This window comes from Maribacter aquivivus, assembly GCF_900142175.1.
Classification (GTDB): domain Bacteria; phylum Bacteroidota; class Bacteroidia; order Flavobacteriales; family Flavobacteriaceae; genus Maribacter; species Maribacter aquivivus.
Genome location: NZ_FQZX01000003.1, coordinates 57,672 through 115,342 on the forward strand (window position 1 = coordinate 57,672; position 57,671 = coordinate 115,342).

Annotated in this window: 43 protein-coding genes (2 of these 43 cut by a window edge); 15 read left to right on the forward strand and 28 right to left on the reverse strand. The window is 35.5% G+C overall.

All coding sequences use genetic code 11. The features are described 5' to 3' along the window. Together BUC31_RS16035 and BUC31_RS16040 are read left to right on the forward strand one after the other, a co-directional pair. Positions 1-464, forward strand: partial view of an alkaline phosphatase D family protein gene (locus BUC31_RS16035; protein WP_073246133.1) — the final stretch only. 565 nt of this gene lie to the left of the window's left edge; only the last 464 of its 1,029 coding nucleotides appear in the window; the start codon falls outside the window, past its left edge; it ends in the stop codon at positions 462-464. Between the two features lie 45 nt (positions 465-509). Continuing rightward, positions 510-929 (forward strand): nucleoside-diphosphate kinase, encoded by a 420-nt coding sequence (locus BUC31_RS16040; protein ID WP_073246135.1) that lies wholly within the window; start codon positions 510-512, stop codon positions 927-929. A 78-nt stretch (positions 930-1,007) separates the two neighbouring features. Here the strand turns inward: BUC31_RS16040 and BUC31_RS16045 are convergent, their stop codons facing one another. Genes BUC31_RS16045 through recF form a run of 3 tightly spaced genes read right to left on the reverse strand, consistent with a single transcriptional unit; the run spans position 1,008 to position 2,802 of the window. Next, a complete protein-coding gene (locus tag BUC31_RS16045; RefSeq protein WP_073246137.1) occupies positions 1,008-1,304 on the reverse strand; it encodes a DciA family protein in 297 nt (98 codons plus the stop codon). Next, positions 1,304-1,720: a hypothetical protein gene (locus BUC31_RS16050; protein ID WP_244534065.1), complete on the reverse strand. Its 417-nt coding sequence runs from the start codon at positions 1,718-1,720 to the stop codon at positions 1,304-1,306. Before BUC31_RS16050 ends, BUC31_RS16045 begins: the two co-directional genes overlap by 1 nt. Positions 1,721-1,722: 2 nt before the next feature. Then, complete coding sequence (recF, locus tag BUC31_RS16055; protein WP_073246140.1) at positions 1,723-2,802, reverse strand: DNA replication/repair protein RecF; 1,080 nt, start codon at positions 2,800-2,802, stop codon at positions 1,723-1,725. A gap of 123 nt (positions 2,803-2,925) precedes the next feature. Here recF and BUC31_RS16060 point away from each other — a divergent pair, with 123 nt between their 5' ends. Genes BUC31_RS16060 through BUC31_RS16090 form a run of 7 tightly spaced genes read left to right on the forward strand, consistent with a single transcriptional unit; the run spans position 2,926 to position 9,111 of the window. Further along, complete coding sequence (locus tag BUC31_RS16060; protein WP_073246142.1) at positions 2,926-3,693, forward strand: tetratricopeptide repeat protein; 768 nt, start codon at positions 2,926-2,928, stop codon at positions 3,691-3,693. Next, positions 3,693-4,175: a 6,7-dimethyl-8-ribityllumazine synthase gene (gene ribH / locus BUC31_RS16065; RefSeq protein WP_073246153.1), complete on the forward strand. Its 483-nt coding sequence runs from the start codon at positions 3,693-3,695 to the stop codon at positions 4,173-4,175. The genes BUC31_RS16060 and ribH overlap by 1 nt, the downstream gene beginning before the upstream one ends. A gap of 60 nt (positions 4,176-4,235) precedes the next feature. Continuing rightward, complete coding sequence (locus BUC31_RS16070; RefSeq protein WP_317614964.1) at positions 4,236-4,598, forward strand: riboflavin synthase subunit beta; 363 nt, start codon at positions 4,236-4,238, stop codon at positions 4,596-4,598. Further along, the gene (gene mutL, locus BUC31_RS16075; protein WP_073246155.1) at positions 4,598-6,448 is read left to right on the forward strand and encodes a DNA mismatch repair endonuclease MutL; all 1,851 of its coding nucleotides are present in this window, start codon (positions 4,598-4,600) and stop codon (positions 6,446-6,448) included. The genes BUC31_RS16070 and mutL overlap by 1 nt, the downstream gene beginning before the upstream one ends. Continuing rightward, positions 6,449-7,192: a rhomboid family intramembrane serine protease gene (locus BUC31_RS16080; protein WP_073246156.1), complete on the forward strand. Its 744-nt coding sequence runs from the start codon at positions 6,449-6,451 to the stop codon at positions 7,190-7,192. It begins immediately after the preceding gene. Between the two features lie 3 nt (positions 7,193-7,195). After that, complete coding sequence (locus tag BUC31_RS16085) at positions 7,196-8,077, forward strand: rhomboid family intramembrane serine protease (RefSeq protein WP_073246161.1); 882 nt, start codon at positions 7,196-7,198, stop codon at positions 8,075-8,077. Between the two features lie 2 nt (positions 8,078-8,079). Continuing rightward, entirely contained in the window at positions 8,080-9,111 is a 1,032-nt protein-coding gene (locus BUC31_RS16090) for an endonuclease/exonuclease/phosphatase family protein (protein WP_073246163.1), read from the forward strand. Here BUC31_RS16090 and BUC31_RS16095 read toward each other — a convergent pair. The 9 genes from BUC31_RS16095 to udk all read right to left on the reverse strand — a co-directional run bounded on the left by BUC31_RS16095 (position 9,092) and on the right by udk (position 15,985). Continuing rightward, positions 9,092-9,412 carry a DUF6122 family protein gene (locus BUC31_RS16095; RefSeq protein WP_073246165.1) on the reverse strand — a complete coding sequence of 107 codons (321 nt, stop codon included), beginning with the start codon at positions 9,410-9,412 and terminating at the stop codon, positions 9,092-9,094. The two genes, BUC31_RS16090 and BUC31_RS16095, sit on opposite strands and share 20 nt — an antisense overlap. Further along, positions 9,405-10,034, reverse strand: coding sequence for a WbqC family protein (locus BUC31_RS16100; RefSeq protein ID WP_073246167.1), 630 nt, complete (start codon positions 10,032-10,034; stop codon positions 9,405-9,407). The genes BUC31_RS16095 and BUC31_RS16100 overlap by 8 nt, the downstream gene beginning before the upstream one ends. Beyond that, a complete protein-coding gene (lepB, locus tag BUC31_RS16105; RefSeq protein ID WP_073246169.1) occupies positions 10,031-11,731 on the reverse strand; it encodes a signal peptidase I in 1,701 nt (566 codons plus the stop codon). Before lepB ends, BUC31_RS16100 begins: the two co-directional genes overlap by 4 nt. A gap of 95 nt (positions 11,732-11,826) precedes the next feature. Further along, complete coding sequence (gene dapB, locus BUC31_RS16110; protein ID WP_073246171.1) at positions 11,827-12,528, reverse strand: 4-hydroxy-tetrahydrodipicolinate reductase; 702 nt, start codon at positions 12,526-12,528, stop codon at positions 11,827-11,829. Between the two features lie 2 nt (positions 12,529-12,530). Then, entirely contained in the window at positions 12,531-13,172 is a 642-nt protein-coding gene (locus tag BUC31_RS16115; protein WP_244534066.1) for a DUF5683 domain-containing protein, read from the reverse strand. Continuing rightward, on the reverse strand, positions 13,165-14,073 hold the full coding sequence (locus BUC31_RS16120; protein WP_073246173.1) for a ParB/RepB/Spo0J family partition protein: 909 nt from the start codon (positions 14,071-14,073) through the stop codon (positions 13,165-13,167). The genes BUC31_RS16115 and BUC31_RS16120 overlap by 8 nt, the downstream gene beginning before the upstream one ends. A 2-nt stretch (positions 14,074-14,075) precedes the next feature. Further along, a complete protein-coding gene (locus tag BUC31_RS16125; protein WP_073246175.1) occupies positions 14,076-14,849 on the reverse strand; it encodes a ParA family protein in 774 nt (257 codons plus the stop codon). A gap of 189 nt (positions 14,850-15,038) precedes the next feature. Beyond that, entirely contained in the window at positions 15,039-15,371 is a 333-nt protein-coding gene (locus BUC31_RS16130) for an FtsB family cell division protein (RefSeq protein ID WP_073246177.1), read from the reverse strand. Then, on the reverse strand, positions 15,371-15,985 hold the full coding sequence (gene udk, locus BUC31_RS16135) for a uridine kinase (RefSeq protein ID WP_073246179.1): 615 nt from the start codon (positions 15,983-15,985) through the stop codon (positions 15,371-15,373). The genes BUC31_RS16130 and udk overlap by 1 nt, the downstream gene beginning before the upstream one ends. 107 nt (positions 15,986-16,092) lie before the next feature. On the opposite strand from udk, the gene BUC31_RS16140 reads away from it, so the two are divergent. Continuing rightward, positions 16,093-17,316 carry a multidrug effflux MFS transporter gene (locus BUC31_RS16140; protein WP_073246180.1) on the forward strand — a complete coding sequence of 408 codons (1,224 nt, stop codon included), beginning with the start codon at positions 16,093-16,095 and terminating at the stop codon, positions 17,314-17,316. A 140-nt stretch (positions 17,317-17,456) separates the two neighbouring features. Here BUC31_RS16140 and acs read toward each other — a convergent pair whose 3' ends face one another. The 9 genes from acs to nagB all read right to left on the reverse strand — a co-directional run bounded on the left by acs (position 17,457) and on the right by nagB (position 29,809). Further along, entirely contained in the window at positions 17,457-19,364 is a 1,908-nt protein-coding gene (acs, locus tag BUC31_RS16145; RefSeq protein WP_073246181.1) for an acetate--CoA ligase, read from the reverse strand. A 71-nt stretch (positions 19,365-19,435) separates the two neighbouring features. After that, positions 19,436-21,130, reverse strand: a complete 1,695-nt coding sequence (locus tag BUC31_RS16150; protein ID WP_073246183.1) for a sodium:solute symporter family protein — start codon at positions 21,128-21,130, stop codon at positions 19,436-19,438. Positions 21,131-21,163: 33 nt separating this feature from the next. Continuing rightward, positions 21,164-21,424, reverse strand: coding sequence for a DUF4212 domain-containing protein (locus tag BUC31_RS16155; protein ID WP_073246184.1), 261 nt, complete (start codon positions 21,422-21,424; stop codon positions 21,164-21,166). A gap of 132 nt (positions 21,425-21,556) precedes the next feature. After that, positions 21,557-22,633: an anhydro-N-acetylmuramic acid kinase gene (locus BUC31_RS16160; protein WP_073246185.1), complete on the reverse strand. Its 1,077-nt coding sequence runs from the start codon at positions 22,631-22,633 to the stop codon at positions 21,557-21,559. Then, positions 22,620-23,474, reverse strand: coding sequence for a CPBP family intramembrane glutamic endopeptidase (locus BUC31_RS16165; RefSeq protein ID WP_073246187.1), 855 nt, complete (start codon positions 23,472-23,474; stop codon positions 22,620-22,622). The genes BUC31_RS16160 and BUC31_RS16165 overlap by 14 nt, the downstream gene beginning before the upstream one ends. Continuing rightward, positions 23,471-25,036 (reverse strand): glycoside hydrolase family 3 protein, encoded by a 1,566-nt coding sequence (locus BUC31_RS16170; protein WP_073246192.1) that lies wholly within the window; start codon positions 25,034-25,036, stop codon positions 23,471-23,473. The genes BUC31_RS16165 and BUC31_RS16170 overlap by 4 nt, the downstream gene beginning before the upstream one ends. Continuing rightward, complete coding sequence (locus BUC31_RS16175; RefSeq protein ID WP_073246193.1) at positions 25,029-26,303, reverse strand: MFS transporter; 1,275 nt, start codon at positions 26,301-26,303, stop codon at positions 25,029-25,031. The genes BUC31_RS16170 and BUC31_RS16175 overlap by 8 nt, the downstream gene beginning before the upstream one ends. After that, positions 26,287-27,822, reverse strand: coding sequence for a glycoside hydrolase family 10-like protein (locus tag BUC31_RS16180; protein ID WP_073246194.1), 1,536 nt, complete (start codon positions 27,820-27,822; stop codon positions 26,287-26,289). The genes BUC31_RS16175 and BUC31_RS16180 overlap by 17 nt, the downstream gene beginning before the upstream one ends. A 58-nt stretch (positions 27,823-27,880) precedes the next feature. Further along, positions 27,881-29,809, reverse strand: coding sequence for a glucosamine-6-phosphate deaminase (nagB, locus tag BUC31_RS16185; protein WP_073246208.1), 1,929 nt, complete (start codon positions 29,807-29,809; stop codon positions 27,881-27,883). Between the two features lie 203 nt (positions 29,810-30,012). On the opposite strand from nagB, the gene BUC31_RS16190 reads away from it, so the two are divergent. Next, complete coding sequence (locus BUC31_RS16190) at positions 30,013-30,762, forward strand: DeoR/GlpR family DNA-binding transcription regulator (protein WP_073246212.1); 750 nt, start codon at positions 30,013-30,015, stop codon at positions 30,760-30,762. Between the two features lie 4 nt (positions 30,763-30,766). Then, positions 30,767-31,579, forward strand: coding sequence for an N-acetylmuramic acid 6-phosphate etherase (gene murQ / locus BUC31_RS16195; protein ID WP_073246214.1), 813 nt, complete (start codon positions 30,767-30,769; stop codon positions 31,577-31,579). A gap of 91 nt (positions 31,580-31,670) precedes the next feature. Here the strand turns inward: murQ and BUC31_RS16200 are convergent, their stop codons facing one another. Further along, the gene (locus BUC31_RS16200; protein ID WP_073246216.1) at positions 31,671-32,792 is read right to left on the reverse strand and encodes a PQQ-dependent sugar dehydrogenase; all 1,122 of its coding nucleotides are present in this window, start codon (positions 32,790-32,792) and stop codon (positions 31,671-31,673) included. Positions 32,793-32,919: 127 nt separating this feature from the next. On the opposite strand from BUC31_RS16200, the gene BUC31_RS16205 reads away from it, so the two are divergent. From BUC31_RS16205 to BUC31_RS16215, 3 genes are all read left to right on the forward strand, one after another. After that, positions 32,920-41,487 carry a T9SS type B sorting domain-containing protein gene (locus tag BUC31_RS16205; protein ID WP_073246218.1) on the forward strand — a complete coding sequence of 2,856 codons (8,568 nt, stop codon included), beginning with the start codon at positions 32,920-32,922 and terminating at the stop codon, positions 41,485-41,487. A 186-nt stretch (positions 41,488-41,673) separates the two neighbouring features. Then, positions 41,674-42,387, forward strand: coding sequence for a carboxylesterase family protein (locus tag BUC31_RS16210; RefSeq protein ID WP_073246871.1), 714 nt, complete (start codon positions 41,674-41,676; stop codon positions 42,385-42,387). A gap of 14 nt (positions 42,388-42,401) precedes the next feature. Beyond that, positions 42,402-43,610 (forward strand): multiheme c-type cytochrome, encoded by a 1,209-nt coding sequence (locus tag BUC31_RS16215; protein ID WP_139251993.1) that lies wholly within the window; start codon positions 42,402-42,404, stop codon positions 43,608-43,610. An 88-nt stretch (positions 43,611-43,698) separates the two neighbouring features. Here the strand turns inward: BUC31_RS16215 and BUC31_RS16220 are convergent, their stop codons facing one another. From BUC31_RS16220 to BUC31_RS16245, 6 genes are all read right to left on the reverse strand, one after another. Continuing rightward, complete coding sequence (locus BUC31_RS16220; protein WP_073246223.1) at positions 43,699-45,459, reverse strand: RagB/SusD family nutrient uptake outer membrane protein; 1,761 nt, start codon at positions 45,457-45,459, stop codon at positions 43,699-43,701. 25 nt (positions 45,460-45,484) lie between these two features. Next, on the reverse strand, positions 45,485-48,784 hold the full coding sequence (locus BUC31_RS16225) for a SusC/RagA family TonB-linked outer membrane protein (protein WP_084135073.1): 3,300 nt from the start codon (positions 48,782-48,784) through the stop codon (positions 45,485-45,487). Between the two features lie 392 nt (positions 48,785-49,176). Continuing rightward, positions 49,177-52,512, reverse strand: coding sequence for a VCBS repeat-containing protein (locus tag BUC31_RS16230; protein WP_073246875.1), 3,336 nt, complete (start codon positions 52,510-52,512; stop codon positions 49,177-49,179). Between the two features lie 381 nt (positions 52,513-52,893). Next, positions 52,894-54,495 (reverse strand): fasciclin domain-containing protein, encoded by a 1,602-nt coding sequence (locus tag BUC31_RS16235; protein WP_084135074.1) that lies wholly within the window; start codon positions 54,493-54,495, stop codon positions 52,894-52,896. 41 nt (positions 54,496-54,536) lie between these two features. Continuing rightward, positions 54,537-56,225, reverse strand: a complete 1,689-nt coding sequence (locus BUC31_RS16240; RefSeq protein ID WP_073246227.1) for a RagB/SusD family nutrient uptake outer membrane protein — start codon at positions 56,223-56,225, stop codon at positions 54,537-54,539. A gap of 4 nt (positions 56,226-56,229) precedes the next feature. Then, positions 56,230-57,671 carry the 3' portion of a SusC/RagA family TonB-linked outer membrane protein gene (locus tag BUC31_RS16245; protein ID WP_073246229.1) on the reverse strand. It continues 1,726 nt past the right edge of the window, so the window shows 1,442 of its 3,168 coding nt (coding positions 1,727-3,168); its start codon lies off the right edge, out of view; the stop codon is at positions 56,230-56,232.

Here is a 57,671-nt window from a genome sequence, read left to right on the forward strand (position 1 = left end):
ATGGTACCGTGTTGGGTGATGTGCAGTGGGCGTGGTTAGAAAATGAATTGAATACATCAAAAGCTGATTTTAATATTATTGTGAGTAGTGTTCAATACTTGTCTAATGAACACGGATTTGAAGCTTGGGGTAATTTTCCGCATGAGGTTGATAGGTTAGCAAAGGTAATAGCCGATTCTAAAGCTGCGGGAGTTATTGTATTATCTGGTGATCGACATATTTCTGAATTTTCAAAGAGAGAAATTAATGGTATGAACTATCCGTTAATAGATTTTACAAGCAGCGGACTTACACATGCTTATAGAGGTTTTACCGGTGAGCCTAATAAATATAGAGTAGGGGAGGTTGTTTTTACAGAAAGTTTCGGACTTTTAGAGTTTGATTTTAACGCCAAAAAGGTTGATTTTAAAATAGTTGGAGATAACGGAATAGTGTTAGAGAAATTAGAACAAGTCTACGAATAGTTGTGAGATATGTATAAAAACGTATTTTTGCGCAAAAATTAAGATATGAGTACGAATAGAACGTTTACAATGATTAAACCAGATGCCGTTAAAAACGGACATATTGGGGCTATTTTAGAAAAAATTACTGCTGCTGGTTTTAAAATCGTAGCAATGAAATATACACAATTGAGCTTAAGAGATGCACAAGAATTTTATGGTGTACATAGCGAGCGTCCTTTCTTTGGTGAATTAGTTGAATTCATGACAAGTGGTACAATTGTAGCGGCTATCTTAGAAAAAGAGAATGCTGTTGAAGATTTTAGAGCGCTAATAGGTGCTACTAACCCTGCAGATGCAGCTGAAGGTACTATTCGTAAAATGTTTGCTACTAGTATTGGTGAGAATGCAGTACATGGTTCTGATAGCGATGAGAATGCAGCTATTGAAGGTTCATTCCATTTTGCAGGTAGAGAAATTTACTAAGTCAGTTTTTTAGAGATAAAAAAAAGCCAGTTCGAAAGAGCTGGCTTTTTTTATTATGATTTTTCCAACAGCCAATAGCTATCTAAGAACTAATTTTTTTACGACTTCTTTTCCAATTTCTTCATTGAGCATGCGAATTATTTTGGTTTTGCCCAAGCTTAACTCTTCTCGTAATACAGAAGAGCTTAAAGCCACGTAAAGTGTGCCGAATTTTAATTCAATTTCAGTAGTGTAATTATTTACACCATTACCCATAAGTTTAGCCCATGCAGTTCTTGCATCTACTTTATCTATTCCTTTTTCCAATTTATTCTTTTGAATAAATGCAGAAAGTGCATCTTTCATTGAAGTATTATCGTTGCCTCTGCTTGCCATTATGGGGTTATATTTATAGGTTCAAATCTAATATATTGGTAGGTAAGTCCTTCTTTGTTTTTTACTGAGAAACTTTCTTCGGTTAGTTTTGTTAAGACTTCTTCCCAAGCATTAGAATTATTGGTGTAACTCATAAAAATAGAATCGTTAGAGATTCTAATATAAAAGGGTTCTGCATCATTAGAGGTTTCAAAAGTACCATTGAATTTTGGACTCATCTTTTTTCTGAATCCTTTTAAAGAATCTAACTGTATATAATCAACCGTACTGTTAATGGAGTACTCTTTTTTTGCTCCGTCTTTAAAGGTAACTTCTTTTATTTCCCAATAGCCATTTAATTGATGTAATTGTTTTTTATCAACTTTAGAACTACAAGAAGCAAGAAATATAAAGCAAATGATCAGTAATTTTTTCATCATTACAATTTAAAGATTTTATACGATTGATGAATTTTTTTAACAACACTTTCGGTTCTATCTGCGTGGGTGTCACTAATAAAAATTTGTCCAAAATTCTTATCATTCACCAAAGTTATAATATGAGATACACGATGCTCATCCAACTTATCAAAAATATCATCTAAAATTAATATTGGCGTTGTGCCACTTTGAGATTTTATAAAATGAAACTGAGCAAACTTTAAGGCTATCAAGAAAGATTTTTGCTGCCCCTGACTACCAAATTTCTTTATAGGGTGGTTGCTGATTTCAAAGCTAAGGTCATCTTTATGAACACCAACGCTGGTATATTGTAACGCGCGATCTTTATCTAAATTTTTATTTAAAAGTGTAATCAGGTCATAATCTTTCAACTTACTATCGTAGGAAAGCGAAACATCTTCTGTGTTGCCTGTAATAGATTTATATTGTTCTTGAAAAATAGGAATAAAAGCTTCTAAGAACAATGTTCTCTTTTTAAAGATTTCAGTACCATAGGTACTCATCTGCTCATTATAGACAGCTAAAGTATCTTTGTTGAATGTTCTATTGGCTGCAAAATATTTTAATAATGCATTTCTTTGAGAAACTACCTTGTTGTAATTGATGAGGTTTTGTAGGTAGCTTTTGTCTGACTGAGAGATAACACCATCAATGAATTTTCTACGGGTATCGCTACCTTCTATAATAAGGTCTCTATCTGCAGGGGAAATAATAACTAGAGGAAGAAGACCTATATGGTCGGCAAAGCGATCATATGCTTTTCCGTTACGTTTAATAATCTTCTTATTATTCTTTTTAAGACTACAAACAATTTTTTCTTCCCTACCTTCTTTTTCAAAAGTACCGTCTATCACAAAAAAATCTGATCCGTGACGAATGTTTTGAGAAGATACCGGGTTAAAATAACTCTTACCGAATGATAAGTGATAGATAGCGTCGAGAATGTTTGTTTTTCCAATGCCGTTATCACCTACAATACAATTTATTTTAGCATCGAAAGTCAGTTCTTTTGACTCAAAATTTTTGTAATTGATCAATGATAATTGTCTCAGCAGCATTAATAAAAACGGATTTTAAAATTGGAAGAATGTATACTCGCTTAAAATATCCAAAAATAACGAATAAATACACTTTGCGATTTCAATAAAACCATTATTTTTGCGCGACCAATAAATTTACAGATGGCTACATATAAGAAAAGAGGATATAAACCTGAAACAAAAGCTGAACAGCAAGAATTTGAGGAACAGGAAAGCACAACGGCTGAGGTTTTTAGTTCTTTGGATGAAGGCGCTTCTAGATCAGAAGAGTGGGTTTCTAAGAATCAGAATTTCATTTTAGGTGCCATTGGTGTTATTGCTATCAGTGTTTTGGGCTATTTAGCTTATGACCAATTTGTAGAGAAACCGAAAGAGGCTAGTGCAGCAAATGAAATGTACTACCCACAACAATATTTTGACCAAGCTTTGGTTGCAACAACTGCAAAAGATTCATTGTTTACTTTAGCATTGGAAGGTGCTGAAGGTAAATATGGTTTTTTAGATATTATTGAGGAATACAATGGTACAAAAGCGGCTAACCTAGCAAATTATAGTGCAGGTATGGCATATTTGAATATGAACAACTACCAAGAAGCGATTACATATTTAGAGGATTTTAGCTCTGACGATGCTGTTTTAGGTGCTTTGGCAAAAGGTGGTTTGGGTGATGCTTTTATGCAATTAGGTCAAGCTTCAGATGCTTTAGGTTATTATGAAGCTGCTGTAAAGCATAGTGGTAATGAATATACTGCTCCTAAATTTTTATATAAAGCGGGTATTACTGCTTTAGAAATGGGAGATAAGGATAAGGCTTTAGGCTTTTTCCAGAAAATAAAGGACGAGTTTCCAAAATCAGAAAATGCTAATTCTATAGATGCTTTTATAGGTATGGCTAAAAGTGGTGAGTAATGGCTACAGTAAATAAAAATTTATCGGCTTACGATAAGGCAACAATCCCAAACGCGAACGGACTTCGGTTTGGGATTGTTGTTTCAGAATGGAATTCAGAAATAACTGAAGGGTTGTTTTCTGGTGCTCTTGAAGCATTAATAGACTGCGGAGCGCTAGAGTCTGACATTATTCGTTGGGATGTTCCTGGTAGTTTTGAACTTACTTTTGGTTCGAAAAAAATGATCAATACGCATAAGGTTGATGCTGTTATTGCTATTGGTAGTGTAATACAAGGCGAGACGAAGCATTTCGATTTTGTTTGTGATGCAACGGCTCAAGGTATCAAAGACTTAAATATTACTACCAATGTTCCCGTTATCTTTTGTGTACTTACAGATAATAACATGCAACAAGCCATAGATCGTAGTGGTGGTAAGCATGGTAATAAAGGTGCAGAAGCGGCTATTGCTGCTATTAAAATGGCAGTTTTAGGTAGTTAATAGCTTTTTTAATAGTTCTATTTTCTTATAAGTTTAAGAGTATTAGGTTAGTATCGTAAGATGTTAACAAATTTTGGCATTGGTAACATGCCCTATTTTTCTATTTTAATTAACTTTGAGGTTATGGGGATGTTGAGCAAAATAACGCGGTTACGAAAAAATAGGTCATTTGAATACAATCCTAGGTATTATGACGGCAAAGGAAAAGGTAATCCGTTTAAAATGGAGCCTAAATTCGACCAGTTTCGTAGTACATTAAATACATCTCGAGGATTAAAAAGAAAGATTAATAGTGCTATAGAAGATACCAAAAGACAAGGTGATCGCAATTTAAAAATTAGAATGGTAGTTATTATTGCGGTATTGCTTCTTATTTTTCTTTACATAATTGATTTTGACCTCACAATTTTCTTTACTTCATAATGGCAGATATTATTAGATTATTACCTGACCATGTAGCAAACCAAATCGCTGCAGGTGAAGTGGTGCAACGCCCATCTTCTGTGGTAAAAGAGTTAATGGAGAATGCCATTGATGCTGGTGCTACCGAAATTCAACTTATTATAAAAGATGGTGGTAAAACACTAATTCAAGTAGTTGATAATGGTAAGGGTATGAGTGGTACAGATGCTCGTTTAAGCTTTGAGCGCCATGCAACATCTAAAATTCAAAAGGCAGAAGATCTTTTCAATTTAAATACCAAAGGTTTTAGGGGAGAGGCTCTAGCTTCTATTGCGGCAATTGCGCATGTAGAAATGCTTACCAAGACTGAAGATGACGAAATTGGCACTAAAATTAAAATTGAAGGCAGTAAAATAGTAACCCAAGAAGTTGTTGTTGCTCCCAAGGGAACTTCAATGTTAGTAAAGAATCTGTTTTTTAATATTCCTGCTAGACGTAATTTTTTAAAATCTGATCAAGTTGAATATCGTCACATTGCAGATGAGTTTCATAGAATTTCATTAGCGCATCCGCAAGTAGCATTTAACTTTTATAATAACGGTAGCGATGTATTTCAGTTACCGGCTACCGATTTTAGAAAACGTATCGTTCATATTTTTGGTAGAAAGACTGATGAAAAACTAGTGCCTGTAGAAGAAGAAACTCACGTAGTAAAAATCTCAGGGTATATTCAAAAACCTGAATTCGCTAAAAAGAGTAGGGGGGAGCAATTTTTCTTTGCTAATAATAGATTTATAAAGAGTCCGTATCTACATCATGCCATACTAGGTGCTTTTGAAGGTTTAATTCGTCCTGGAACACATCCAGGTTATTTTTTGAATTTAGAAGTTGATCCAGGTACTATTGATATAAATATACACCCAACGAAAACAGAGGTGAAGTTTGACGACGAGCATACATTGTATGCAATGCTAAAATCTACGGTAAAGCATAGTCTAGGTCAATTTAATGTGGTGCCTGCATTGGACTTTGAGCAAGATCAAAATTTAGATACTCCATATTCCTATAAGAATAAGCAAGTTGGTATACCGCAAGTTGTGGTTGATTCTTCTTTTAACCCTTTTGAAACTGTGCAACCATCGAAAGGAAATTCTGGAGGTAGTAGCTATTCAAAACCAAAAGTAGATGGTTGGGAGAATTTATATTTAGGTTTAGAGAATACCGTTGATAGTGGGGCTAGTCATTTAGAATTTGAGTCAGAGGTTGTAAATAGTAGTATTTTTGATGATGAAAGAGAAGTTTTTGATCATACGACCACTACTTTTCAAATGCGTAAAAAATATATTATTACGACCATAAAATCTGGTATGGTGGTAATTAATCAAAGTAGGGCGCACCAACGCGTGCTGTATGAGAATTTTTTAAAAAATATAACCATAAAAGAAGCCGTAAGTCAGCAATTGCTTTTTCCATTGACTTTATCTTTTTCAAATAGTGAAATTAATATCTTAAAAGAGATTAAAGAGAATTTATGTACTGTCGGTTTTGTATTCGGAGAAATAACTGAAGACGGAGTAGAGATTTCTGGTGTGCCTGTATTAGTTGTAGAGAGTGAAGTGCAAATGATAATGGAGCAACTGATTTCAGATTTCCAACAAGAAGTACCTGGTGATAGTTTTTCTCAAAGTGATATGTTGGCGAAAACCTTGGCAAAAACCCTTTCGGTTAAAACAGGTGAATCCTTAGATGAGGTTTCTCAAGTAAAGTTGGTTAATGACCTATTCGCTTGTAAGGAAACCACTCTTAGTCCGTTTAACAAAAAAGTATACATTACTGTTACAGAGAACGATATTGAACGAAAATTTATATAAATGGGAAGAATTACAGATACTATAAAGCATTTACTGATTATCAACGTTCTGTTTTTTGTAGCTACACAAATGTATGGCGAGCAAATGTACGAGTGGTTCTCATTGTATTTTCCGAAGAACGAACACTTTGAGCTATGGCAGATTATAACACATATGTTCATGCATGGCGGTTTTATGCATATACTTTTTAATATGTATGCCCTGTGGGCTTTTGGTACACCTTTAGAACGTATGTGGGGTAGAAATAAGTTTTTGTTTTTCTATATCTCAGCGGGTTTAGGTGCGGCTTTAATTCATATAGGTGTTAATTATTATTACTACAATGCCGGCATGAGCGCTTTAGTTGATTCGGGAATTTCTGAAAGTAGTATTCTAGAGATTATTAATAGCGGACAGTATAATACAGAGTGGTATTCCATTGCAGGTAAAGCGACGATAGATAACTTTTTAGGTGCTTTCAATACTCCGGTAGTCGGTGCATCGGGTGCAATTTATGGTATTTTGGTAGCATTTGGAATGTCTTATCCTAATAGCGAATTGTTTCTTATTTTTCTTCCTGTTCCTATAAAAGCCAAATTTTTTATACCTGTTTTAATAGGTTTAGATTTGTTTTCAGGTGTAACTGGCTACAGTTTGTTTGGACAAGGTATTGCGCATTTTGCACACGTAGGTGGTGCTTTATTCGGATTCTTAATGATGTGGTACTGGAAAAAAAATCAGTTTAATAATAATAGGTGGAACTAAGATATGGCTCAACCAGATTTAAAATATCAATTTAGTAGGTTAAACATAGCAGAGAAACTCATTGCAGTCAATGTATTGGTTTTTATTGTAAATGCCTTAATACCATTCTTGCTTGGTTTACAAAAAGATACCATTGCTCAGTGGTTTGAGCTACCTAATGATATTGTCGATATCGCTTTTCAGCCTTGGTCTATAGTTACCTATTCATTTTTTCATGGTGGTATAGGACACTTGTTTTGGAACATGTTGATGATTTATTTCGTAGGTCGCATCTTTCTGAATCTTTTTGACGCAAAACGATTTTTAAATGTGTATTTGTTAGGAGTTATTTTAGGCGGACTATTCTTCGTTCTAGGATATAATATCTTCCCTGCATTTTTTGACACAAATGCATCATTAATTGGTGCTTCAGCTGGTGCTAGTGCCGTTTTAATATTTATTTGCACCTATCTGCCCAATCAAGAAGTCAGAGTCATATTTTTCAATGTTAAATTGTGGATGGTTGGTGCTGTTTTGGTTTTAAGTGATTTAATTCAATTACCTATCAGTAATTCAGGAGGGCATCTAGCTCATTTAGGTGGAGCGTTTTTGGGTTACTTATATGCAAGCCAATTAACAAAAGGAAATGATATTGGGTCTGGCTTTTCTAAATTTATGGATAGTATAGCCAACCTGTTCAAAGGTTCAGAGAAGAAGGCTGCAATGAAAACAGTTTATAAAAATAAGAGTACTACGCGTAATAATGCTAATACTGTCGTAGATTATGATAAGAAAACACATCAGAAGAAGATTGATGCTATTCTAGATAAAATAAGCAAGTCTGGTTATGAAAGCCTTTCAAAAGTAGAGAAGGACTTTTTGTTTAAAGCTGGTAAAGAGAATTAAGCATGAAGAAAATGTCTTATTTTAAAAAGCTCATGTTGTTCTTAAATGTAATTGTAGCTTTTAGTTTGTTTTTGGCTTGTATAGTGCCCTATACATCTTCAGCTAGTTTAGCGTTTATTAGTTTAACAGTGCCTGCTTTGGTTCTGATTAATATGTTATTTTTCTTGTATTGGTTAATTGGTAAAAGGATATATCTACTGTTGTCACTTTCAATATTGGTTTTTGGTTATTTTACATTAGGTTCATTTATTGCGTTTAATGGGAGGTCAAACAATATTGCTGATTCTGAAACATTATCCTTGATGACCTATAATGTTTTAGGTTTTCATAGTAAAAATCATGAAGATTGGGATTATAATACAAGTTCTGAAGTCTTTTCCTTTATTCAGGAACAAAATCCAGAAATTATCTGTTTGCAAGAATTCGACCAAATGAGAATCAAAAAGGGGGTTTTAAAAAACTATCCTTTTGTTTCTAAAAGATATAATCAAGAAAATGTTCAAGGAGGAAAAAATTTAGCTATTTATTCAAAGTACAAGATTGTCAATAACGGTAAGCTAGAATTTCCAGATACTTATAATGGTGGGCTTTTTGTAGACCTTGTGGTAAAGAACGATACAATAAGAGTTTTTAATCTTCATATGGAATCATTTGGTGTTAGACCTTATAGTATTAAATATGAGCGGTCTGATCGCTTATTTGTTCGCTTAAGAGATTCTTTTGCAAAGCAACAAAAGCAAGCTTTGATTGTGAAACAACATATTGATAATAGTCCATATAAAGTTATAGTTGCTGGTGATTTTAATAATACACAATTTTCTAAAAGTTATTTTGATGTTAGAGGTGATTTAAATGATAGCTTTTTAGAAGGTGGTCATGGATACGGTGAAACTATAAAATTTTGGAAATTTCCTTTTAGGATAGATATGCTTTTAATAGATCGGTCCTTTGATGTGTTATCTCATAAAAATTATAATCTTAATCTTTCTGATCACGAGCCTATTATGGCAACTTTTAAATTGTCTGGCGAATAAAGTAACAGTCTACGGTATCAGCTAAAATATGTATGAGCAATGCCAAACCGATAATTCGTGTCTTCTTGTAAGTGAATAATAGCGTATATATACTAATTGCCCAATAGGTATGTAAAGGGTGAAAATTTATACTGCATCGATTAGGATCAAACATTGGTGTAGCTAAAAGGTGGTCAACATCAATTACAATGGCAGATAATAATATAACAGCAGACCAGAACTTATTTTCTTTATAGAAATAAATAGAAATTATAATGGGTACAATAAAATGTATTCCATAATGCGCTATGAATCTAATCATTATCGGCAGCTATGAACTCGTGTTTTAGATACTGTATACTATTGGGACCTAGGTTGAACAAGAGATCCAATATACTTAGGTTTGGGGTAAACCCATGTCGATCACCAAAGACTTGTGTATAAGGTTCTATATTCAATTGAGGCTTAAATTTAGCGCTTATTAAAAATCTAAAATCTTCTTTGCTTTCAGGGGTAGTCTCATATGCAAGAGTTTTTTCTGTAGGCATTTCTAGTTGAAGACATTCAAATATTGTCTCTATGGTCTTTAAATTAAAGTCAAGCAGGCTTTCGTAAGTTTGATGGTAAAGTGGTCTAATATCATCTTCATAAAACTCAAAGAAAGGCGATGTTCTATAAGCTGTTTCTAAGGTTCGCCAATGTTGACGTTGCCAAGGATAAGAATTGTCTATTAAAACATCCTTATATTTTTGTCTGCCATTTGCTCTACCAGCATGAATGATTGGTATGCTTAATATATGCTTACCTCGGTCATTAGAAATATTAGTTCTATTTCTAAATGTCTGTTTTTGGTAATTATCATTTACCTCCCAACAAATTGGATGGTGCATGATATAACTGAACGTTAATATGTTCGGAAAATAAGAGGGATGAATTAATTTCACTTTTTTTCCTTTTTACGTTTCCAGAACCAATTTCCTACGAAATAGGCTACTAGTAATATTAAGAAGTACTTGAAATAAGATTGTGGTTCTCCGTCGCCATTCACTGTAGTAAATATACGATCCCATCTTGGTCTCCAGTTGCTAATACCTTCAGTGAAATTATCAAAACTCATCCAGATGAAAATTGGTGTTCCAACAATATGATTTTCTGGAACATAACCCCAAGCTCTACTGTCTTCAGAGTGGTCCCTATTATCACCCATCATCCAAAAGTAATCTTGTTTAAAAGTATATGTAGTAGCTGGTGATCCATTAATACTAATTTGATTGCCAGATACAGAAATTTCGTTCTTTTCATACTCCTTAATAATCTTTTTGTAAAGAGGAAGTACTTTTAGGTTCAGTTCTACTGTAGCTCCTTTTTGAGGAATGTAAATAGGTCCTAGTTGACTATAGTTCCAGGGGTAATCAGTACTTTGAGGGAATAGGTTGATGCCTCTTCTTCCTTTTGCTGTAACTTTTTGAACTAAAGAATCTATATTTGAGTCATTTCTTAGCGAACTTACCATGTCTGCAGTTAAAGGCACAGTGCGTTTGCGGTCAGTTACCTCTTTTAATGCTAATCTATATTTAGATATAACCTTAGCGGGTATGCCAGATGCTTTTGTGTACAACTCTAGTTGTCCGTTCTCAGTTTGGTTAAAGCCCATGATATAAGACCTTAAACCATTTACTTGATCCTGGTTAAGCGGACTGGATTGGTATTTTCTAGTGAAATCGGTAATGCCCAAATTGGCAAGTGTTTTAGAAGAAACTCCCTTTGAGCTATAGATATCGTAGTCGAATTGTGGCTTTGCGCTTTTTGGTAATTCTAATTGTTTTCCGTTTATAAAAACATAACCATTACGTACCTCTAAAGAATCGCCAGGTACACCAACACAACGTTTAACATAGTTAGACTTTTTATCTATGGGCTTGTCAACTCCTTTTTCTTTCTTGAAAAATACACGAACGGTATCTGCTGGCCAGCTAAATACTACAATGTCATTTCGCTCTACTTTTGTGAAACCAGGTAATCTAAAATAGGGTAGTTGAGGTTTTTTTAAATAAGAAGGAATACCTAAGCCTGGTAACGTATCATGAACCATTGGAGCGGCTACGGTAGTCATCGGCGTTCTTGCGCCGTAGTGAAACTTACTAACGAAAAGAAAATCTCCTACTCTTAATGTACGCTCTAATGATCCTGTTGGTATCACATAAGGTTGAACAAAATAGGTATGAACCAATGTGGCTGCTACAACAGCAAATAAAATGGAACTTACCCATTCACCTGCTGCAGTTGTTGGGTGTAAAGATCGGTCTTCAATATATTTAACGTCTAGGGTATAGTTTATATAATAAATGTATAAACCAAGTGTAAAGACGACAATCCAAGTTTCTAATTTACTATTTCTGCCAAAGCTTCTTATGGTTTCTACCCAAATCACCGGAAACATCAATAAGTTAATAATAGGTATGAATAATAATATTACCCACCATTTTGGTCTATTGATAATTTGCATTAAAACTATAGCGTTGTAAACAGGTATTGCTGCTTCCCAAGCTTTTCTACCTGCTTTTACGTAAAGTTTCCAAGTACCTAAAAAATGTATTACTTGTACAATGAGAATAAAAATAATCCATTGAGTGCCGTTCATATTCTTTAATTTTTATTGAAATAGGATGAATTTTTTTGATGCTAATTAAGTCATCAATAATTCATAAGTCTTTGAGATTAATTTTTGTTACGTTTTTAACCTAGGTTTAACACATCTCTCATAGAAAAAACTCCTGCTTTACCAATAATCCATTCTGCTGCTGTTACTGCACCTAGGGCAAAACCTTCTCTGTTATGAGCAGTATGCTTTATCTCAATGCTGTCAACAATACTCTCGTAGGCTACGGTATGTGTACCTGGTACTGTGCCAATTCTTTTAGATGTAATTTTCAAAGTTTCTTTAGATGCACTGTCTAACTTCCATTGCTTGTAATTAGAGTTTGCAATAACACCTTCAGCTAAAGTTATGGCTGTTCCGCTGGGTGCATCTAATTTTTGAGTGTGATGTATTTCTTCCAGTTCCACGTTGTACTCAGGAAGATTCTGCATCATTTTTGCTAAGTAATTATTCAGCTCGAAAAAAATGTTTACTCCTAAACTAAAATTAGAGGCGTATATAAATGCACCTTTCTTTTCTTGACATAAGGTAGTTGCATCTTCATATTTATCTAACCAACCAGTGGTACCTGATATTATTGGTACATTGTTATGTAAACATTTGGTAATATTGCCGAAAGCTGCTTCTGGCATACTGAAATCAATAGCAACATCCATAGTGCTAAAATCAATATTTTCAGAATTCTCGTCAATTTTGGCAACAATTTCATGACCACGCTTTATAGCGACTTGTTCTATCATCTGCCCCATTTTTCCGTACCCGAAAAGTGCAATTCTCATTCTTAAAATTTTATAATTAATGCCATTCCGTAATTAGGACTATTGGTCACTTGATTTAAATCAAGATAGGGTTCAAAGTCTATACTCAGGTCATCATCAATATTAAACTGTTTTAAATGGGCGTCAACGTTGGCGTCAACTATATTTAAAGCATACAATGCAATCGCAGCAACTAGCCAAAGATCACGATCACTTTGAAAACGTTCTTGTTGGTATTCTAATCTTTCTACATCAAATAATGGTAATGTTCCTTCACCATTAAATTCATCATCCGTAAAACCAGCTTGCCTTCTTATGAATGCTGTTCTAAAACGTTGATATTGATCATTGTTGTAGATATACATGTATACACTTCCGCCGATAGCTCCCCAGACAATTGGGGCTTTCCAGTATCGTTTGTTGTAAATTTGACCCATGCCAGGTAGAACTGCAGAATAAAATGCTGCTTTACTTGGGGCTAATGGATTAAATTCTTTTTTAGCCTTCTTGAAGGAAACAGAATCTTTGATAACAATGCCATTTTTGGCAAGGTCAGCTTGGACGCTATCTATTTCAGTTTTAGGAATAGAATCTTGTTCCTCTTGAGAAAAGGAAAGATTAATAAATAATAATAGTGTACTTAATAATGAAAGATAGTTACGCACCTGTTATCAATTTTTTGATACGGTCAAATTCCTCTTGAGACTTAAATGGTATGGTTATTTTTCCTCTTGCATTATCAGCAGATTTGATATCTACCTTTACTGATAAGGCGTCGGTAAGTTCTTTTATACCCTTACGAACAAAAACAGAAGCTTCTTTGTTTACTTTTTTGACTACTTCATCAGTAGGTACATCATCAGCATGGTATGCTTTTACTGCACTTTCGGTATCTCTAACAGAAAGATTGTCAAAGATGATTTTTTCGTAAAGCGATATTTGATCCTGCTTTTTGTCAATATTAACCAAAGCTCTACCATGCCCCATAGTTAAAAAACCATCGCGCATACCGGTTTGTATGATCGGGTCTAATTTTAACAATCGTAAATAATTGGCAATTGTAGAACGTTTTTTTCCAACACGTTCACTCAATCTCTCTTGAGTAAGATTAATTTCGTCTATAAGTCGTTGGTAAGAAAGTGCAATTTCTATAGGGTCTAAATCTTGACGTTGTATATTTTCAACCAATGCCATCTCTAAAGACTCTTGGTCGTTAGCGATACGTATATATGCCGGTATTGTGTCTAAACCTAAAAGTTTAGAAGCACGATATCTTCGTTCTCCAGATACTAATTGATATTCGTTGAAGCCTAATTTTCTTACGGTAATTGGTTGAATTACACCAAGTTCTCTAATTGAGGTGGCTAATTCTTTTATTGACTCATCATTAAAATTAGAACGAGGTTGAAACGGGTTTACTTCAATGTGTTCTAAATCGAGCTCGATAATATTACCTACAACTTTATCTGCATTCTTATCTGATGCTGTATTAATATCATTCTCCGGATCTTTTAAAAGAGCCGAAAGTCCTCTACCTAAAGCTTGTTTCTTTGTCGCTTTTGCCATACTTAAACCGTCTGCTTATTTTTTTTGACTATCTCGTTAGCCATGTTCAAATAGTTTGTTGCTCCTTTACTGGCAGCATCATATTTGATTATACTTTCCCCATAACTAGGAGCTTCACTTAATCTAACATTACGTTGAATTACAGTTTCAAAAACCATATCGCCGAAATGCTTTCTTACTTCATCAACTACTTGGTTAGATAATCGTAATCTAGAATCGTACATGGTTAACAACATGCCTTCGATATCTAAATCTGCATTATGTAATTTTTGAACACTTTTTATGGTATTCAATAATTTACCTAGTCCTTCTAAAGCAAAATATTCGCATTGAATTGGTATAATTACCGAATCTGCAGCGGTGAGTGCATTCAAGGTTAGTAAACCTAATGATGGCGCACAATCAATTAAGATATAATCGTAATCGTTCTTAAGGTCTGTAATAGCCTTTTTCATCATGTACTCACGCTCTTCTTTGTCAACCAATTCTATTTCAATGGCGACTAAGTCAATGTGTGCAGGAATAAGGTCTACATTAGGAGAGGTTGTAGGTATAATAGTTTCCCTAGCAGTTTTGGTATGTTCCATTAGCTGGTATGAGCCTAGTTCAACACCATCAACATCAATACCTAACCCAGAAGTTGCATTTGCTTGGGGGTCAGCATCGATTAATAAAACCTTTTTTTCCAATACACCTAGAGAGGCAGCTAAGTTAACTGTGGTGGTAGTTTTACCTACGCCTCCTTTTTGATTGGCTATAGCAATAATCTTGCCCATGTTCAAAGTAAGTTAGGTGGTAAAAATACAATTATTTATGGGGCTAATGAAAGCTTTTTGTTAACACTAAGTGAATAAGCACTTACTTTTCTTTAATAAAGCGTTAAACTTTTAATTATGAAACGGTTAAGCTACTGTTTATTGTGTAGTATGTAGAAAGACTAAAACTTATTAAAATGATATGAAAAACTATTCTTTATCCTTAAGTTTTAAACTATCCTCGTATTCAATAAGATAGATTTCTTCATTTTTTTTCTTTAAATAGTACTCTTCTCGAGCAAAACGCTCAAGCTCATCTTCGTCAGATAATTTTTCGATAATTTTTTTATCTCTAGCAATTTCATCTTTCAAAAAATCTTGAGTTTTTTCTAGTTTTTTTATTTCTTTTCTCAATTCCAAATGAATTAGAAGTGAATTGGTGTCAAAAAAAAGCATCCAAACAAGAAAAACGGACAGTACTAATACATACATATTAGTCATGACTTTAAACCATTTTTTTTGTTTTAAATCTTTGAATGCCATTACTCTTGCATTATTTTTTCATTAATAATACTCTTAACTATTTCAACGGCAACTGTATTATATTTATTATTCGGAATAATAATATCTGCATATTCTTTTGTTGGCTCAATAAACTGTTCGTGCATTGGCTTAATTACAGCTTGGTATTTTTCTATAGTTTCATCTAAATCCCAACCTCTTTCGTTGACATCTCGTTTTAATCTTCTGATCAACCTTTCATCTGTGTCAGCATGCACGAATATTTTAATATCGAACATTTTGCGAATAGCAGAATTGGTCATAATTAAAATGCCTTCTACAATGATAACTTTTGTAGGGTGTGTAAGTATAGTCTTTGCCGTTCTGTTACATTCTAAAAATGAATATACAGGTTGTTCTATAGATTCTCCATTTTTTAAAGCAATTAAATGCTGCTCAAGTAGCGCGAAATCGATAGAACTTGGATGGTCAAAGTTAGTTTTGCGTCTCTCTTCTAAAGATAAATGAGATAGGTCGTTATAGTATGAATCTTGTGAAATTACCCCAACTTCTTCATTTGGTAACTCATTTATAATTTGATTTACTACTGTGGTTTTTCCACAACCTGTTCCACCGGCAATACCTATAATCAGCATACATTCTAATTTAATGCAAAAGTACATATTTGAATTTCAAAAATGCATAAACTCAAAAATCAACTTTTAATAACATTGCATGAATTGTTAAGCCTTATTTTTGCGTGATGCAGAATGAACAGGTAAAACCGAATTTTGAGTTTGTCGCCTTAATGGCTTCTTTGATGTCAATTGTAGCGTTAACTATTGACGCAATTTTACCGGCAATGGCAGATATTGGTGTATCGATCAACAGTCTTGATCCTACGCAGAATCAATTGCTGGTAACAATGATTTTTTTAGGTTTGGGAGTAGGGCAGTTGTTTTTTGGTCCGCTTTCAGATAGTCTTGGTAGAAAACCAATTGTTTACATAGGTTTTACTGTTTTTTTGATAGCTAGTATCATTTGCCTATTAGCTCCAAATCTTGAAATAATGCTTGTAGGGCGTGTGTTACAAGGTATTGGTTTGTCAGCACCTAGAACTATAAGTATCTCTATTATTCGCGATACGTATCGTGGTGATTATATGGCCAAAATCATGTCGTTTGTAACTGCCTTTTTTATTTTAGTTCCTGTTGTGGCGCCTGCGATCGGTAAAGCGGTTATGGGTATAACAGGTTGGCAGGGTATCTTTTATTTGCAGTTGTTTTTTGCTTTGTTAGTGGGGATTTGGTTTTATAAAAGACAAGAAGAAACATTAAAACTAGAGTACAAAGTACCTTTCTCTTTTCATGTTTTTGTTAGAGGAACTAAAGAAATTATCAGACATAAAGAAACGGTTTCATGTACCATGATATCAGGATTTATCACTGGCTCTTTTTTGGTATATTTAAGTTCTGCTCAACATGTTTTTGAGGAACTATACGGACTCACAGAAACATTCCCTTATGTATTTGCTGGGTTGGCACTTTCTGTCGGATTTTCAACCTTAATGAACGGTACCTTGGTGTTGCGTTTTGGTATGCGAAATTTATCGTTCACGGCTTTAGTTGCTTTTACATTTATAGCCTTATTATATAGTTTGCTATTTTATGGTTCTAAAGACCCTAGCATAACTATTTTACTGATATTTCTTTCGCTTCAGTTTTTGTGCTTAGGATTTATTTGGGGTAATATGAGATCCATTGCAATGGAACCTATTGGACATATTGCGGGAATAGGTGCAGCGATTACCGGATTCATTTCTACAATTCTTTCTATACCTATATCTATATTCGTGGGTAGCTTTATTGAAGATTCGGTTTGGGCATTGTTTGCAGGCTTAGGTGTATGCGGACTCATATCTGTAGTGCTGTTCATGACCTTTAAGACTCGTCCTCTTTTTGCTAGTAATCGTGCATTTTCAAGTTAATCAAAGAATATTTTTTAAATCTCAGAGCATAGGCTCATTTATAAGTGAAGTTTTTTGTACAAAATAAAAATCCATCAGACTCATGGTTAAATGATTCTGATGGATTATATGATTTTTCTTCCTAAGAATTATATACGCTGTTATAAAGAACTATCCATAATTTCTTGAACAATTTCAGGATTAAGTAAAGTACTTGTATCCCCTAAATTACTAGTATCATTACTGGCTATTTTACGAAGAATTCTTCGCATAATTTTACCGCTACGTGTTTTAGGAAGTCCGTTTACAAACTGTATTTTATCTAGTTTGGCAATAGGACCAACATGTTCTGTAATCTGCTGATTAATTTCTTTTCTTAGGTTATCGCGATCTCTACTTTCTCCTGTTTCCTTTAAAATAACATATCCGTAGAGTGCATTTCCTTTTACATCATGTGGGAAACCTACAATAGCAGATTCAGCTACTGCTGGGTGTTCATTGATGGCATCTTCAATTGGTGCAGTTCCTAAATTATGACCAGATACAATGATGACATCATCAACGCGACCTGTAATTCTATAATATCCTACGGCATCTCTCAAAGCGCCATCACCTGTAAAATACATGTTCTCATATGCAGAGAAATAAGTATCTCTAAAGCGATCATGATTCCCCCAGATAGTTCTTGCAATTGCTGGCCACGGGAATTTAATACATAAACGACCTTCAACTTGGTTTCCTTTTATCTCTTTGGCGTTCTCATCCATCAAAGCTGGCTGTATACCAATAAAAGGTAGGGTTGCGTAAGTAGGGGTTGTAGGGGTTACGTACGGAATTGGGGTAATCATTATACCACCAGTTTCAGTTTGCCACCACGTATCTACAATAGGGCTATTCTTTTTGCCTACATTGTTATTGTACCAATGCCATGCTTCTTCATTTATAGGTTCACCTACAGACCCTAATACTTTAAGACTTGATAGATCATGTTTTTCAACAAACTCTAGGTTTTCTTTTGCGAGCGCTCTAATAGCAGTTGGTGCCGTATAAAACTGATTCACTTTGTGTTTTTCAACAACTTCCCAAAAACGACCAAAATCTGGGTAGGAGGGAACGCCTTCAAACATCAATGTTGTTGCTCCGTTGGCTAACGGACCGTAAACAATATAGGAGTGTCCTGTAATCCAACCAATATCTGCAGTACACCAATACACATCATTTTCTCTATATTGAAATACATTCTTAAAAGTGTATGCCGTGTATACCATATATCCAGCTGTAGTGTGCACCATTCCCTTTGGTGTACCTGTGGATCCTGAAGTATATAGAATAAATAACGGGTCTTCGGCATCCATAATTTCAGCAACGCAATCTGCATATGCTTCATCAAGCAATGGTTGTAACCATTTATCTCTTGCTGGCTCCATATGAATATCAGAACCTGTACGATTTACAACCAAAACATTCGCTACGCCAGGGCAAGCCTCTAGAGCTTTGTCTACAATACCTTTTAAATCGATTGATTTGTTACCGCGAAAAGAACCGTCTGATGTAAGTACAATTTTACAGTCAGAATCATTAATACGTGTTGATAATGCATGTGATGAAAACCCTGCGAATACTACAGAATGTATAGCTCCAATACGTGCACATGCTAAAAGTGCTACTGATAATTCAGGAATCATCGGTAAATAGATACATACTCGATCACCTTTTTTAACGCCATGATCCAATAAAACATTTGCCATACGACATACACGTTCGTGTAATTGCCTATAGGTAATATGAAGTGCTTCCTCATCTGGATTGTTAGGTTCGAATATGATTGCCGTTTTTTCACCTCTTGTTGGTAAATGACGATCTAAACAGTTTTCGGTTATGTTCAATTTAGCACCTTCGAACCATTTTATTTCCGGCTTCTTAAAATCCCAACTAAGCACATTGTCCCAGCGCTTACGCCAAACAAAATGTTCTTCGGCAATTTCTTCCCAAAACGCTTCAGGATTACGGACAGATTTTCGATAAACTTGATAATATTCCTCCAGATGTTTAATGTGGTAATTACTCATGGTATGCGTTAATTTAGTATGCAAAGGGTGTTGAAACCCTTTGGTTGTTGTTGAATGTTGATTTGTTTCATTTAATGTCCTGTGGCTTCACCTGCACCACTGGGTATTCTTATGTTTTCTACAATTTCTTGAACATCTTCAGGTGGCTCTGGTGTAAATTGTAAAACAATAATTGCTACAATAAAGTTAGCAATCATAGCGATACTACCAAACCCTTCTGGTGAAATACCGAACCACCAATCTTCAGGAGTTCCACCACCAAACCAGCCGAATTTGAACTTGGTCATATAGAACAACATAAGAACGATGCCGACAACCATTCCGCTGATGGCTCCTTCTTTATTCATTTTTTTATAAAAGATACCAAGAACAATTGCCGGGAAGAATGAGGCTGCTGCCAAACCGAATGCAAGAGCTACTACTGCGGCTACAAAGCCTGGCGGATTTATACCAAAATAACCTGCGATAACTACAGCAACTGTTGCTGCGCCCCTAGCGACCCATAATTCTGCTTTGTCAGAAATATTTGGTTTAAATACTTTCTTCACCAAATCATGAGAAACCGATGCCGAAATAACTAATAATAGACCTGCCGCTGTTGAAAGGGCCGCTGCCAATCCGCCAGCTGCTACTAAGGCAATTACCCAAGCAGGTAAATCTGCAATTTCAGGATTCGCCAGTACCATAATGTCATTATCTATGGTTAACTCGTTTTTAGCTTTGTCGGCTACATATTGAATTTTGCCATCTTTATTTTTATCGTCAAAAGATAATAGTCCGGTTTCTTCCCAATTTTTGAACCAAACTGGCATACTAGAGTATTCTTCGTTGCTAACGGTGTTAATAAGATTGGTTTTGGCAAATACAGAAACGGCAGGTGCTGTAGTGTATAGAATAGCGATTAGTAACAATGCTAATCCGGCAGACTTACGTGCATCTTTTACTTTTTTAACGGTAAAGAATCTAACGATTACATGTGGTAATCCTGCTGTACCTACCATTAAGGCTAGGGTGATGGCAAAAATATCGGTTACAGATTTAGAGCCGTCGGTATATTCATTGAATCCTAGTTCAGTTGATAATCCGTCTAGCTTATCTAATAAAAAAGTTCCCGAGCCGTCATTTAGAGTTGATCCCATGCCTAACTGCGGAATAGGATTTCCGGTCATTTGAATAGAAATAAAGATTGCGGGAACCATAAAGGCAAAAATTAAAACACAATACTGAGCTACTTGTGTATAGGTGATACCTTTCATTCCGCCTAAAACAGCATAAAAAAGAACGATAATCATACCAATTATAACACCTGTGTCAATATCTACTTGTAGAAATCTTGAAAATACTACGCCAACACCACGCATTTGCCCTGCTACATAAGTAAATGATACAATCAAAGCGCAAATTACAGCTACAATACGTGCTGTTTTTGAATAGTATCTATCACCAATAAAATCAGGGACTGTGAACTTCCCGAATTTACGTAAATAAGGAGCTAATAGTAATGCTAATAATACATAACCACCCGTCCAACCCATTAGGTATACTGAGCCGTCATAGCCAGCAAAAGATATAATTCCTGCCATGGAAATAAATGATGCTGCCGACATCCAATCGGCTGCAGTTGCCATTCCATTTGCAAGTGGCGAAACTCCACCACCAGCAACATAAAAATCTTTTGTGGATCCTGCTCTTGAATAAATCGCGATTCCTATGTAAAGGGCGAAGGTGAGTCCTACTAAAATATACGTCCAGGTTTGAACACTCATAATGTGGTTTTTTGGTGGTTGATGGTTGTGCTGTTATTCGTTGTAACCGTATTTTTTATCCAACTTGTTCATGAGTCTTACATAAACAAAAATTAGAATTACAAATACATAAATAGATCCCTGCTGCGCAAACCAAAAGCCTAATTTAAAACCGCCTATTTTAATGCTATCTAATACTTCTTTAAATAAAATGCCCGCCCCAAAGGAAACAACGAACCATATAGCCAATAAAATAAATAAGTACCTAACATTTTCTTTCCAGTAAGCGGTTGCTTTCTTTTGTTTTTCTGACATGTCTATTCCGGTTTTTATGAAGTGAATATCCTTCAATTCTTCAAAGGATCCTTCAAATAAAAATTAATATGTTTCAGCGATAGATTGCTGTGCATTAAATACTCGATTATCGAGTAAATTAGGCAAAAAAGTTTAATTGGGTATGAACAATACTCCGCTTGAGGAATCTTTTTTTGCACCAGTGACAGATGAGAGTACATTTGTTAATTGCTCTACTCTTAATACGGACATTAAAGCAAATACCAATGCTTCTTTAAATTCTATGATTATTTTTTCTGGTACAACTACTTTTGTTGTGTCGCCCAATTTTTGCTGCAAAGTTTCTATTAAAAATGAATTTAATGCGCCGCCACCTGTAATCAATAATTGCTGCTTATTGTGCTTGAAATTGAGATTTATTTGTTGCGCTACCTTATCGCAAATATGATGAATACTTGTATGTAATAAATTTTCAATGGTATCATCGTTATCTTCAACTATAGGAACCACTTCTTCTAAAAACCATTCATAGCCAATCGATTTTGGATGCGGTAATAGGTAGTATTTTAGACTGTTTAATTGCTCTAACATTTTAGTGTTAATGTTACCCGAACGTGCTAGTTTACCATCTTCGTCATATTCTAAATCAACTTTTCTAGTGATATAATTTAGAATCATATTTGCCAAACCAATATCATAAGCTATTCTTTTGTCCTTTACTTCAAAAGAAACATTACTGATACCGCCAAGATTTAAACAGTAATCATATTCATTAAAAAACATACGGTCACCTATAGGTACTAGCGGAGCTCCTTGTCCGCCAAGTGCCAAATCGTTTGTTCTGAAATCTGCAATTACTTTAATGCCTGTAGCGTTTGCTAAATGTTGCCCTGAACCTACTTGAAAAGTAAGAGCCATTTCTGGTCTGTGATGTGTGGTGTGACCGTGACTTGCTATGTAGTCTACATCTAATTTGTTCACGTTTATAAAAATCGAGGTTTGCTCACCTAGCCACGTACCGTATGTGTTATGTAGTTTTATAAGTTTTTCTGCGGATAAACTAATAGCATTTTTAAGGGTATTCAACATTTCTGATGAATACTTAACACTTTTTGTTTCTTTAATATCAAACTCCCACACCCCATTTTTCTCCCAAATGTGGCAATAGGCTAGGTCAAGACCATCTAATGATGTACCTGACATTAGACCAATAATTTTATATATTTTCATTTGCAATCAATTGGGGTTTCTTTTTTATTTGGTAATAATAGATGATTAAAAACACTAAAATTAATTCAGTGAGTAGAGAAAAAATAGAGCCTTCAAAGCCAAATTGACCTCCATTAATTTTGTTGTTTTCAGGAACCGTAAATTCAATAATACTATAAATATCTTGCCCACTAACATTAAAACCTAGTAATGACTGAAAGAGATTCCAGCTAAAATGGAATGCTATTGGGTACCATAAATTTTTCGTATACATATATGTAGCGCCCAAAGCCATACCGGCTAAGAAAAGCCCCAGTAAACTAAACAAACTTATATTAGGGTTGGCACCATGCATTAAGGCGAAAAGTACAGAAGAAACTATTAATGCAACATATTTGTTAAATGAGAGCATTAGATTTTTTTGAATATACCCTCTAAACAGCACTTCTTCTAAAATTGCCACTAGTATAAATAACACCGTGGTTAAAAATAATTCTTGTAAATTAAAATTGAATTTAGAGAATACAATCTCCTTGGAAGCTACTAGACCAAAATAGGCAATGGTCATAATTATTAACCCGAGTAGGGTGCCAATAACAATATCTTTATTTCTGCTTTTAATTTGAAGTCCTACTTCTATAAATTTTTCTTCGTCTACAAATTTCATAAAAAGCCAAATGAGTAGAAGTGTGCCTAAGAAAGAAAAAGCCGTCATAATTACGTGTTGTATGGTCGTTTCTTGGTAGTCTATATCGCCCATGGGTATGCCTGCTAGTAAAGCACCTGCAACTTGAAATAACCCTACTATTAGAAAGTAGGGTATTATGATTGCTAAAACTCTTAACCACCCATTATGATTCATAGGCTTTTTTCTATACTAAATGGCAATTTTCCTTTTGCTTCCAAAGTGCCCAAAAAATGCTCGGTTGCCACATCTTGAAATTCTTTAAAATTCTGATAAGCAATTACGGTAGCAGTGGTTTTTTCCGTACTGAAAAACTTCAATGCATACGGATTACCGAAGTGATACAGAATAACATTTTTAGAGGCTATCAGTTCATTTATAAAATCGATTTCGGCATCAAAGAATCCGAAGTTGTTGGTCGGTTTTATTTGGGGAGGAGTTAATAGAAGTAAGATTTCGGTTTCTTGTTCAACTTCCTTTTTCATTTCTAAGATATTATCTAAAATATCTTGCTTCGTTTGGTCGGTACCAAATCGTTTTATTGTTAACGTACAGAAGTTTGTTGTTTTAAATGCTGCTATATCTGCAGAAGTACCATGATGTAAAGTCAGTGAGTTTTCTGCTATCTTTCTATTTAAAGAACTTGGATCGGTCAGTTTAAGCGTTGAATCTTCTTTTAAACTCGCTTTTTCTTTTAGTTGCCAAATGCGTTCAATGCTTTTGTTAATTTGAGTTTCAGTGGCATTTCTTAAGATATGCTGAATACCTTCTTCTGTATGTTCTGCAAAACATAATACATCATTACCTGCGTCAAAAGCTAACCATTCTAGTTCTCCTTTAATAGGATAATGTTTTGACACCGCATGCATATTCAGCGCATCGGAAATAACAACCCCGTCAAAGCCCATTTCAGTGCGTAGTATTCCGGTAATAATATCTTTATTGATACTTGAAGGTAGGCTAGGGCTTTTAGTTAACGCAGGTACCGATAAGTGACCCACCATAACCGAATCGACACCTTCATCAATTAATTTTTGAAAAGGATACAATTCATTTTCAATAAGTTCTTCTTTAGATTTTTCAATAACGGGTAAGCCTAAATGCGAATCTGTAGCGGTATCTCCGTGACCAGGAAAATGTTTAATGCTCGTAAGCACGCCTTCACTTTGAGTGCCTTTTACAAAAGCAGTAGCCATGTTAACTACATTCTTTTTGTCATCGCCAAATGAGCGATACCCAATCACTGGGTTATTAGGGTTGATGTTGATATCAACGACAGGAGAAAGATTCCAATGTATACCTGCCGCTTTACAATCTTTTGCAATCTGCTTGCCCACTTCAAAAGCTAATACTTCGTTATCAGCATTTGCACCAAGAGTTATAGCATACGGGTATTGGGGCGTATTTTCAATTCGCATTGCTAAACCCCATTCGGCATCAATAGAAATTAGTAGGGGGTAGGTCGCTGCATTTTGATATCTCTTGATGAGGTTTTTTAAAGTGTCAAAACTATTCTCGTTTATAACTACTTTCTTCTTGCCTTCAAAATTGGTAGCAGCACTTGCTCTGGAATGAAAAAAACAGAGTCCGCCAACGTGATGTTCAGAAATCAGTTTTTCTAATTGTTGAATTTCTTCTTCTGTATCATTTATAAAAGCTGCGGGCATAAAAAGCTGTCCTACTTTCTCGGTCAAAGAGAGTTTTTCTATAGCTTCTATTGTAGGTATTATTTTATTCATTGGGAGCTGTTGTTTTTTTACCGAAATCTGCCGGATAAGAAATGAATTTTAGTAAGAATAGTGCAGGTAACGCAGCAATAACTACCCAAACGAAAAACCCGTCATAACCTAACCATTGTTGAATATAGCCACTAGCCATACCCGGTAACATCATGCCTAGCGCCATAAAACCTGTGGAAATTGCATAATGTGATGTTTTAGACTTGCCGTCGGCAATATAAATGAGGTACATTAAAAAGGCTGCAAAACCGAATCCGTAGCCGAATTTCTCAAAAATTACTGTTGCCGTTACTGCATAAATATTAGTGGTATTTGTCACCGCTAAAATGGCGTATAAAATATTCGGTAGGTTTAATGAAAGTACCATGGGTAGCATCCATTTTTTTAATCCATCTCTAGAAATTAAAACACCTCCTAAAATTCCGCCTATGGAAAGAAAGATAACTCCTGCTGTACCAAAAATGGTTCCTAGTTGTTCTGTTGAATATCCTAATCCGCCTTTATCGGGAGAATCTAGAAGAAATGGTGATGTCATTTTTACTAATTGAGATTCACCTAAACGATAGGTTAGAATAAAGGCTAGTGCTATACCAATACCTGGTTTTTTGAAAAAAGTAGTAAAAACTTCTAAGAACCCAGCTGGCTTTTCTTTTTCTTCGGTACTTTCAGATTCATACTTTGGTGTGACAAAGAAATTGGTCACCGTCATTATCAACATTAAAAATGCTGCTGCAGACATAGTCACACTCCAAGCTTTGGTATTGTCACTATATTTATTCTCTAAAAATCCTGCTAAAACAACAATCAACCCTTCACCAGTTACCATTGCTAGTCGATAAAAAGTGCTTCGCATGCCTACGAAAAAAGATTGTTTCTTTTCGGTCAAACCTAACATATAATACCCATCTGATGCTATATCATTGGTTGCCGATGCAAAAGCGGCCATCCAAAAACAGGCTAATGATGAAATGAAAAACATATTGGTAGGTAAGGTTAAGCCAACGCCCAATAACGAAACCGCAATTAATAGTTGCATGGCTAAAAACCATTTACGTTTGGTGCTTTTAAGATCTACAAACGGACTCCATAATGGTTTTAATACCCATGGTAAATACAGTAAACTGGTATATAGACCAATGTCCTCATTGCTAACGCCTAATTTTTTGTACATAATTACCGAAACGGTAACTACCAAAACATACGGCAACCCTTGTGTGAAATATAAAACCGGAACCCATGCCCAGGCGCCTTTATCTTTTTGAATCATTTTTAGGATTATTCTTTAGGTTGATGACTGTTGGTTTCGTTTCTGCGCCATAAAAATCAATAAAACTGATGCTGTAAAATGATTTACGATAATCTGATTTTGATATACAAATGGAATTAGAATTCGATGCTACTAAATTTTTTGAGAGCAATTTTTTAATAGGATATTCCTCTTTAACTTTTCTCCCTGCCTTGTACAAAAGTGCATAATGCAAGCCTCTTAAATCATCGTATTTTAAAATGACTTCATCACCTTCTAATAAAACATCTAAAAGTTTAGGTGTCGTTGAAATATGATTTTTTGCCAACGAAGAAACGGGGTTCAAAGCAGGTAATTTGTAATATTTTTTATGAATATATTCAACAACATCATCGTTGTCGTTCATTAGAGATTTGGCACTGAACATGATGTTTCCTTGAATTTCTGGTGTCTCTCGGGCGAGTTTTAATTGGTTGGGAATTTCCTTAATATCGTCCCAGGCTTTATCGCTGTTGTTTCTAATTTTATAAGGACCGTTACCTACATATAGGTTGGTGCCATAATTGTTTTTAGACCACCAGTCTACAATTTTGGTGTGCGATGCTACAGGCAGATCCATACTCCAATATACTTGGGGAGCTAGGTAATCAATCCATCCTTTTTCCATCCAAAGTAAAGGGTCTGCATATAAATCTTCATAGGTAGTTTGCCCTGCTTTAGTATCTGATCCTTTTGGGTCGGTCGAGTTGTTTTTCCAAACCCCGAACGGACTAATACCGAACTGTACCCATGGCTTAATTGATTTTATAGTATTGTGAGATTGACTTACGAGAGAATCTATGTTGCTACGTCGCCAGTCATCAATAGTCTGATCTTTTTGTGCGTAAGTTTCAAATGCTAAGGAATCATTAAAAACAGCATCTTTAATGGTGTAAGGATAAAAATAATCATCAAAATGAATAGCATCTACATCATAGGTGGCAACCAATTCTGCAATGATATTAGAAAAATGTTTGCGTACCTCTGGTAGCCCAGGGTTGTAATAGTTTTTTTTACCATAATGCACGATCCATTCTGGGTGTTTACAGTAATCATGGGTGTCAGAAAGGACTTCGAAATTTTCATCGAAAGTAGCTCTATACGGGTTCAACCATGCGTGAAATTCCATGCCACGTTGGTGAGCTTCGTTTATCATCCATTCAAGAACATCTGTATTCCACTTTGGTGCCGTGCCTTCTTTACCAGTTAGAAATCGAGAGTATGGTGCGTAATCAGATTCGTAAAAAGCATCTCCTGAAGCACGTACTTGAACGATTACGGCATTGTAATTTTCCTTTTCATAAAAATCTAGAATTTTAAGGTAGTCGGCTTTTTGTTTCTCAGAAGTATCATTGCCGTTTTTAGGCCAATCGATATTGACCACTGTAGCTATCCATACACCTCTAAATTCTCTCTTTGGATGTTTTTCGTACGATTGAAAAACTCCGCAAGAATTAAAAAGTAAAAGTAGAAGGGTGAGTAGTGTTAGTTGTTTTGTCATAAATGTAAAAAAGACCCATTTTAAAACTAAAAATAGGTCTTTTAATTCAATTTAGTTGTTAGTTAAATTTATGTCTTACAAAGGCCTCCATAGCAGCGTATGATGATAAGCCCATTGATTTGTATTTATTAGCGGTATCACGGTTTCTTTCTTCTGCACGCATCCAGAATTCTCTAGAGTCGTCACCTTGAAACATTACTCCGTCTTTTTGAGATTGGTGACAGAAAATAGCATATCGCTTTTTCAATACTTGCCCCGGACTCATTGGTACTGCCATTTCAATTTCGTTGATATCCCACTCATGCCAAGCACCTCTGTACAACCATACCCAGCAATCTTTCATAAATGACTCTGATTTCAATTCTTCGCATGCTGCAAATACGGCATCTAAACAAACCTTATGTGTGCCATGCGGATCGGCTAAATCTCCAGCGGCATAAATTTGATGAGGTTTTATTTGTTTGATAATATCTACAACTATCTTAATATCTTCCTCAGATAAATTTTTCTTCTTTATCGTTCCTGTTTCATAAAACGGAAGATCTAAAAAATGTACATTATTATCATCAAGCCCCATGTATCTGGTTGCGGCATATGATTCTCCTCTTCTTATTTTTCCTTTTAAATTTCTAACCTCTGGAGCGTCTATTCGAGTTTCGTTTTTCTCTGCTATAGATTTAATAATATTCTTAGCCTCATCAGACGGATTAATTTGCATGGCTATCTCTGCATATTTTCTAGCATCAGTATCTGAAACTGCAATGTTGCCAGAAGTTTGATATACAATATGTACATCATGACCTTGCTCTACTAACCTGTCAAAGGTTCCACCCATAGAAATAACATCATCATCTGGATGCGGACTAAATATGATTACTCTCTTTTTAGCGGGTGTGGCACGTTCTGGTCTGTGAGTATCGTCAGCATTAGGTTTTCCACCTGGCCAACCCGTAATGGTATGTTGTAATTTATTGAACATTTCAATATTTAGATCATAAGAATCAGCTAAGGCTAAAAGATCAGCCATACCGTTATCATTATAATCTTTATCTGTCAAACTTAAAATAGTCTTGCCTGTAGTTTCACAAAGCCAAACCATTGCTTTTGCCTTTAGCTCTTCGTTCCATTCGCATGCATCAACCAACCAAGGTGTTTTATTTCTAGTTAATTGGCTACCTGCACCTGTATCTAAAACAAAAGTACAATTGTCATGCTCTTGTAGGTACGTTGCCGGCACGTGCGAAGAAATATCGCCTTCAATAGTTTTTTTAATGATGCCTGCTTTGTTTTCGCCCCAGCCCAATAAAACAATTCTCTTGGCTTTTCTTACCGTAGCGATGCCCATAGTAATTGCTTTTCTAGGTACATTGGCTATACCTAAAAAAGAAGGTGCTGCATCTACTCTTGTAATGTGGTCTAAAGTAATTACTCGTGTTCCAGAATTAAAATGTGATCCTGGTTCGTTAAAGCCAACATGCCCCGTTCTACCAATACCTAATAGTTGAAAGTCTAAACCGCCATGCTCTTTTATTTTGCGATCGTAGCTTAGGCAGTATGCTGTAGTTTCTTCATTACTTACGGTGCCATCTGGTATATGAATATTTTTTTCAGGAATATCTACATGATTAAAAAGATGCTCATGCATGAAGTAGAAATAACTCTGTATGTTATTCGGCTCCATAGGTAAGTATTCATCTAAGTTAAAGGTGATAACATTTTTAAAGCTTAAACCTTCTTCTTTGTGCATACGAACCAACTCTTCATAAACTCTTATTGGTGAAGAACCAGTTGCTAAACCTAAAACGCAATTTCTTTTTTGCCCTTGTCTCTTTTTTATTAATGCAGCAATTTCATGAGCTACTACTATAGAAGCTTCATTGGAGTCTTCGAAAATGACATTATGTATTTTTTCGAATCGTGTTTCTTCAAACTGACCAATGGGTTTGTGGGTGATGTCGATCTTGGAATTTTTTACTGCTGTTTTCATGAGGTAGTGGTAGATTTTTGGATTTTTAAATCATGCAAATATATGCCTTATTTTTATTCAATGCAGTTTTTTGCAATAAATATTGCAGTATTATGCCGTTAATTAATCTTAATTATATGTTTAACTAACATTAACGTCATAAAACGGCATGTTGTAAAAATCGTTATCTTTGGCATATTGATAAGTAATAAACTTAATATTACATGCTAAAAGAAGAACGTCAGCAAACCATTTTAAGTGAGGTTGACCTGCACAATAGAATACTTATATCAGATATTGCTGAGGCATTAGATGTGTCTATAGATACTATTAGGCGTGACGTCAAAGAGCTTGATGCGGAGAATAAACTGCGTAAAGTTCATGGTGGTGCAATCTCTATGGGTTACATGACCAATAGTGCTAGAAATACTAATATATATAAGATAGAAGATAAAGCAGCAATTGCTACTAAGGCAGTTAGTATGTTGCGAGATGGTGCCGTTATTTTTTTAGATGGTGGTACTACCTGTATGGAACTTGCCAGAATTATACCTGAGAATTTAAACCTTACTTGTTTTACAATCAGTTTGCCGGTAGCTATGGAATTGTCTCACAAGGCGAATATTAATGTAATTTCTATTGGTGGACAAATTTCTAAGGAAGCACAGATTGCTATTGGAGCAAATGCCATTCATCATATTTCTGAAATACGATTCGATTATAGTTTTATAGGTACAGGTTATGTTGATGCAACCTACGGATTAACAGAATTTGATTGGGATATTGTACAAATTAAAAAGGCAGTAATTAAAGCATCAAAGAAAACTGTGCTTTTATCCATTTCTGAAAAACTAAATTCTCAGCACCGCTATAAAACATGTGATATCAATTCTATAAATACGATGATCACAGAATTAAAGCCAGATGACAAATTGCTAAAGGCTTTTAGAAATCACGATATAAAAATTTTATAAGTATATGGATTACAAAAAAATTACCGAGACTCCGTCTAACCACGACAATTTAGAGTTGATGGATACTACTACTATTCTTCAAAAAATGAATGAGGAGGATAAGAAGATTGCCGATGCAGTAGAAAAAACGATTCCGCAAGTAACAAAACTAGTAGATGCCTTGACAGAGAGATTCAATAAAGGCGGAAGATTATTTTACATAGGTGCAGGGACCAGTGGTAGATTAGGGATTTTAGATGCTTCTGAAATTCCGCCAACTTTTGGTATGCCGCATGAACGTGTAGTTGGTTTAATTGCTGGTGGTGATACTGCAATTAGAAAAGCGGTTGAAAACGCTGAAGATGCAACTAAACAGGCATGGTTAGATTTAAAAGCCCACGATATTAATACGAATGATGTGGTAGTGGGCATAGCTGCATCTGGTAGTACACCATACGTAATAGGAGGATTGGAAGATGCTAAGAAAAACGGCATCCTCACTGCGGCAATTACCAACAATCCTGGAGCGCCAATTGCCAGAATTGCAGATATTCCTATTGAGATTAATGTAGGTCCAGAATTTCTTACAGGTAGTACTAGAATGAAAAGTGGTACGTCTCAAAAATTGGTTTTGAATATGATTTCTACAGCTCTAATGATTAAGATTGGCAGAGTGAAAGGGAATAAAATGGTAAACATGCAATTAAGTAACGATAAGTTGGTTGATCGTGGTACGCGCTATATCATGGAAGGGCTGAATATTGAATACGCCGCGGCTGAAGCTTTGTTGAAACAACATGGCTCCGTTAAGCTAGCTATTGATGCTGGTAGGGGGTAATTGGCTCTTCTATATTTTACGTTAGAATAAAAAAGGTCTGTAATCAAATATGATTACAGACCTTTTTTGATTTCGAGAGCTTACTATTATTCTACTTTTTCGGAATTAGTTTATAAATACCTTTTCCTTCAACGGCTACATAAATAAAACCATCGGGACCTTGCTTTACAGCACGTACTCTACCTAGTCCGTCCATTAATTTTTCACGGGCGATTACTTTGTTTCCATCCATAACTAATCGTTCTAAATATTGAAAAGCCAAGGATCCTACTAAAAGACTCCCTTTCCAATTTTTGTACTTATCCGAAGTTACAAACTCCATTCCGCTTGGGGCAATAGAAGGTACCCAATAATGTATGGGTTGCTCCATTCCGCTCATTTCTGTTTTGTCGGTAATTGGGGTGCCACCATAATTGATTCCGTAGGTAACCAATGGCCAGCCATAATTAGCCCCTTTTTTAATAATATTTATTTCATCACCACCTCTTGGCCCATGTTCGTTATCCCAAATTTCACCTGTATCAGGGTGCTTTATTAACCCTTGCGGATTTCGGTGTCCGTAACTGTAAATTGCAGTCTTCGCGCCTTTTTCGCTTATAAACGGATTGTCTTTCGGAATACGCCCATCGTCATGTAAACGGTAAATTTTACCACCATCTCTTTTAATGTCTTGCGGGTTGATCTCTCTGTCGCCACGTTCGCCAATAGAGAAATATAAATATCCATCATTATCAAAAGCAATTCTGGATCCAAAATGTTGCCCTTTTGTAGTATTTGGTGCAGCCTTATAAAGCACTTGTTTTTCGGTCAAAGAATTGTTCTTCAATTTTGCTCTCATCAATGCGGTATGTCCACCTTTTTCTTCACCTTCAACTGATGCATAAGTAAGGTAGATCCATCCGTTTTCTTTGTACTTAGGGTGAAGGGCAACATCTAATAATCCGCCTTGACCTCTATTATACACTTCAGGTAAATTACCGATTATCGTTTTTTTTCCATTGTTAAAATGAATCAATTTGCCTTCTTTTTCAGTGATTAAAATACTATTGTCAGGAAAGAAGGTGAACCCCCATGGAATCTGTACCTCATCGACGAACAGCTCAGCTGTGAAAACAGACTCTTTGGGTGTAGTTACTTTGTTATCAGTATTTTGCGCGCAAGAAAAATTTAGCGATACAACGAATAAAAGGTTGAAGATGATACTATTTTTCATATACAAGCGTTAGAAATATATTAGAGAACACATGATTATTTAAAAGATAAAATATAAGTATAAAAATTACACCAAAGAACTAATTAGATCCCAAATCAACTTTGTTCTTAAAAACGAATCTTAACCTATGCTTCCAAAACAACAGCGGTATGCGCTGTATGTACTTCTTCTGATCGTTATTTCAGTAATCGGTACTACGGCATTAGCCAACTCTAAAGTAACTACTTTGTACGAAGAGGTGGCACATGTAATCGAAAAGGCTGTTTCGGTTTCTACCAAAAACACATCTACTTTAGAAAAGAAGGCTCCAGTTGCACGAAAGTCTAACTTAGCCACTTCAGCAATGTTTACTACACTGATTGTAGGTGCAGATGCTACGGAAACTTGTAACGATAACGGTTTTACAATTGCACGTTTTAATTTATGTGGTGATTTTGATGATCGTATTATAAGTTTATTTGGTGGGCCACATAGTTCAGTTTCATGGCAAGTATTAGGTGGCTCCTGCTCAGCGAACGTAAACACAGAATGCCCGAATACTACAGCATCTTGTTATTCTACAATTAGTTCTGGACAAACATTTAATTTAGACGCTAGTTCTGTTCCTGCAACTTCAGGTGCTGAATATAGAGTATTGGTAGATGGTCAACCCTATTACTTTAAAGTAAAGAAAAGTACCATAACCCAAACGTATGTAAAACAAGATTATATCTGTGGTGTTGATGGTAGAATACAGATTACCAATCTTTCTAGTGCATATGAATTTAGTATTAATGGTGGTACTTCTTGGCAAGGTGCTATATTTTCTAACCTAACACCAGGTACGTATAATATACTAGCTAGATTAAAAAATACGGCAAATACTTGTGAATACCCTTATGAGCCTATTGTAATTGAAGAAAAGGAAATTGAAATAGCTGCTACTTTTACAGATGCATTGTGTAGCGGAGATACCGGTAGTATTACCGTTACTGCTTCTAATGTTCCTGGTCCTTATAAATACACTTTGTTAAACTCTAGTGGTGTAGCCCAAGAGTTTACTGCTTATATAGCAACAAACCCTTATACGTTTTCTGCGGTAGGTTTTGGTACATATACGGTACAGGTAGAAACACAACAATGTACAGGAGATCCTTTAAACGGAATTACCGCTCCAAGACAAGATGTAGATACTAGCGGAAACCCTTTAACTATTGGTGCTGGAGCTTCAGCTCTAGATGCTTCGACAGAGGTAAATAGTAGTTTTGGGTGTTCAGATATTTCTAGTGTAGATATTACTTTAAATACTACAGGAGGTTCAGCACCTTATACATTTACAGTTAATGGCGGACCAGTACAGCCTTCATTTGGCGATGCTGCTACAGATTCGGGTACTACTACATTTACAGTAACTACTGCAGGTACTTATGATTTTGTTATTACTGATAGTAATGGTTGTATTATAAACGCATCTTCTGATGTAGAAAATTTATTGCCACCAGATGTAACGGTTGCAGGTATTGATGGTACTTGTAGTAATGGTGGGGCAAAATTAGAGTTTACTATAAATAATGGTAGAGGTTATAATATCTCATATAGAGAAAGTGCTTCTGACGCTTGGGTAAGCACACCACAAATTTCAGTAGCGGCAGGTACTTATAATGATATTGAAGTAAGATACCAACAAGGTGCGTTTGAATGTACTTTAGATTTACCTTCTGTAACGGTTGATACTGTTGGTTCATTAACAGGTAGTGCTACTAAAGTTGCCGATGTAACATGTACAGGTGCTGGAACTACTGGCGGACAAATTGATTTTGTTGGTCCATTTTCTGGTGGATCAGGTAGTGGATATGTTTTTAGTATTGATGGGGTTAATTTCTCTGCAATAACTTCTTATACCGATTTAGCAGCGGGTACCTATACTCCAATTATTAAAGATGCTGGTGGTTGTCGATTAGATCTTACTGCAATTGAAATTTTGGATGTTGATCCACCTACAAATTTAGACTTTGCACAAAGTAATGTTAGTTGTGCAGCTGGTACTTCAGACGTTCAATTAACACCAACAAGTAATGCAGCGATAAATAGGTATGAAATTATAAGTCCGGCTTATTTTGACAATGGAAATAACGATACTTTTACTGGGTTAAATACTTCACAAGCATATATTTTTCAAATAACAGATGTTAACGGTTGTTCATATACTGAAGGGTTTAGACCTATAGTTATCAGTTCTATTCGTGTTCGTGTAAAATCTGGCGGAGACTTAAGAGTTTGTAATGGTGAAACAGATGGTACAGGTACTTTTATTATTGATGGATTTGCAAATAACTATACTTACGATATTAACGGAGGATTATTCACTGGAGGTCCTCAAAGTACAAGTGAAGTAGTTTTACCTTCATCGGGTGTTGGTACATATACTATTACAGTAACAGATACTGATACTGGTTGTACAGATACCACATCATTTGATATTCAAGATGCACCTGTATTAGATTTATCTACTAGTACGGTTACGGCTATGAGCTGTGCCAATGGAAATTTAGGCGCTGTTAGAGCAGATGCAATAGGCGGTTGGGGTACATTTAGATATACTTTAACACAACCTGTAGGACCACAAATAGGACCAAAATCTGGAAGGACCTTTAGTAATCTTTCTGCAGCGGGAACATACACATTAACTGTTGAAGATGCTGAAGGTTGTACAGATACTTTTTCTTTCGATTTAAATCCTATTGATGCTCCAATTATAGCATTAGATGGTCCATCTTCAGATTTTTGTTTTGTAGCAGGTACAGGAGCGACTGTTGCCGTAACTTCTACAGCAGGTACAGCAGCTATTGGTTCGCATCAGTATAGAATTAACGGAGGTACACTTCAACCAACTCCGAATTTTGCAGGACTTTCTCCTGGTAATTATACAATTGAAGTTGTTGATGGTAATGACTGTTCAGATAGTCTTTCAGTTACTATTGCTCCGCAATTAAGAGTGAATACAAGTATTGTAGCTGAAATACCTTGTGGCGGAGCTGATGGTAGAATTGAAGTAAGTGTTAATGGAGGTTATACCTCTGGTGTTGGAGCTAAACAGTATGAAGTTAGTTCTGATGGTGGTGCTACTTTTGGTACGGCAATTCCACTTACTACCAATACTTTTGATTATGATACCAATGTACCTGGAGATTATGTTTTCAGAATTACAGATAATAATACTACAAGCAGTGGTTGTGTTGCACAGTCTGTTGCCATTACATTAAACCCGCCTCAGAATATTGCTGCAGCGGCATATACTACTAGGCCAGTAAGTTGTAGTTCTACTAACAATGGTTCTGTTACTATAATACCAGATGCTACAAGTGGTGTACCACCTTACGAAGTTAATTTCAATGGAATGGGTTGGGCTTCAGAAACGGTATACTCTAACTTAACGGTAGGTACCTATTCTTACTTGGTTAGAGATGCTAGAGGTTGTGAGACGCCAGCTGATACATTTGATATTACATTAGATGGCACTCCGCCACCAGCAACTACAGTTTCTGAAGTACAGGCAGTTTGTGGAGGTAGTGGACCAGTTAGTGGCGGAATTAATATTGATGCCGTGACTGATGGAACTCCTGACTATACATTTATTATAGAGGACAATACAGGTGTAGAAATTACGCGTGTAGAAAATCAAAGTGCTTTTCCAATACAAATTTTAGATGCAGGTTTAGTAACGGGAGATTATACTGTTATTACAATTGATGCTAATGGATGTACTGATATCGATACTGTTTCTATTACTTCAAACGAAGTAGTAATTACACCAATACCGCCACCAGCGCCAGCAAATTGTGATGATACCGCTTTTACGTATGCAGTTACCGTAAGTGGAGGTTCTGGGTCATATCAAATAAGATTAATAGATCAACCAGGTTTTTATAACTTGAATGATACGCCAACGGTAAACGATCATACATTTAGTAATACTGCAGATGGTATTCAATACGGAGTAGCTTATACTGTTGTTGTTTTAGATGTGGTTACAAACTGTACGTATGAGCAGGAAATTCCTCCTGTAGATGCGCCTTCAACATTAGATGTTACAGCAACTTCAACGCCAGGGGCATGTGATGTAAACAGAAATGGAGAAATAGCTTATGAAATAATTGGTTATACAATTGGTGATGCTTTAAGAATTGAATTGATAGATAATTCAGACGGCTCAAGTATAATTCTTGAAAATTCTGTAACAACATCAGCATTGCCATATACTGGTACATATGCAGAATTGCCGGGTAGCTATCAGATATTGGTTGAAAATTTAACTGATACGTGTACAGATGCCGCTTCGGTTATAATACTTCAGAATTTACCTGATATTGATATCTTACAAGAAGTTCCTGCAAATTGTAATGCTTTTGGTCAGGTAACCGTACAGGGTAGAGGTGGTTCAGGTGGACCTTATGAATTTGCTTTTATGGATACAGGTGTAGCTCCTTCAGGTTGGACTACGGATACAACGTTTTCGGCAGCTGATGGTACTTATGATGTTTATGTAAGAGATGCAAGTGGTTGTACATCTTTTGATATTGCAACTATAATTTCATTAGATCCAGATTTACCGGTTCCAACATTTGCAGTAGTAAATCAATGTGATCCTACGTCAACTGCTTTTGATATTACTGTAAGAGTGCCTAGTTCTGTTAACACTCCAAGATTCACTTTGGGTGGTGATGAGCAACTACCAACAGTAGTTGGTGCATTTTGGGAGTATACATATATTGTAAGTAGTCCTGGTGATTATGTAGTAGATGTAGTAGATGCCAATGGTTGTACCAGTGAAGGTATTGCTACGGTTTACGATTTCTTATCGGCTACTGGTAGATTTTCAACAGATAGTACTTGTAATGATGCCGATGGTATTATAACTATATCGACAACTGGAGGTAGTGGTGATTTTACTTATGAATTGACAGGTACTGATTATAACGCAAGTGCGGTAGGTTTAATAACACAAACTAATGATCCAATATTTACAGGATTAACTCCTGGAACGTATGAAGTTCGAATAATTGATCGAGTTGTAAACGATGGTGCTGGTTTCTGTGAAACAACCGTTTCTAACATTATACTAAACCAAGCAGCACAGCCATTAATTGTTTCAGAAGAAGCAATTGATATTAGCTGTAGAGATGAAAATGATGGCTCTATAGAGATAGTAGTTGGTCCGGCAAATGCATTGGTACCATTTACATCTCAAGATACTCCGATCACCTATATTTTAAATGATGTTAGCTCAGGAACTACAGAGGTGACAAGAAATAATACTGGTGCTTTTTCTAGTTTACCAGCAGGTGATTATCAAGTACAGGTTGTAACGGCACGTAACTGTGAGGTACTATCTGCTGTACATACTATTACAAATCCTGATGCATTTAGCATTACGGCCAGTGCTGCAGATTTTGCTTGTGAGCCAGGTGCAAATAGATATAGTTCAACCATTATCACGGTAAATGTAGTAGACGCAGGTACTGTTGGTTCAGGATATCAATATAGTATCACTGGTTTTGAAAATTATCAAACGCTGAATACGTTTGAAATCATTGATAATGGTAGTGCTCAAAATATCACTGTTTATGCTATTGATGGTAATGGTTGTCAGACGACATTTGACGTTCCTACTATCAATCCACCAACAGATGTTGTTCCTACAATTGTTGAGGTAGATATTTTAAATTGTAGAGATGATGAACGTGTACGAATAGAGGTAGCGGGAACAACCGATTTTACGGTAAATACGGTTTCGGTTACAGCGGTTGCTCCAGTAACAAATACAGCAGGTAACAACTATGTTGATGTGTACTTGCCAGATGTTGGTGATTACTTGTTCGAGATTGTTGATAATACAGTAGGTTGTACCTATCCAATGCCTGTGCACACGGTAAATACTCCTATTGCTCCTACAGTATTAATTAGCGAGGCTAAACCTGTTAGTTGTGCGGTACCTGGTAATGATGGTGCTTTGTTCATTACGGTTAGCGATTATGTTGGTGTATTTGATTACATCGTTTATGAGGCTACTGATGATACAAGAACAACGCCTTTGGCTTCAGGAACTTTCGATACCAATAATTTCCCTGATATCAACGGTGACGAAGCTAGAATAGACAATCTAATAGGTGGTAACTTAATTGTTGATGTAATTTCTATAGATACACCGTTCTGTTCAGGAACTAGTAATGTGACGAACATTAGAACTCCGAATGGGGAACTTCAAGTGACTGCAGAATCTATAGGTAATGTAAGTTGTACGAATGATACAGGCGAAATAATAGCTACCGGTACTGGTGGTTGGGATACTACTCCGTATGAGTACAGATTGTTAATGAGCACGGATGGTGGTTCTACGTACACTACTGAGATAGCAGCATTCTCAAATAATAATGAATTTACAGGTTTGTCTTTCGGATTTTATGAAGTAGAAATTACAGATGTTGAAGGATGTACAAATACAGTAGAAATAGAATTAGAAGAAGTACCTCAAATTCTTGCAGGTATAAGAGAGCCACAAACACTAGATTGCCCTAATGGTAACAATGCGGTGCTAGAAGCTTATGACACTACAACAGGTGACGCCATTACAGCTACGGCTGGTGCAAGTGGAGGTTTTGCTGGTGCAGGTTACAACTATACTTTATTGTATTTAAGTGGTGATGATAACACAGCTATTGTTTCTCAAAGTGGATTACAAAACACACCTACTTTCATTGGTGATAGTGGCGGTTATATTAGCGCAGGTTGGTATGCAATAGAAGTATCTTCTAGTTTTGGATGTTCGTTTGTAACTGATGCCTACTATGTTGATCCACCACCACCAATTCAACCAGTTTTGGTTCAAATAAGAGTACCAGGTTGTGGAGGAGATGGAGAAATAAGATTAACGGTTGAGAATCCTGATCCTTTATTTACGTATGAATACTTAAGAGTTGAAAACGGAGTAACCATTGGTACTTATGTGCCTATGACAGGTAATTCCTTTAATGCAACAGGTGTACAGGGTATAACGTATCAATATGATGTAAGAAAGGTTAATGCGGCAGGTGCCTGTCCGGCAATACGTTCTAATGGTATTACCATGACAGATGCTTCTGATCTTGAATTTTTACCAAACTCTCCAGTAGATCCAATTTCTTGTGCATCTGAATTAGATGGTAGAATAGAATCTTTTGCAAGTGGCGGTGTAGGTAATAATATATTTACCTTATACATAGGGCAACCTACAGATGGTTTTAATCTTGGAACAGCAACTATATTCAGAGGTCCACAAGATGAAGGTACTTTTGAAGGACTTCCTGAAGGTACAGATTATTGGATTGGCGTTACAAGTGGTTTAACTTGTGAGGCTGTAGATGGTCCGTTTGAAATTGTTAGACCAGATCCTATAATCTTTGATGCCGTGCCTACAGATGTTTCTTGTAATGGTGAAGAAGATGGGTCGATTACTGTTTCTGTTAGCGCAGGTGGTGTAGGTTTAATTCAATTTGCTATTGCACCAAACTTTAATGAGTTCTTTAGTGATTCTGATAATCCTGGTACATATACTTTTGATGAGCTTGCAGCAGGTACATATGAGATTTTAATAAAAGATGACAACGGTTGTTTTGAAAAAGATTTTATTACTGTTGAAGAGCCAGATGAGTTACAGATAATTAATATTGACACCACACCAGAGTTATGTATTGGCGCCAATAACGGTTCTGTTGTTTTTGATGTAATCGGTGGTACTCCGTTCAATGATGTTACTGTAAATCCTACTCCGTATTTTGAGTACAAAATAGAAATGATTGATCCGGTAGATGAATCAGGTACTGCAGTATTTGCTCCTTACACAGGTGCTATTATAGAAGATTTACAGGGTGGAGCTTCTTATGTGATTTACGTCCAAGATGCTAATCTATGTGCGATATCAGAGTTGTTTACAATTACCATAGGAGTTGACTTAACGGCAGAACCACAAGTTCAATATGGCTGTGAAGGTATATTTCCAACGAGTACAACTACCATTCAATTAGAAAATAATAACTTATTGCCTGATTTGATGTTTGCTCTTGACCCTATTGATTCTACAGATGCGATTACTGCAAATGCTACCGATCAGTATGTTTGGGGAGATTTACCTGCTGGTGATCACATCGTGTACATTTATCATGAAAATGGTTGTACCAATATGGTTGAGTTTAGTATCGATGGATATGAGCCTTTAAGCCTAGTAGTAGATAAAACCGGACCTAACGAAGTTCTTGCAACTGCAGCTGGCGGATATGGTGAATATGAGTTCTTTTTCAACGGACAATCTTTTGGTGAGGAAACTACATTTACAACCAATGAAAGCGGAATAGTAAATGTTCGTGTAAGAGATGCTAGAGGTTGTGAGTTAGAGCTTAGTGTACCATTTGAATTTACAGGTATGTTAGAATTCCCTAATTTCTTTACTCCTGATGGAGATAACTTAAATGATATCTGGTCACCTAAGAATAGGGATCTTTTTGATGGCGTTGAGGTTAGAATTTATGACCGTTACGGTAGAGTAGTGGCTGTATTAGATGAGGTTAGCGGTTGGGACGGTACCTATGAAGGTAAAGAAGTCCCAACAGGAGATTATTGGTATGTAGTAAATGCCAATAGCGATTCGCTTAAGTATGTGGGTCACTTTACTTTATACAGATAAATAAAAGAGAGAACATAGATTTAAAAAGGAGGATGCATTGTGCATCCTCCTTTTTTTTACCAAATTTTTAATAAGTTTTTGAATTCTTATTCGTCTAACGTTTCGAACACAAATGGACCTAAAACCACTTTTACTTTAAAAGAGTTTGTTTTTAGGGTACATTTGGTAGAAATTTTGCATTTACAGATGAGGTCAATTTTATATGTTATTTTACTGGTTATTTTTCAAAGTTGCGCATCTCAAGCAAAACCTATTCTGATAGATTCAGAAATGGAAACGAATGTAAAAGAGAATCTAGCCTATTACTTGTATTACCCAGAAGATTATGAGGAAGAGCCTGAGAAAGATTTCCCGTTATTACTGTTTTTACATGGCGGTGGCGAATCGGGCGATAGTCTGGTTACGGTGAAAAGAAATGGTCCGCCAAAGCTTATAGTTCAGGGTAAGAAATTTCCTTTTTTAATACTGGCGCCTCAAAATCCGAATGCAAAAAAATGGTGGAATACGAGGGCTGTAAAACAATTGTTAGATTCTATTGTTGACAATAATAGAATAGACAAACGTAGAATTTATTTAACCGGATTAAGCCGTGGGGGCGGAGCTGCTTGGGAATTGGCAGTTCAGTATCCTGATACATTCGCTGCTATGGCAGTAGTTTGCGGAATGACGCCTTTACCTTATGCTTCTTGGATTAATAGAGATATGCCAATTTGGGTTTTTCATGGCGAAAAAGATAAATCTATTCCTTTTTCAGAATCAGAGACCATGGTGGCTAAATTAAAAGAAATGGGATATGAGGTTATATTTACCAGATACCCCAATGTAGGTCATAGTGCATGGATTAAAGCTTACGAAACAGAAGCACTCTACGATTGGTTTATGAATCAGGAATTGAAATAATAATAGGGTTTAAAATGATTAATAGCAAGAATGTAAAATATACCATATTGAGTATTCTTGGGTTATTATTGATTTATCTTTTTTGGTATGTAAAAAATGCTGTTGAAATTTCAGAATACCTTGAGCCCGGAATAGTAGCCACTCATTATAATGGTGCTAATTATGTAGGGTCACAAACTTGCTATGAATGTCATGCGGTTATTTATAAAACGCATTTAGAAACTGCTCATTTTAATACTTCATTTTATCCTAAAGAGGGTTCGATTAAAGGAAATTTCAGGTCAGATTCAAACGAGTTAGATTTAGGGAGTGTTCGATTAAAGATGGTTATGGATGAAGATGATTATTTTCAACTATCAAATGTTAAGTATAAAACTAAGGAAGTAGTAAAGTCGAAAATTGATATTGTAATTGGCTCAGGTGTAAAAGGACAAAGCCATCTTAATTGGAAAGGGAATGATTTATATCAATTACAGGTTTCTTATTTTCAACCCACAGACTCATGGGTAAATAGTCCTAATTTTCCAGAAAATGCATTGAATAGAAAGGTTGATGATAATTGTTTAAAATGCCATGTAACCTTTGCTCAGCATAAAGATAAAACTAGCGACAGTAAATCCTATGATAGAGAAAGAATAATTTTAGGTATAGATTGTGAACGTTGTCATGGACCTTCTGAGAATCACGTAAAATATCATCGCCAAAACCCAGATGTTTTAGTTGGGAAGTTTATAGATAATTTCAAGAAATATAATAGACAGCAACGCTTAGATGCTTGTGCAGTTTGTCATTCTGGTTTACAGGCTCAACAGATAAAAGGAAATCCATTTTCATTCATTGCAGGAGACACCTTGTCTTTGTATTCCAAAAATTATAGAAATGTAAATTCAAATACTAAACTAGACGTTCATGGAAATCAAATGGGACTGTTGAGTGAAAGTTCATGCTTTATAAATTCCCCGAAAATGGACTGTATTACATGTCATAATCCTCATGAAAATCAGAGGGGTAATGCTAGTGTGTTTAATGCCAAGTGTTTATCGTGTCATGAAGTTAATACTATAAATAAGGTGGTTGAGGGTCAAGAACATACTGCGTCTCAAAATTGCATTAGCTGTCATATGCCTTTAGTGCCTTCTGAAGTTATGAAGTTAAAAGCAGAAGATGGAATAAATGAGATACCTGTTTATATAAGAACTCACCTTATTGGTATTTATGAATGATTCTAGTAGTATATAAAAATATAAAGAGTGGTTAAAACTGTTTTAACCACTCTTTATGCAACTAACAATTAACAATACTATTTATACTTTAATAAGCTGGATCTTGTGTTAATGTAGGTTGCCCGTCAATAGCTGATCTATCAATAGCTTCAATAGGAATAGGGAAAAACTCATTCTTGCCCTCTACAAATGATCTACCTTGTAAATAACTTCTCAATTGAGATTCACTTGCGATATAAGCATTAAGTGTTTCTGCAGCGATTCCCCAACGTTGAAGATCAAATAAACGGTGTCCTTCTAATGCAAACTCTAATCGAGTTTCAAATCGTACTGCTTTTCTTGCTACTGCTGGATCTGTCCATGCATCGTCATACGTTGCTATTTCATAATTAGCGGCAGGAGTTCCTTCAAGAATTGTAAAGTCATTACGTTCCGCGCCTTGTGTTGCCCTTGGTACAAAACCAGCAGGGTTAGCAGCTCTTGATCGTATTTCATTTACTAATTCTCTAGCTCTTTCTAAGTCACCTAATTCAACTTCAGCCTCAGCTAACCATAAATAAATCATATCTAATCTCATGATTCTATAGTTGTTGGCAGAAAGATTACCCCAGCCACCTTGACCAAAAGCTTCTGGCTCTGCCACATGCTTCATTGAAAAGAAAGGTCCTGCATACGTTAAATCACGTACAAAATCAGTTTGATAAATTTTGAAACCTTTGTATAATATACCTGGTCTACCAACTGAATGATCTAGTCTAGGATCTAATGTGCCTGTATAGGTAGATAGCGTGGTAGTTTCATCAGTTTCAAACGGAACGTTAGAATCATTGAAAGTATCCAACATTGGTAATCCATTTTCCGTTTTGTATGCATTAACTAAGTTCTGCGAAGCTTGGTAGAATCCACAGCAGCCCCAAGGATCAGTGTACGGATGAGCTAACCCAATACCTCTATTAGAAGCACCATCTGCAGCACTACTAATTGCATACTGTACTTCAAAAATTGATTCTGTGTTATTCCGTGTTCCTACTTTGAAATTATCTTCAAATTTATCCATTAATATAAACGGACCATTGTCAACTATATCATCTAGAATAACCTTTGCTTCACCCAATTTAGTGGTGTTTGCATTACCTGCTTCATCCCATCCTTGGTACATTTTTGCTTTTGCTAAAAATGCTTTTGCTGCCCATTTTGTTGGTCTACCAACGTCACTTTGTGTGGTTGGTAATACGGCTACCGCAGCCTCAAAATCAGCTTCAATTAGTGGCCAGATTTCTCTGTCATTAGGTATTTTGGTACTTTCTAAATCATTTAATTGAAAATTTGTGTCATCAACATATACAGGTGACCTCCACATTTTTCTTGCTTCAAAATGAAATAGCCCTCTTAAAAATCTGGCTTCAGCAATTACTTGAGCTCTTCTTTCATCAGATATGCCATCTTCAACAGCTGCAAGTGTAGTTAATGTAATATTAGCATTTGCTACACCTTTGTATAAACCTCTCCACTTATCACGTATGTGAACATTAAATGACTGGAAGTCATAGGCTTCTATAAATGATTGTTCTGGTTGATCTCCAGCATCTGTACCTTTTAAAGCATCATCAGAAGCTATATTGAATACCCAACTATGAATATCATTATGCCATGTTTGTCCTTCAAGACCACCACCTGGCACCATGTTATAAGTACCTATAAGTAGGTTTTCTACACCGTCAGGTGTAGCAACGTCTGCCTCACTAAATTGACCTTCGGGCTGTCTATCTAAAAACTCATCACTACATGCAACAACAAAAAGAAGTGCTGTAATTAATGAGGATATATAAATCCAATTTCTTTTTTTCATGATATATTTTATTAGCATTTTCAAATTATTTTAAAGTTACATTTAAGCCTAAAGTGAATGTTCGGGCTACAGGTAAACCACCACCATCATAACCTAAGGTTAGGTTTCTTCTAGAATCATCAGTATTACTTAATTGTACTTCTGGGTTAAGACCTGTGTATTTAGTAAACGTAGCCAGGTTTTGACCTTGAACATAAATATTAGCATTAGCAATACCGCCTATAGATTCTAATAAATTTTGCTCAAAATTATAAGTAAGTTGGATGTTTTTTAAACGGAAAAACGAAGCATCTTCTATGAAGTATGATGAAGGACGACTACTAACAGCATCGTTACGATCCATTATTGGTGTAGTAGCATTCGGATTTGCTGCTACCCAAGTAGAAGGGTCAGATTGCGGGTTCGTTGGTTGCCATGCATCGTAAAGTGCTCTTGTTGACTTATTACCTTGGAAGGTGTTGAAATCTGCAAAATAACGAGTATAGTTAAAGACATCATTACCTTGAGATCCATTACCAAACACATTAAGCGCTAGGTTTTTATAAGTAAGGTTTATGTTTATACCATACGTGAAGTCTGGGTGAGGTGTACCTATTACCGTACGGTCATCATCATTGATTACTCCATCATTATTTACATCTTCAACTTTAAATTTACCAGGAGCGTTGTAATCTCCGTAAGGAGCCCAAGCATCTGCTTCTGCCTGAGTTTGGAAAAGACCTAAAGTCTTAAATCCATAAAAGGAAGAAACTGGTAAACCTTCTTGTGTTATTGATAAGGCAGGAATTCTTTCACTTCGTCCAAAAATACGAATGTTCTCACCACCTAATTCAGTTACTTCATTATCATAAGTTGACCAGTTTACATTTACACTATAACCAAAGTCACCCTTTTCATCACTATAACCTAATCCTAAATCAAGACCTTTGTTTACCAATTCTCCAACGTTAAAAGAAGGCACGGTTGCTTGACCTGCAGTATACGTTGGTGGAACTTCAATTAACATATCAGCTGTCGTACGGCTATAAATATCCAAGTTGAAATTTATTTTACTGTCGAACATAACTAAATCTAAACCAAAATTACCCTGCGTTGTTGTCTCCCATTTAGCATTTGGGTTACCGAAGGCTTGAGTAGAGAATCCTATAGTTGGTGACCCTGTGCTGCCATCTATTGGATAACCGCCCGTGCCAATATCGGAACGGAATGTAGTATAGGCATTATAATCACCAATTTGTTGGTTGCCAGTTTGTCCCCAACCATATCTAAGTTTTAAGTCATTTATCCATTCAACACTATCCATAAAGCTCTCGTCAGATACTCTCCAACCTAAACTAAATGCTGGAAAAACAGCACTATTTGCCGCTTGTTGAAATCTAGATGAAGAATCATTTCTTAAAGTAACTTGTGCTAAGTATTTACCATCGTAATCGTAGTTTAATTTTCCGAATTGTGACCATAACGAATAATCTTGCCACACATAGCCGCGGTTACTTGATGTAGTAGCGTCACCTAAATCCAAATAACTAATAATATTATTAGTTTCAAATTTGAAACGTTGGCGAGAGGCTTCAAAACGCTCTTCGAATTGTTGTATAGACTCCACACCAACATACGCAGCGAAATTATGCTTTTCATTAAATGTTTTAGAATAGCTTACAGTATTGGTCCACGTCCATTGATATTCATATTCTTCACGTGCAGTAGAACTATTGATGAAATTACCCTCTACATATTCTGGTTGGGGTCTTCCGATATCTCTATTTCTTTGTACTCTGCTATCTAAACCGAAACTAGAACGAACACTTATATTTGGGGTGATGTCATAATTAGCAAAAACATTACCTAATAAACGTAATCTGTAAGTACGGTCATCTTGGTTTCTAGATAAGCTAGCGAAAGGGTTATAATTGTTACCCAAGTTTGCCCCCCTACTACCCGCAAAATTACCAGCAATATCATAAATAGGTAAAAGTGGATGATGCTTATAGGCTCCTTGTACGGGACCTTGTTCATCGAAATTGTTTACAACACCTTTTTTGTTATCAAAAGAAGCTGTAAAATTTTCACCAATCGTTAACTTTTGATTTAGCGCTTTAAATTCGGTATTGGCTCTAATGGAAACTCTATTGTAATCAGAAAATTTAATAATTTCTGATTGCTCAAAATAATTTAAACTAAAAGCATAACGTGCATTTTCCGTAGCACCTGAGGCAGAAAGATTATGGCTCATAATCGGAGCAGAACGTGTAATAGCGTTCCACCAATTAGTATCTGCTGATTCTGTAATGGCATAGATATTTTCTGGAGTTAATGAATACAAACTTGGGTCAGTACCATCATCACCAGCATTTGCTCCACTTGGAAAAACAAAATCTGGAATAGTTACTTCTCCATTTGGTCCATAGCTATATTGACCATGACTTGGTGTTACACCAGCATATAAGTCAGCTAAATACAAATATTCACCTAAATCTGCTGCATTTAAAGCGTCTACATCTTCTGCGGCAGATTGAATTCCATAAAAAGTATTATAGGTAATTTGTGGTTTGCCCATTTTACCTTTTTTGGTGGTAATGATAATTACTCCATTAGCAGCCCTTGAACCGTAAATAGATGCGGCAGAGGCATCTTTTAAAACCTGTAATGATTCTATATCGTTTGGGTTAAGGTTAGATTGTGTCTGAGAAGGAACTCCGTCAATGATATATAAAGGGTCATTATTTCCTAAAGTTCCAAAACCTCTAATACGTACAGTAGCTTCACCACCAGCTCTTGCATCATTAACAATATTTACACCAGCGGCCCTACCTTGAAGTTGTTGTGCGAAAGTTGTAGCTGGAATAGCTAAAAGATCTTCTGTATCAACGACACTAACTGAACCTGTCAAGTCTTTTTTCGCCTGAGTGCCGTAGCCAGTTACTACTACTTCATCTAACTTACTGGCATCTTCCTGAAGAGTAACGCTAATAGTTGTTTGATTGTCAATAGCAACCTCCATGGTTTTAAAGCCAATATAGCTAATTACTAAGGTCGCATTACTTGGTGCGTCAATAGTATAATTTCCATCAAAATCGGTTTGGGTACCATTGGTTGTTCCTTTTACAAGCACACTAGCACCTGGTAATGGACCCATTTCGTCAGAAACCGTTCCTGTAACGGTATTTTGAACAATTGCTGATTTAACTTCTTTTGAGGTTGTTAATTTTTCATTTGCTACGATTTCTTGCGTGCAAATACAAGCTAAAATCAGTAGAAATCCTTGGCTTAGGAATGATGTTTTTCCTTTGGATTTTACAGATTTAAAATCTAGTTTTTTTTTCATAATAAGTTGTTGTTTGATAAATTATTGAATTATTACAAATTCTTAATGTGCGTTAAGAATTATACAATATTGATATAATATTAGTTAATAATTTATCAAATATCCAGTAATATGGTATTTTTTTTAATAAAAATACACTTGTGGCTTCTTGAGTGTTATTTGTCGATTTGTAAGTGTTGTCTGTCGTAATAATTGGAAGTTACTACTTTCTCTTATTACCCATTTTAATTGTTAAAGAATACAACTAGAGGTATTTATGTTAATTTTTTTTGCTTTTAAAAATTGTGGGAATGGTATTCGTTTAATTATGGTAATGCGTTTTTTGATAAACGGAAATCGGCTGGCATATTTCTGAAATATGCCAGCCGATTTCTTTAAGATAATACCAGTTTTTAGTTTTTCTGAAATACCCTTACAGAATCCCTGTTTTGAGTAACAATGAAGTATGGTCGGTCTTCTAGATTACTATTCACCTTAATGATGCTTTTTGCATCACCTGGCACTAGAAATCCGCTTTCAATAGTATTAATAGTTGTATAATTACCTTTACCATCATTCTCTAATAATAGACCATTGAAGGCGTCATTCCTTCCGACGAAAACTTCGTTTCCAAAATTGTTTCCGATTAACAAAATATCTTCTTTACCATCTTTATTATAATCTAATGTCGTAATTCCATTAATTGGAGCAACTTGTGCTTCTATTGGTAGTGAATTGTATTTAAATGTGCCATCGCCCATATTTTCCAAAACTATACTTTTATCGAAATTGCCTATTAATTTTGTTGATCCCTGTAATTCTTCATCTGTAAATAAACTTGAGATGGTTGCTTTAGAGTATCCTTTAAAAGTGCTGAATTTTGCTCTAAATAGGGGGCTTTGACCATTTAAATCTCCCCAAAAGTTTACTGGAAATGATTTGTATGTAGGATTATCAAAGCTCTCCTTAAAATATGCAAACATGACAGGGTCAATAGTGCCATTATTATCAAAATCTTTTGCGATTACTGTAACTGGTCTTTCTGATGATGGTTGATAGAGGTTGTTCATACCTAAGTTGCCCACTATGAAATCAATATCGCCATCATTGTCTATATCAGTTTTTACAATACTTTCCCACCAACCAGAAAGTTCTTCAGTTCCTGTTTTCTCTAATTTATTGAAACTAGTTCCGTTATTTTTTAAAATAGTGATAGGCATAAATTCACCAACGATAATTAAGTCATCATTTCCGTCTAAATCAATATCTCCCCAAACTGCATCAGTAACCATACCTAAGTTTCTTAATTCAGGCGCAAGACTATCCGTCACATCTTTTAATATACCGTTTTCGTTTTTTAATAAGAAGCTATTTTCAGCATTAGGATATTTGGAATAAGGGGTTCTACCACCAACGAAAAGGTCAACGAAGCCGTCTTTATCAAAATCTGCGGTTGTAACTACTGAACCACTGGTATTAATTTGTGGTATCTTATTGGTTGAAACGCTGAAATTTCCTTTACCATCATTCACCAATAATCGATCTGTATAGTGAATACTTTCTAGGTCAAATTCATTACTACCAGAAACTAAGTACATATCTAAATCGCCATCATTTTCTAAATCAAATAACGCAATACTTTCTTCTTCATACATTTTATTTTCTTCATCGCTAAATAATGTCTGCCGTATGAAGCTGCCTTTTTTATCTTGAAAAAATATTTGTGGAGACATACCTGAAGAACTGCCAATAATAAAATCTTCTATACCATCACCGTTAAGATCTCCTGTAGCCATTACAGGACCATTTTGAGTAAGTTTATGTGGTATGGTTCGTTGAATATTGTAATCTACAATATCTTTTTCTTCGTGTAAATAGTTTATAGCAATGGCATTAGAAATCTCTTTGAATACTGGCGCTACTTTTTTTGCAACAAATGGAAAATTTAAACCTTCTGAAGATACCGAAATTGCATTCTCATATTTAATGGTTAACCTTTGGTTAGCTTTAATGTTCTCTAGTTTTTGAAATTTGTTATCTGCCCAAAGTACTTCCACAGATGCTATTTGTTTATTATTACCTAAACCAAAATGCGCTATGTCTTCAACAGTAGACATATAGCCTCTATATGTATGGTGTTCTTGGTATTGAAAAGTACCGTCTTTAAGTCTTAATACAATTTTTGCCCCTGTTTTTAGTGATTTCGATGATGAATCTAATAATTCTATACTTAGATAATTATGTTGACCATTTTTTTGATCCGTATTGTTTTGAAAAATAAGAGCTTCGTCGTTTATGTTATTAACGATATAATCTAAATCACCATCATTATCTAAATCGGCAAATGCTGCGCCATTGGAGAAGGAGGGTATTCCAATTCCCCAATTTTCACTAACATCTGTAAACTGGTTATTTTTGTTATTCTTATATGCGTAGTTTGGAATCTTTATTTTCGGAATAGAATCCAAAATTTGAGCGGGACTTAAATATCTACTTACATTGAATTTAAAATCACCAAAATCTAAATCTGTAATATCTCTTGGAAATCCATTCGTTATTAGTAAATCTTGATAACCATCGTTATCCATATCGGCAAATAGGGGAGACCAGCTCCAATCTGTTTTTGATATGCCTGCCATTAAGCCAATTTCACTAAACGGTACATTATTCCCATTCCCTTTCTGCAGCATGTTTCTGGTGTGCTGGTATTCATAATCAAAACGGTCATTTAATATATACTCGGTGTATTTATTTCCGGATAAAGTTGTTTTTAACCGTTCGTTTGTTTCACCTAGCATGTCTAAAGTGATGATATCCAAGTAACCATCATTATTAAAATCAGAGATGTCGTTACCCATAGAGAACTTACTCTGGTGTTTAGTGTTGTCTTTTATCTTATTTGAAAATGTACCATCTTGATTGTTTATATATAAAATGTCATTAGATAGATAATCATTACTTACGTAAATATCTGACCATCCATCGTAGTTTACATCTGCAATAGAAAGTCCTAAACCATAACCCTCTATAGTTATGCCTGCTTCTATGGTAACATCTGTAAATGTGCCGTCACCATTGTTTTTATATAATTTATCATTGCTTAACGCAGAGCCATCAGTAATTTTCTTCCTGAAGTTAGAGGGTAAAATATGAATGTCAACATTGTTTAAAACGTATAAATCTAAAAGTCCGTCTTTATTGTAGTCAAAGAATGACGCGCCCATGCTATTACCAGATTCTTCAACTCCAAATTCACTAGCTTTGTCTACAAATGTTGGTACATTATCTTTATTCAAACCCTGATTTACGTATAAAATGTTCTTCTTTTCTTCAGCGCTGTCTAACATGGCAGAACATACATATATATCTAAAAAACCATCATTATTAATATCTGCCAAAGCAACACCTGTATTCCATTTGTTTAGTGCTTCTATACCAGATTCTTTAGAGACATCTTTAAATTTGAATTTTCCCTGATTTAAGTATAACCTATTAGAAACTTGATTTCCGCTAAAAAATATATCGGGCATTTTGTCATTGTTAAAATCGCCAATTGCAACACCACCACCATTAAATATGTATTCACTGGTTAATATGTTGAAGCTGTCAGTTTCTACAATTTCATTGTTAAAATCAATTCCTGATTTAGAAGGAGGTACCACTTTAAAAAGTGAGGTAGATTCTTTTTGATTACATGAGAAAAAGCTGATTGTTAATAATGTAATTGTTATAGCCGAAAAGATTCGCATAATTGGTTTTTTAATACTATTTACTAGAGAAGAAGTATTCAATTTGTAGTTAGTTTATTGAAAAGAAAATAATGTGATAAAGTGTCTTATGTGCGCAAATGTAAATCTGCATTTTTGTAGTACCAAAATAGTGTTTTTGTACTGAATATCACAGGTAGATGTGTACTTACTTCAAGATTTAACTAGTTTATTTTTTATAAAAAAGTTTCAGTTTAGCTAGTGTTATGTGCTGATATAATTTACTATTGAGTTTTTTTGACTACTATAGAAATTGAATTTTTACTTAATTGAGTTTTGATCAAAAAAAAAGCAGGACATTGAAAAATGTCCTGCTTTTAAGGTTATTTTTTATGTAACCCAAATTTAAATTTTATTGATTCTTTAGTCATCTAAAGAGTCAATAAAAGTAATTGCAGTTTGTGGTAATAAAACTTTGTCTACAATATGTGCGACCCCGTTTCTTGCTAAAACATCTGGAGTAGTAATATTTGCATTTACATCGTTCGTTGCATCACCAATCACGAAATTTTCTGAACCAATGACACTGATTACTTCTAAATCTTTTTCAGATAAAGTTGTCAATGAACCTGCTGCTAAATCTGCACTAGTAATTTTACCTGCTACTACATGATATAAAAGTATGTTGGTTAGTAATTCCAATTCTTCTTCCGTATCAAAACTAGCAATACTAGTATAATCAGGGCCTAAAGTATTGAATAAGTCTACGAAGGCGTCATTTGACGGAGCAAAAACTGTTGCATTTCTAGAATATGTAAAATTAGTTGCTTCTTCATCTTCCATATTGGTAGCGTCAACAAATACATCTACTAAATCAGTAGCAATTAATGCTTCTTCTAAAGTACTTAATGATGGTGCGTTAACGACAGTTGTCGCTAAATCATCAGATCCTAGTAATGCAATAAAGTCTAGAGCTGCTTGTGGTAAAAGAACTTTGTCTACTATACTTACGACACCATTTTTAGAATCAATACCGTCGGTAACAATAGCTGCGTTCGTAGCAGTAACATCTCCAAATTCAAAAGCACCTGCATTATCTACAACTTCTACCGTACTATCCTCTAAAAGAGTCATAGTTGGTCCAGCTACTAAATCTGTTGAACCATCATCAGATGGTAAAATGTGATATAGTAAAATATTACTAAGAAGTTCGATTTCTGCAGAATTGTCAAAATCATCAAGATCATTATAATCATCTCCAAGAGCATCAAAAAGATTTTCAAAAGCTTGGTTGTTTGGAGCTAGTACTCTAGCTGTTTCCAAATCGGCGATAGCATCAACCAATCCTGCTTTTGTTGCAGCTGCAGCTAATGAACTTAAATCATCAGTTCCAGTTACCCAGTCCAATAAAGTTGGTCGGATATCAAAATCTAGAGCATCAATTGCCTCTTGTGGTAAAAGTACCTTGTCTATTACATGTACTATACCATTGTCTGCATAAAAGTTTGGTTGTGTAACTTTAGAAACAGGGTTGGTCTCTGGTAAATTAGAGGCATCTAAAATAAACACATCTTCTCCTACTGCTACAGAGAGTGAACCTCCTTGTACTGTAGTTAATGTTTGACCATCAGAAAAACCTGATGCTTCTATATTGTCTGCTACCACATGATAGGTTAATATCTGAGCAAGTAAATCCGCATCTGCGACAGACAATAGTTGTGCTGCTGCCGATTCATCATCATTAGCTTCAAAGCCTATTTGAGTTGCAAATGTTTCAAATGCTGCATCATTAGGTGCAAATACTGTAAAAGGACCAGTGCCGTTTAAGGTTGTAGCAATGTCACCAGATGCTGCATCAATTGCAGCATTTAAGTTAGAAAGACTACCAATTGTATTGATTCTAGTGTCAACAGTACCCGGACCAATTAAGGTGTCGCTACCGTCTATATCATCATCATCACACGAGCTGAAGCCGATTAAGGCAAGCATTGATAATGAGATACTTAATATTCGAAATGTTTTCATATCTAAATTATTTAGTATAAGATTTTATAATTCTGTTTTATTTAATACCCAGGATTCTGTTGCAGAATTCCTCCACTTAAATCTATTGCGTTTAACGGGATAGGCAAGATATCGTGTTTTGCTTCAACCGTATTAGCTTTAGTACCAAAGTTAGGTATAGTACGACTTTCATTTGTAATGTATTCATTCATTACACTTGCAGCATTACCCCATCTTCTTAAATCGAATAAACGGTGACCTTCCATACTAAGCTCTAAACGACGCTCATGACGAACTGCTTTTCTAGCGAAATCTTGACTAGCGAAAGCTGTATAAGGCTCTATTTCATAGTTAGCCGCATCAACCTCCCCAGTTTCATCTTGAATGTAAGTCATGTTTTTAGCTCTGTTACGAACTAAGTTTGTCCATGTTAATGCAGACGCTAAATCATTAGTTTCAACAGCTGCTTCAGCACCCATTAATAAAACATCGGCATAACGTATAATATGATAGTTGATACCTGCGTGTTGTTGTCCCCATGCACCTGAACCTTGGTTGTCGGTATCACCTGATTGGTAAACATTTTTAGCTGGTAAGTAAGGACCTGAAATATCTGAGAATGTTGCACGGATCCAAGAATGACCAGGGAAAGTTCCGTAACGGTTATAATCAATACCTCTTCTACCTACTGTGTAATCTAATCTAGGATCTAATGGTCCAGTGTGAAGTGTAAATGCCTCGTCATCTTCCTTACCATAGTCATTTGCTACATCAGTTTGATTAAAGGTATCTAATAAAGGAAGACCTGATCCATCTGTTTGAAATGCATTTACTAAATCTTGAGAAGGTTGGTAAAAACCACAACATGATCCAAATGGTCCTGGATTAGGGAAGTTTAATACTCCACCAATATTTCCATTATATGATACTGCGTCATCTGCAGTAAATTGAATAGCAAAAACAGCTTCAGAACTGTTTTCTCCAGCACTTTCCCAATTAGCTACAAATTCAGAATTTAAGGCGTAAGGACCATCATTAATGATTTCTTCGAACAAAGCAAGAGCAGGAGCCCATTCAGACTGTTGTAAATGAACTTTACCTAAGTAAGCTTTAGCAGCCCAAGAAGATGGTCTTCCTGATTGTGCTTGAGTAGCAGGTAAATTGTCAACAGCAAATTGAAAATCGGCTTCTATTTGGTCCCAGATTGGTCCAGGATTTGGCTGATTAAATTCTGTATTTGCATAGTTTTCTTCAGAGATGTAAGGAACATTTCCATAAATTCTTTGCAATTCAAAATTGAAGTGACCACGTAAAAAACGTGCTTCAGCAAGCTTTCCTGTTAAATCAGCATCTTCTATAGTTGCAATTAATGCAATAACTGCATTAGAACGGTTAACACCTGCAAAAGTAGATGACCATTTTCCTAATACATATGGGTTACCTGTAGTCCAATTATAGGTTTCCATTTCAAAAAGTTCAGCTTGATCACCATCAGTACTACCTTTATGGGCATCATCAGCTAAAACATCAAACCACCAGTTGTCTCCACTTGCAGCAAATCCATTACCCGATAAGTTGTTACGTATACCGTCTAATGTAGAGTAGGCTCCAATTAAAAGCAATTCTACACCATCTTCATTTTGTACGGCAGCATCACTAAGAGCACCAATTGCAGGTTGCTCGGTAAAATCATCGCTACATGCACTTAAAGCAGCGAATAGTGAGAATAAGTATATTATTTTCTTTTTCATTTTTTTACAATTTTAAATTAAATCCAAGTGTAAGAATTCTAGATTGTGGAACAACCTGACTGTCTACACCTATTGTTAGGTTATTACCAGTTACTGATGAGATAATCTCAGGGTCGAATCCTTCATATCCAGTAAGGGTAAGTAAATTTGTGCCTTGTATGTAAACTCTGAAAGAATCTAAACCAACTGAATTGGCAACTTTATCAGAGAAAGCATAACCTAATTGTACGTTTTTAAGGCGTAAATATGAACCATCTTCAACAAAGTATGAATTTGGTTGCGTTTCACTATTTTGAATAGAACTACTTAATGCTGGTAAAGTAGCATCAGTGTTAATTGGTGTCCAAGAATCTAAAACTCTTACACTACGGTTACCATCAGCAAATGTTGGGAAATCTGTATAGATTTTATTGTAGTTGTAAATATCGTTTCCTTGTGACCCTTGTAAGAACAATGATAGATCGAAAGATTTATAACCTAAGTTAAAGTTAAGTCCATAAGTGAAATCTGGGTGTGGAGAACCAATAAAAGTTCTGTCATCATCATTAATCTCACCATCATTATTAACATCTCTATATTCAAATCTACCTGTATCTGTAAAACCAATTACCTCTCTACCAAAGAATGTAGATATAGCTTCACCAACTTGTGTTCTTGAAACTGCACCGCCACGGTAGCTTTCGTCACCAACTTGAAATTCACTAATCCAATCAGTAACTTCATTTTTGTAGTGAGAGAAGTTGATATCTACGCCATATTTAAAACCAGAAGTAGTTTCGTCTTTGTAACGTAACGTAACATCAAAACCAGTATTTTCTACGTTACCTGCATTTACGTAAGGTGCACCAGCATCAATTGCAGTAGTACTTATCAAGCTATTATCTTGAACAATTAAATCTTTAGTAGTGATTTTGAACCACTCAAAATCAACATTAAATTTATCATCAAAAAAACCTAATTCGACACCTGCATTTATTGCTTCACTAGTTTCCCATTTTAAATTTGGGTTACCAACAGATGATAATATAGCACCTGTTGCTATAGAACTGCCATCAATTGCATAGTTACCATATTGCTCATTTAAGTTTGAGATATTGATGGTAGGGTTACTTGCTGGTAGCGATTGGTTACCTAACTGACCCCAAGAACCTTTAAATTTAAACCAACTTAAAGCTGAGTCAGAAGACATAAAATCTTCTTTACTTACTACCCAACCAGCACTAACAGAAGGGAAAGTTGCACTTTTGTTATCTCCTGTAAAACGAGAAGAAGTGTCATTACGTAATGTACCTGTTACAAAATATTTATCTCCATAAGAATATGTTGCAGAACCAAATAAAGAGTAAAGCGATGTTGCAGAATCGAAAGCTTCATTCACTAATGGAACTCCACTACCGTTATTTAATAAATAAAAATCTGGAGTTTCGAATAAGAAATCCGTACGAC

Excerpts from the sequence above, each read along its gene's own strand:
- BUC31_RS16040 (WP_073246135.1), top strand. The coding sequence starts at position 510 with ATGAGTACGAATAGAACGTTTACAATGATTAAACCAGATGCCGTTAAA.
- BUC31_RS16045 (WP_073246137.1), bottom strand. The coding sequence starts at position 1,304 with ATGGCAAGCAGAGGCAACGATAATACTTCAATGAAAGATGCACTTTCT.
- BUC31_RS16050 (WP_244534065.1), bottom strand. The coding sequence starts at position 1,720 with ATGAAAAAATTACTGATCATTTGCTTTATATTTCTTGCTTCTTGTAGT.
- recF (WP_073246140.1), bottom strand. The coding sequence starts at position 2,802 with ATGCTGCTGAGACAATTATCATTGATCAATTACAAAAATTTTGAGTCA.
- BUC31_RS16060 (WP_073246142.1), top strand. The coding sequence starts at position 2,926 with ATGGCTACATATAAGAAAAGAGGATATAAACCTGAAACAAAAGCTGAA.
- ribH (WP_073246153.1), top strand. The coding sequence starts at position 3,693 with ATGGCTACAGTAAATAAAAATTTATCGGCTTACGATAAGGCAACAATC.
- BUC31_RS16070 (WP_317614964.1), top strand. The coding sequence starts at position 4,236 with ATGTTAACAAATTTTGGCATTGGTAACATGCCCTATTTTTCTATTTTA.
- mutL (WP_073246155.1), top strand. The coding sequence starts at position 4,598 with ATGGCAGATATTATTAGATTATTACCTGACCATGTAGCAAACCAAATC.
- BUC31_RS16080 (WP_073246156.1), top strand. The coding sequence starts at position 6,449 with ATGGGAAGAATTACAGATACTATAAAGCATTTACTGATTATCAACGTT.
- BUC31_RS16085 (WP_073246161.1), top strand. The coding sequence starts at position 7,196 with ATGGCTCAACCAGATTTAAAATATCAATTTAGTAGGTTAAACATAGCA.
- BUC31_RS16090 (WP_073246163.1), top strand. The coding sequence starts at position 8,080 with ATGAAGAAAATGTCTTATTTTAAAAAGCTCATGTTGTTCTTAAATGTA.
- BUC31_RS16095 (WP_073246165.1), bottom strand. The coding sequence starts at position 9,412 with ATGATTAGATTCATAGCGCATTATGGAATACATTTTATTGTACCCATT.
- lepB (WP_073246169.1), bottom strand. The coding sequence starts at position 11,731 with ATGAACGGCACTCAATGGATTATTTTTATTCTCATTGTACAAGTAATA.
- dapB (WP_073246171.1), bottom strand. The coding sequence starts at position 12,528 with ATGAGAATTGCACTTTTCGGGTACGGAAAAATGGGGCAGATGATAGAA.
- BUC31_RS16120 (WP_073246173.1), bottom strand. The coding sequence starts at position 14,073 with ATGGCAAAAGCGACAAAGAAACAAGCTTTAGGTAGAGGACTTTCGGCT.
- BUC31_RS16125 (WP_073246175.1), bottom strand. The coding sequence starts at position 14,849 with ATGGGCAAGATTATTGCTATAGCCAATCAAAAAGGAGGCGTAGGTAAA.
- BUC31_RS16130 (WP_073246177.1), bottom strand. The coding sequence starts at position 15,371 with ATGGCATTCAAAGATTTAAAACAAAAAAAATGGTTTAAAGTCATGACT.
- udk (WP_073246179.1), bottom strand. The coding sequence starts at position 15,985 with ATGCTGATTATAGGTATTGCCGGTGGAACAGGTTGTGGAAAAACCACA.
- BUC31_RS16140 (WP_073246180.1), top strand. The coding sequence starts at position 16,093 with ATGCAGAATGAACAGGTAAAACCGAATTTTGAGTTTGTCGCCTTAATG.
- acs (WP_073246181.1), bottom strand. The coding sequence starts at position 19,364 with ATGAGTAATTACCACATTAAACATCTGGAGGAATATTATCAAGTTTAT.
- BUC31_RS16150 (WP_073246183.1), bottom strand. The coding sequence starts at position 21,130 with ATGAGTGTTCAAACCTGGACGTATATTTTAGTAGGACTCACCTTCGCC.
- BUC31_RS16155 (WP_073246184.1), bottom strand. The coding sequence starts at position 21,424 with ATGTCAGAAAAACAAAAGAAAGCAACCGCTTACTGGAAAGAAAATGTT.
- BUC31_RS16160 (WP_073246185.1), bottom strand. The coding sequence starts at position 22,633 with ATGAAAATATATAAAATTATTGGTCTAATGTCAGGTACATCATTAGAT.
- BUC31_RS16165 (WP_073246187.1), bottom strand. The coding sequence starts at position 23,474 with ATGAATCATAATGGGTGGTTAAGAGTTTTAGCAATCATAATACCCTAC.
- BUC31_RS16170 (WP_073246192.1), bottom strand. The coding sequence starts at position 25,036 with ATGAATAAAATAATACCTACAATAGAAGCTATAGAAAAACTCTCTTTG.
- BUC31_RS16175 (WP_073246193.1), bottom strand. The coding sequence starts at position 26,303 with ATGATTCAAAAAGATAAAGGCGCCTGGGCATGGGTTCCGGTTTTATAT.
- BUC31_RS16180 (WP_073246194.1), bottom strand. The coding sequence starts at position 27,822 with ATGACAAAACAACTAACACTACTCACCCTTCTACTTTTACTTTTTAAT.
- nagB (WP_073246208.1), bottom strand. The coding sequence starts at position 29,809 with ATGAAAACAGCAGTAAAAAATTCCAAGATCGACATCACCCACAAACCC.
- BUC31_RS16190 (WP_073246212.1), top strand. The coding sequence starts at position 30,013 with ATGCTAAAAGAAGAACGTCAGCAAACCATTTTAAGTGAGGTTGACCTG.
- murQ (WP_073246214.1), top strand. The coding sequence starts at position 30,767 with ATGGATTACAAAAAAATTACCGAGACTCCGTCTAACCACGACAATTTA.
- BUC31_RS16200 (WP_073246216.1), bottom strand. The coding sequence starts at position 32,792 with ATGAAAAATAGTATCATCTTCAACCTTTTATTCGTTGTATCGCTAAAT.
- BUC31_RS16205 (WP_073246218.1), top strand. The coding sequence starts at position 32,920 with ATGCTTCCAAAACAACAGCGGTATGCGCTGTATGTACTTCTTCTGATC.
- BUC31_RS16210 (WP_073246871.1), top strand. The coding sequence starts at position 41,674 with ATGAGGTCAATTTTATATGTTATTTTACTGGTTATTTTTCAAAGTTGC.
- BUC31_RS16215 (WP_139251993.1), top strand. The coding sequence starts at position 42,402 with ATGATTAATAGCAAGAATGTAAAATATACCATATTGAGTATTCTTGGG.
- BUC31_RS16220 (WP_073246223.1), bottom strand. The coding sequence starts at position 45,459 with ATGAAAAAAAGAAATTGGATTTATATATCCTCATTAATTACAGCACTT.
- BUC31_RS16225 (WP_084135073.1), bottom strand. The coding sequence starts at position 48,784 with ATGAAAAAAAAACTAGATTTTAAATCTGTAAAATCCAAAGGAAAAACA.
- BUC31_RS16230 (WP_073246875.1), bottom strand. The coding sequence starts at position 52,512 with ATGCGAATCTTTTCGGCTATAACAATTACATTATTAACAATCAGCTTT.
- BUC31_RS16235 (WP_084135074.1), bottom strand. The coding sequence starts at position 54,495 with ATGAAAACATTTCGAATATTAAGTATCTCATTATCAATGCTTGCCTTA.
- BUC31_RS16240 (WP_073246227.1), bottom strand. The coding sequence starts at position 56,225 with ATGAAAAAGAAAATAATATACTTATTCTCACTATTCGCTGCTTTAAGT.